The organism is Streptomyces sp. SID14478 (assembly GCF_010548525.1).
Classification (GTDB): Bacteria; Actinomycetota; Actinomycetes; order Streptomycetales; family Streptomycetaceae; genus Streptomyces.
This window is the reverse complement of sequence record NZ_JAAGMG010000101.1, coordinates 1-54,782: the sequence shown is the minus strand read 5'-3', so window position 1 is coordinate 54,782 and position 54,782 is coordinate 1. Positions and strand designations below refer to the sequence as shown.

56 protein-coding genes, 1 tRNA gene, 2 pseudogenes and 1 riboswitch are annotated in these 54,782 nt (G+C 69.0%); of the genes and pseudogenes, 31 read left to right on the top strand and 28 right to left on the bottom strand.

Annotated elements, in window-relative coordinates; all coding sequences use genetic code 11:
• Positions 1-485, bottom strand: a pseudogene (locus tag G3I40_RS46900) (hypothetical protein); the annotation flags it as partial.
• A gap of 83 nt (positions 486-568) precedes the next feature.
• Here G3I40_RS46900 and G3I40_RS03920 point away from each other — a divergent pair.
• From G3I40_RS03920 to G3I40_RS03865, 12 genes and pseudogenes are all read left to right on the top strand, one after another.
• A complete protein-coding gene (locus G3I40_RS03920; RefSeq protein WP_164300731.1) occupies positions 569-1,024 on the top strand; it encodes a DUF3592 domain-containing protein in 456 nt (151 codons plus the stop codon).
• 66 nt (positions 1,025-1,090) lie between these two features.
• Complete coding sequence (locus tag G3I40_RS03915) at positions 1,091-2,137, top strand: SEC-C domain-containing protein (RefSeq protein ID WP_164300730.1); 1,047 nt, start codon at positions 1,091-1,093, stop codon at positions 2,135-2,137.
• Positions 2,138-2,333: 196 nt separating this feature from the next.
• Positions 2,334-2,447: pseudogene (locus G3I40_RS48100) on the top strand (helix-turn-helix transcriptional regulator); the annotation flags it as partial.
• Positions 2,448-2,663: 216 nt separating this feature from the next.
• Positions 2,664-3,449 (top strand): hypothetical protein, encoded by a 786-nt coding sequence (locus G3I40_RS03905; protein WP_164300690.1) that lies wholly within the window; start codon positions 2,664-2,666, stop codon positions 3,447-3,449.
• Complete coding sequence (locus tag G3I40_RS46380) at positions 3,446-4,537, top strand: hypothetical protein (protein WP_203643383.1); 1,092 nt, start codon at positions 3,446-3,448, stop codon at positions 4,535-4,537. Before G3I40_RS03905 ends, G3I40_RS46380 begins: the two co-directional genes overlap by 4 nt.
• Before the next feature lie 264 nt (positions 4,538-4,801).
• Positions 4,802-5,227, top strand: coding sequence for a very short patch repair endonuclease (locus tag G3I40_RS03895; protein WP_239091514.1), 426 nt, complete (start codon positions 4,802-4,804; stop codon positions 5,225-5,227).
• 54 nt (positions 5,228-5,281) lie between these two features.
• Positions 5,282-7,834 (top strand): Z1 domain-containing protein, encoded by a 2,553-nt coding sequence (locus tag G3I40_RS03890; RefSeq protein WP_164300729.1) that lies wholly within the window; start codon positions 5,282-5,284, stop codon positions 7,832-7,834.
• The gene (locus G3I40_RS03885) at positions 7,831-8,856 is read left to right on the top strand and encodes a PD-(D/E)XK motif protein (RefSeq protein WP_164300728.1); all 1,026 of its coding nucleotides are present in this window, start codon (positions 7,831-7,833) and stop codon (positions 8,854-8,856) included. Before G3I40_RS03890 ends, G3I40_RS03885 begins: the two co-directional genes overlap by 4 nt.
• Complete coding sequence (locus G3I40_RS03880; protein WP_164300727.1) at positions 8,853-10,835, top strand: hypothetical protein; 1,983 nt, start codon at positions 8,853-8,855, stop codon at positions 10,833-10,835. Before G3I40_RS03885 ends, G3I40_RS03880 begins: the two co-directional genes overlap by 4 nt.
• Positions 10,835-11,734 carry a hypothetical protein gene (locus tag G3I40_RS46375; protein WP_203643380.1) on the top strand — a complete coding sequence of 300 codons (900 nt, stop codon included), beginning with the start codon at positions 10,835-10,837 and terminating at the stop codon, positions 11,732-11,734. Before G3I40_RS03880 ends, G3I40_RS46375 begins: the two co-directional genes overlap by 1 nt.
• Entirely contained in the window at positions 11,731-13,626 is a 1,896-nt protein-coding gene (locus tag G3I40_RS48095) for a DUF6339 family protein (protein WP_343244817.1), read from the top strand. The genes G3I40_RS46375 and G3I40_RS48095 overlap by 4 nt, the downstream gene beginning before the upstream one ends.
• A gap of 10 nt (positions 13,627-13,636) precedes the next feature.
• A complete protein-coding gene (locus tag G3I40_RS03865) occupies positions 13,637-14,743 on the top strand; it encodes a DNA cytosine methyltransferase (RefSeq protein WP_164300726.1) in 1,107 nt (368 codons plus the stop codon).
• A gap of 79 nt (positions 14,744-14,822) precedes the next feature.
• Here the strand turns inward: G3I40_RS03865 and G3I40_RS03860 are convergent, their stop codons facing one another.
• On the bottom strand, positions 14,823-15,476 hold the full coding sequence (locus G3I40_RS03860) for an ATP-binding protein (RefSeq protein WP_343244816.1): 654 nt from the start codon (positions 15,474-15,476) through the stop codon (positions 14,823-14,825).
• A gap of 172 nt (positions 15,477-15,648) precedes the next feature.
• Here G3I40_RS03860 and G3I40_RS03855 point away from each other — a divergent pair, with 172 nt between their 5' ends.
• Positions 15,649-16,500, top strand: coding sequence for a helix-turn-helix transcriptional regulator (locus tag G3I40_RS03855; RefSeq protein WP_164300725.1), 852 nt, complete (start codon positions 15,649-15,651; stop codon positions 16,498-16,500).
• Positions 16,497-16,724, top strand: coding sequence for a DUF397 domain-containing protein (locus G3I40_RS03850; RefSeq protein ID WP_164300724.1), 228 nt, complete (start codon positions 16,497-16,499; stop codon positions 16,722-16,724). The genes G3I40_RS03855 and G3I40_RS03850 overlap by 4 nt, the downstream gene beginning before the upstream one ends.
• Before the next feature lie 225 nt (positions 16,725-16,949).
• Here the strand turns inward: G3I40_RS03850 and G3I40_RS03845 are convergent, their stop codons facing one another.
• Positions 16,950-17,426: a hypothetical protein gene (locus G3I40_RS03845; RefSeq protein WP_164300723.1), complete on the bottom strand. Its 477-nt coding sequence runs from the start codon at positions 17,424-17,426 to the stop codon at positions 16,950-16,952.
• Between the two features lie 138 nt (positions 17,427-17,564).
• Between G3I40_RS03845 and G3I40_RS03840 the strand changes: the two genes are divergently transcribed.
• From G3I40_RS03840 to G3I40_RS03825, 4 genes are all read left to right on the top strand, one after another.
• Positions 17,565-18,098, top strand: coding sequence for a DinB family protein (locus tag G3I40_RS03840; RefSeq protein ID WP_164300722.1), 534 nt, complete (start codon positions 17,565-17,567; stop codon positions 18,096-18,098).
• Positions 18,099-18,568: 470 nt separating this feature from the next.
• Positions 18,569-19,657, top strand: a complete 1,089-nt coding sequence (locus tag G3I40_RS03835; RefSeq protein ID WP_164300721.1) for a hypothetical protein — start codon at positions 18,569-18,571, stop codon at positions 19,655-19,657.
• 125 nt (positions 19,658-19,782) lie between these two features.
• Entirely contained in the window at positions 19,783-20,256 is a 474-nt protein-coding gene (locus G3I40_RS03830; RefSeq protein WP_164300720.1) for a carboxymuconolactone decarboxylase family protein, read from the top strand.
• A gap of 102 nt (positions 20,257-20,358) precedes the next feature.
• Positions 20,359-20,667: a hypothetical protein gene (locus tag G3I40_RS03825; RefSeq protein WP_164300719.1), complete on the top strand. Its 309-nt coding sequence runs from the start codon at positions 20,359-20,361 to the stop codon at positions 20,665-20,667.
• Positions 20,668-20,679: 12 nt separating this feature from the next.
• On the opposite strand, the gene G3I40_RS03820 is transcribed toward G3I40_RS03825, so the two are convergent.
• The 4 genes from G3I40_RS03820 to G3I40_RS03805 all read right to left on the bottom strand — a co-directional run bounded on the left by G3I40_RS03820 (position 20,680) and on the right by G3I40_RS03805 (position 25,198).
• Positions 20,680-21,072, bottom strand: coding sequence for a VOC family protein (locus G3I40_RS03820; RefSeq protein WP_239091513.1), 393 nt, complete (start codon positions 21,070-21,072; stop codon positions 20,680-20,682).
• 5 nt (positions 21,073-21,077) lie between these two features.
• A complete protein-coding gene (locus tag G3I40_RS03815; protein ID WP_164300718.1) occupies positions 21,078-22,064 on the bottom strand; it encodes a helix-turn-helix domain-containing protein in 987 nt (328 codons plus the stop codon).
• 142 nt (positions 22,065-22,206) lie between these two features.
• Positions 22,207-23,682: an MFS transporter gene (locus G3I40_RS03810; RefSeq protein ID WP_164300717.1), complete on the bottom strand. Its 1,476-nt coding sequence runs from the start codon at positions 23,680-23,682 to the stop codon at positions 22,207-22,209.
• Positions 23,683-23,827: 145 nt separating this feature from the next.
• Entirely contained in the window at positions 23,828-25,198 is a 1,371-nt protein-coding gene (locus tag G3I40_RS03805) for a DUF445 domain-containing protein (RefSeq protein ID WP_164300716.1), read from the bottom strand.
• A gap of 217 nt (positions 25,199-25,415) precedes the next feature.
• On the opposite strand from G3I40_RS03805, the gene G3I40_RS03800 reads away from it, so the two are divergent.
• Positions 25,416-26,765: an SGNH/GDSL hydrolase family protein gene (locus G3I40_RS03800; RefSeq protein ID WP_164300715.1), complete on the top strand. Its 1,350-nt coding sequence runs from the start codon at positions 25,416-25,418 to the stop codon at positions 26,763-26,765.
• Positions 26,766-26,797: 32 nt separating this feature from the next.
• Here the strand turns inward: G3I40_RS03800 and G3I40_RS03795 are convergent, their stop codons facing one another.
• Genes G3I40_RS03795 through G3I40_RS03780 form a run of 4 tightly spaced genes read right to left on the bottom strand, consistent with a single transcriptional unit; the run spans position 26,798 to position 30,279 of the window.
• Positions 26,798-27,652, bottom strand: a complete 855-nt coding sequence (locus tag G3I40_RS03795) for a DUF1707 domain-containing protein (protein ID WP_164300714.1) — start codon at positions 27,650-27,652, stop codon at positions 26,798-26,800.
• Positions 27,653-27,671: 19 nt separating this feature from the next.
• Positions 27,672-28,652, bottom strand: a complete 981-nt coding sequence (locus G3I40_RS03790; protein ID WP_164300713.1) for an ATP-binding cassette domain-containing protein — start codon at positions 28,650-28,652, stop codon at positions 27,672-27,674.
• A gap of 6 nt (positions 28,653-28,658) precedes the next feature.
• The gene (locus tag G3I40_RS03785) at positions 28,659-29,435 is read right to left on the bottom strand and encodes an ABC transporter permease (protein WP_164300735.1); all 777 of its coding nucleotides are present in this window, start codon (positions 29,433-29,435) and stop codon (positions 28,659-28,661) included.
• Between the two features lie 40 nt (positions 29,436-29,475).
• Positions 29,476-30,279, bottom strand: a complete 804-nt coding sequence (locus G3I40_RS03780; RefSeq protein WP_343244818.1) for an ABC-2 family transporter protein — start codon at positions 30,277-30,279, stop codon at positions 29,476-29,478.
• Positions 30,280-30,462: 183 nt separating this feature from the next.
• Between G3I40_RS03780 and G3I40_RS03775 the strand changes: the two genes are divergently transcribed.
• Positions 30,463-32,841: a transglycosylase domain-containing protein gene (locus G3I40_RS03775; protein WP_164300711.1), complete on the top strand. Its 2,379-nt coding sequence runs from the start codon at positions 30,463-30,465 to the stop codon at positions 32,839-32,841.
• Here G3I40_RS03775 and sugE read toward each other — a convergent pair.
• The 3 genes from sugE to G3I40_RS03760 form a co-directional block, all read right to left on the bottom strand.
• Positions 32,786-33,106, bottom strand: a complete 321-nt coding sequence (gene sugE, locus G3I40_RS03770) for a quaternary ammonium compound efflux SMR transporter SugE (RefSeq protein ID WP_164300710.1) — start codon at positions 33,104-33,106, stop codon at positions 32,786-32,788. The genes G3I40_RS03775 and sugE overlap by 56 nt on opposite strands.
• A 32-nt stretch (positions 33,107-33,138) precedes the next feature.
• Positions 33,139-33,207: riboswitch (guanidine-III (ykkC-III) riboswitch) on the bottom strand.
• Positions 33,208-33,261: 54 nt separating this feature from the next.
• Entirely contained in the window at positions 33,262-33,564 is a 303-nt protein-coding gene (locus G3I40_RS03765) for a co-chaperone GroES (RefSeq protein ID WP_164300734.1), read from the bottom strand.
• An 88-nt stretch (positions 33,565-33,652) separates the two neighbouring features.
• Positions 33,653-34,000: a DUF3618 domain-containing protein gene (locus G3I40_RS03760; protein ID WP_164300709.1), complete on the bottom strand. Its 348-nt coding sequence runs from the start codon at positions 33,998-34,000 to the stop codon at positions 33,653-33,655.
• Positions 34,001-34,143: 143 nt separating this feature from the next.
• Between G3I40_RS03760 and bcp the strand changes: the two genes are divergently transcribed.
• From bcp to G3I40_RS03740, 4 genes are all read left to right on the top strand, one after another.
• Positions 34,144-34,611, top strand: a complete 468-nt coding sequence (gene bcp / locus G3I40_RS03755; protein ID WP_164300708.1) for a thioredoxin-dependent thiol peroxidase — start codon at positions 34,144-34,146, stop codon at positions 34,609-34,611.
• 128 nt (positions 34,612-34,739) lie between these two features.
• Positions 34,740-36,245 carry a glycine betaine/L-proline transporter ProP gene (proP, locus tag G3I40_RS03750; protein ID WP_164300707.1) on the top strand — a complete coding sequence of 502 codons (1,506 nt, stop codon included), beginning with the start codon at positions 34,740-34,742 and terminating at the stop codon, positions 36,243-36,245.
• Positions 36,246-36,377: 132 nt separating this feature from the next.
• Entirely contained in the window at positions 36,378-36,689 is a 312-nt protein-coding gene (locus G3I40_RS03745; protein WP_164300689.1) for a hypothetical protein, read from the top strand.
• A gap of 61 nt (positions 36,690-36,750) precedes the next feature.
• A tRNA-Leu gene (locus tag G3I40_RS03740) sits at positions 36,751-36,834 on the top strand.
• A gap of 51 nt (positions 36,835-36,885) precedes the next feature.
• On the opposite strand, the gene rdgB is transcribed toward G3I40_RS03740, so the two are convergent.
• The 3 genes from rdgB to rph all read right to left on the bottom strand — a co-directional run bounded on the left by rdgB (position 36,886) and on the right by rph (position 38,774).
• The gene (gene rdgB, locus G3I40_RS03735) at positions 36,886-37,491 is read right to left on the bottom strand and encodes an RdgB/HAM1 family non-canonical purine NTP pyrophosphatase (protein ID WP_164300706.1); all 606 of its coding nucleotides are present in this window, start codon (positions 37,489-37,491) and stop codon (positions 36,886-36,888) included.
• 20 nt (positions 37,492-37,511) lie between these two features.
• Positions 37,512-37,904 (bottom strand): hypothetical protein, encoded by a 393-nt coding sequence (locus G3I40_RS03730; RefSeq protein ID WP_164300705.1) that lies wholly within the window; start codon positions 37,902-37,904, stop codon positions 37,512-37,514.
• A 135-nt stretch (positions 37,905-38,039) separates the two neighbouring features.
• Positions 38,040-38,774, bottom strand: a complete 735-nt coding sequence (gene rph, locus G3I40_RS03725) for a ribonuclease PH (protein ID WP_164300704.1) — start codon at positions 38,772-38,774, stop codon at positions 38,040-38,042.
• Positions 38,775-38,816: 42 nt separating this feature from the next.
• On the opposite strand from rph, the gene G3I40_RS03720 reads away from it, so the two are divergent.
• Positions 38,817-38,960 carry a hypothetical protein gene (locus G3I40_RS03720; RefSeq protein WP_164300703.1) on the top strand — a complete coding sequence of 48 codons (144 nt, stop codon included), beginning with the start codon at positions 38,817-38,819 and terminating at the stop codon, positions 38,958-38,960.
• A gap of 353 nt (positions 38,961-39,313) precedes the next feature.
• Here the strand turns inward: G3I40_RS03720 and G3I40_RS03715 are convergent, their stop codons facing one another.
• A complete protein-coding gene (locus tag G3I40_RS03715) occupies positions 39,314-39,547 on the bottom strand; it encodes a PTS glucose/sucrose transporter subunit IIB (RefSeq protein WP_100593980.1) in 234 nt (77 codons plus the stop codon).
• Between the two features lie 199 nt (positions 39,548-39,746).
• On the opposite strand from G3I40_RS03715, the gene G3I40_RS03710 reads away from it, so the two are divergent.
• Positions 39,747-41,033, top strand: coding sequence for a PTS transporter subunit EIIC (locus G3I40_RS03710; protein ID WP_164300702.1), 1,287 nt, complete (start codon positions 39,747-39,749; stop codon positions 41,031-41,033).
• Between the two features lie 236 nt (positions 41,034-41,269).
• A complete protein-coding gene (locus G3I40_RS03705) occupies positions 41,270-42,529 on the top strand; it encodes a PTS transporter subunit EIIC (RefSeq protein ID WP_164300701.1) in 1,260 nt (419 codons plus the stop codon).
• A gap of 76 nt (positions 42,530-42,605) precedes the next feature.
• Here the strand turns inward: G3I40_RS03705 and G3I40_RS03700 are convergent, their stop codons facing one another.
• Positions 42,606-43,358, bottom strand: a complete 753-nt coding sequence (locus tag G3I40_RS03700; protein ID WP_164300700.1) for an MBL fold metallo-hydrolase — start codon at positions 43,356-43,358, stop codon at positions 42,606-42,608.
• Between the two features lie 209 nt (positions 43,359-43,567).
• Here G3I40_RS03700 and G3I40_RS03695 point away from each other — a divergent pair, with 209 nt between their 5' ends.
• Positions 43,568-44,032: a type II toxin-antitoxin system PemK/MazF family toxin gene (locus tag G3I40_RS03695; RefSeq protein ID WP_164300699.1), complete on the top strand. Its 465-nt coding sequence runs from the start codon at positions 43,568-43,570 to the stop codon at positions 44,030-44,032.
• 290 nt (positions 44,033-44,322) lie between these two features.
• On the opposite strand, the gene G3I40_RS03690 is transcribed toward G3I40_RS03695, so the two are convergent.
• From G3I40_RS03690 to clpS, 7 genes are all read right to left on the bottom strand, one after another.
• Positions 44,323-45,273: a cysteine synthase gene (locus G3I40_RS03690; protein ID WP_164300698.1), complete on the bottom strand. Its 951-nt coding sequence runs from the start codon at positions 45,271-45,273 to the stop codon at positions 44,323-44,325.
• 16 nt (positions 45,274-45,289) lie between these two features.
• Positions 45,290-45,568, bottom strand: a complete 279-nt coding sequence (locus G3I40_RS03685; RefSeq protein WP_164300697.1) for a MoaD/ThiS family protein — start codon at positions 45,566-45,568, stop codon at positions 45,290-45,292.
• Positions 45,569-45,674: 106 nt separating this feature from the next.
• Complete coding sequence (locus tag G3I40_RS48090; RefSeq protein WP_343244815.1) at positions 45,675-45,776, bottom strand: putative leader peptide; 102 nt, start codon at positions 45,774-45,776, stop codon at positions 45,675-45,677.
• Positions 45,777-45,866: 90 nt separating this feature from the next.
• Complete coding sequence (locus G3I40_RS03680) at positions 45,867-46,283, bottom strand: M67 family metallopeptidase (protein ID WP_164300696.1); 417 nt, start codon at positions 46,281-46,283, stop codon at positions 45,867-45,869.
• 136 nt (positions 46,284-46,419) lie between these two features.
• Positions 46,420-47,862, bottom strand: a complete 1,443-nt coding sequence (locus tag G3I40_RS03675; protein ID WP_164300695.1) for an amino acid permease — start codon at positions 47,860-47,862, stop codon at positions 46,420-46,422.
• A gap of 319 nt (positions 47,863-48,181) precedes the next feature.
• Positions 48,182-48,784, bottom strand: a complete 603-nt coding sequence (locus G3I40_RS03670; protein WP_164300694.1) for a DUF2017 domain-containing protein — start codon at positions 48,782-48,784, stop codon at positions 48,182-48,184.
• A gap of 22 nt (positions 48,785-48,806) precedes the next feature.
• Positions 48,807-49,124: an ATP-dependent Clp protease adapter ClpS gene (gene clpS, locus G3I40_RS03665; protein WP_164300693.1), complete on the bottom strand. Its 318-nt coding sequence runs from the start codon at positions 49,122-49,124 to the stop codon at positions 48,807-48,809.
• Between the two features lie 195 nt (positions 49,125-49,319).
• On the opposite strand from clpS, the gene G3I40_RS03660 reads away from it, so the two are divergent.
• Positions 49,320-50,621 (top strand): nicotinate phosphoribosyltransferase, encoded by a 1,302-nt coding sequence (locus G3I40_RS03660; protein ID WP_164300733.1) that lies wholly within the window; start codon positions 49,320-49,322, stop codon positions 50,619-50,621.
• 93 nt (positions 50,622-50,714) lie between these two features.
• The gene (locus G3I40_RS03655; RefSeq protein ID WP_164300692.1) at positions 50,715-51,305 is read left to right on the top strand and encodes an isochorismatase family protein; all 591 of its coding nucleotides are present in this window, start codon (positions 50,715-50,717) and stop codon (positions 51,303-51,305) included.
• A gap of 30 nt (positions 51,306-51,335) precedes the next feature.
• Here G3I40_RS03655 and G3I40_RS03650 read toward each other — a convergent pair whose 3' ends face one another.
• Together G3I40_RS03650 and G3I40_RS03645 are read right to left on the bottom strand one after the other, a co-directional pair.
• A complete protein-coding gene (locus G3I40_RS03650; RefSeq protein ID WP_164300691.1) occupies positions 51,336-51,665 on the bottom strand; it encodes a hypothetical protein in 330 nt (109 codons plus the stop codon).
• A gap of 123 nt (positions 51,666-51,788) precedes the next feature.
• A complete protein-coding gene (locus tag G3I40_RS03645; RefSeq protein WP_343244814.1) occupies positions 51,789-54,182 on the bottom strand; it encodes an immune inhibitor A domain-containing protein in 2,394 nt (797 codons plus the stop codon).
• 348 nt (positions 54,183-54,530) lie between these two features.
• Here G3I40_RS03645 and G3I40_RS03640 point away from each other — a divergent pair.
• Positions 54,531-54,782 (top strand): hypothetical protein (locus tag G3I40_RS03640; RefSeq protein WP_164300688.1); only part of this gene is annotated, 252 nt, incomplete at its 3' end.

Below are 54,782 nucleotides of genomic sequence, written 5' to 3'. Positions count from 1 at the left end.
CCTGCGCCGGCCCCGGCGGCGGGCGTGCCTGCGTCGGACGGGGTGACGGCGGGGTCGTCGAGGTCGTCGGCGTCCGGGGCCCCGTCGGCCGGCGCCCGCTGCCACTCCCGCTCCAGGGCCTGCACCTTGTGCCCGGCGTCGGCCTTGGCCTGCCGGTTGGTCCACCACAGCTGATGCACGACGAGCAGGAGCAGGACGAGCCCGACGGTGACGGTGACCTCGGCGCCGGTCCACAGGACGCGGCCGAGGGCGGACCGCGGGGGCGGCGCGGGGCGTGAGGTACGTGCGGTGCGCGACATACGTACGTCGCGTGAGATCCACGAGCTGCGCGCGAGGTGCGGGATACGGGAGATACGTGGGATACGGGAGATGCGGGAAACACGTGGAGCCGGGCGCCCTTGTGCCACGACATTGGGCCGCCCCACGCCGTCGTCGCCGTTCCTGCCGTTCCTGCCGTTCCTGGCGTCGTCCTTACGCTGCAGCACGGGCGCAAGATAGATCGAGCGGCCTCAACTTTCCATGCCTGGACGTCGATTGGCGCGCAGGGAGCCGACTACTGTCTCGCTCCATGAGCGCCCTTTGGCTACTGGCCCTGATCCCGTTCGTCGCCGGGCTGGCACTGACGGTGTCGTGCGCCGTCCAGCTGCTCACGGAGATCCTGCGGCGCACCACGGGCACCGTGCTGGAGGCGACGGTCACCGGCCACGTGGCCTCGCGCGAGGCGACGTACGCGACGCTCCACCCGGTGGTCTCCTGGACGGCCGCCGACGGCACGGAGCACGAACGCGCCCTGCCCGACGACGCCGCCCCCGCCCGCGCCCTGCCGGAGGGCGCGAGGGTCCGCATCCGCTTCGACCCGGCCCACCCGGAACTGGCCGCACTCGACTCGGACGCGCGCTACCGGCAGGCCATCGCGGGCGTGAGCGTGGGGATCACCCTGTGGGCCGGCGCGCTGGCCGTCGTGATCTGGCGCCTGGCGTACCTCCTGAACGACCTGAGGGACTACGTGAGCTGGCGCTACTGATCACTCACCGGCCCGTGCCCGATAGGGGCGGTCCCACCAGGGCCGCGCGGCAGTACCGTGTCCTCCATGCGCCCCGACACGCCTGCCACGCCCGCCGAGAACGAGCACGCCGACCACGTAGCGGAAGCCGAGCGCCTGGAACGCACGGCGGCCATGTACCCCGAGGACGCGGAAGCGCTGCTCCTCCAGGCCGCGGCCCACTACGAACTGGCCGACGCCCGCGACCGCGCCACGGCCCACTACGACGCCCTGCTGGCCGCCCCGGACGCCCATGACCCGGCCCTGATCCGCGCCCTCAAGGCGGCGAACCTCTGGGAGTACGGTCACGAGGCCGAGGCCCAGGCGATCATCACGGGCCTGCGCACGAGCGCCCCGCGGGACCCGGCGCCCTGGGTGATCGTGGCCGAGTCCCTCGAATCGCACGACGAGCTGGAGCAGGCGCACGAGACGTTCACGGAGGCGCTGGAACTCCTGGCACCGCAGTCGGCCGGTACCGCGGCCGGCGACCCGCCCCCGTTCGCGCAGCACCCCCTCCTCCTGGGCCGCCACCGCGTCCGCCGTCTCCTCGGCGCGGACCACGACGACTGGGACGCCCTCGCGGACCGCGTCAACCGCGCCCCGGTCTCCCTGGACGAACTCCACGACCCCAAGCGCCTGTGGGCGCTCGGCTCGGACAACCCGGCGGAGCTCAGGGCCGAGATCGACCGCCTCCGCGCGGAGCTGGGCACGTACCGGGAGGCCCTGTCCCGCCCGTTCCCGGTGGCGGTCCTGCACTGGCCGTCGCCGGAGTACACGGAACTCCTGGCGGCGTACCCGTCCCTGTCCTCCGAATACCCGTCCTACGAGGCGCACTTGGCGTCGATAGAGGAGGCGCTGAGGGAACTCTCCGCCTCCGGCACGGGCAACCTGGGCATCGTGACCGGCACGGTCCCGTCCTACGAGGCCTTCGCGGCCTCCGAGGCATCCTCACCGGAGGACGTCTCCCTGCTCCCCCAGTACGCCACGACGCTGGCCGCGCGGGGCCGGGCGGCGGCTTGGCCGCCGGAGGCGTCTGCGGGGTGTTGGTGCGGGTCGGGGAGTTCGTACGGGGAGTGCCATGGCGGAGCGGTCTGAGGGAGGCGTTCCGAGACGCCCTTCGCGAGGGCTTCGGCAACGAGTCGGAAGCTGTGCGCTGGCCCGAGATCAGTCAGGGCCAGATCCTCATGATGATGAGCCCCAAGGCACGCCATCAGCAGGTCGCGCACCGCCTGCGCACTCAGCGGGAGCCTCAGCTCGCGCCCGGTTCGTATGCCGCTGACGCCGCGAACGCAGCCTGTCACAGGCCCAGTTGGCCGGCATGGTCGGAACGGAACAGACCGCGATCTCCCGCATCGAGAATGGGCGGGACGTTCCTACGCTGCCGCTGCTTGCGCGGATCGCGGAGGCGTTGGGGTGCATGGTGGCCGCGACGTTCGAGCAAGCGGTGCACGGAACGCGGAAGGCAGGCGCGATGCGGATTTCATCGACCGCCAGCCCGTTCCTTCCAAGTTCGCATGTTCCGAGGACAGTTGGCCTTCCATTCGACTCGCGCCCGGCCATACGCTCGGTCAATGCTCGTAAGCTCGCCGCCCGACGTCGGCGCCACCAGCCCGGGGAGACCGTGGACGTCACGACGTTAGCCCTGCTGGGAGGAGCCGGCGGCCTGCTGCGGGGTGCCGTGGATTTCTATGCCCGGTTCACGTCCTGGCGGGTTGATCGCCTCGCCCATCGCCAGTTGGTCGCGGCAGGAGCGGCACAGGCGACACCGGAGAACCGCCCGCGCTTCCCCGCCTACTTCGACCCCTCCGTCGACGTCGCGGCGGCCTTCGTGCACTGCCTCCTTGGCGCGGGAACCGCCGCACTGTTGGGTCGGACGGGGCAGATCAACGGAGAGTACGCAGCCGTCGTGGTCGGCATGTCGGCCCCCATGCTGCTCACTCAGCTCAGCCGCATCCAAACGGTGAACGAGGCGGTGACCGGCAACTGGCAACAGGTCGGCGCCGAAGCGCCGGAGACCGGGACGACCCCGTCCGCCGGTGCCCCGGACACCATGTCGAGCAGCGTCGAGGCAGAGACAGCGAGCACCCCGTCTGCGGGCGCTCCACCTGCCATCGCGCCGAGCGAGTCGCCGCCTCGCACCCTGCCGGCCGCCGAACCCGCCGCGCCCACGGCCGACCCCGCCCGGCCCACCCCCCGACTCCTGCCTTCGCCGAGGTCTGCCGCCGCGGGCGCCGATGCCTGCTCACACGAGCCGACGCCCCGACAGCCTCCCGCGCATCAGCCGCAGCTCCGGGGCGACGCTTCCCACCCAGAGCCCCCGGCCGTCGACGGAACGACCTCTGGTCTCGACGACCCGGGCAGGCCACGATGGCGTCAGGGTCCGACGACCGGGGAGGAGGGGCTGTGAACAGCGCTCCGCATCTACTGGCCGAAGATCGCCAGATGTACGAGAAGGTCCTCGACGAGACGCTGCGCACCGCACCTGAGCGCCCTGAACTGGCCACCCTGGGCCAACGGATCGACGCGGAGCAGCTGCGCACCATGGCGCTGAACGCAGCCGGCCTCATCACGGCAGCCGCAGCGTCTGAGTACTACGCCTATGTGCGGGTGCGTGAAGAGCACCGTGACGGGGGGATCCGACCCGAGTCATCCGGCCGCCCGACGTACGCCTCACCGCACGCGGCTTCCGTACCGACCGACCGCCCGGGGCGCCGTCTCGCCCGCGCCGTGCTCGGCGCCGGACAGTCCGCGGCCCAACGGACCGTCGGCGCAGTGGCTCCGCAGCGGTGGGCCAGGATGCCGTACGGCCGTCGTTTGCTGGCAGCAGTGATCGGCCTGCGGGTTCGCCCCGAGGCGCCGACGGTCCCAGAAGTGCGGACACACCGCACCCCCACGCGACCGTCGGCCGTCCGCCCCCCGCGACGCAGGCGCGAGGCAGCCTCCGAGGAGAGCGCGAGCGGGGCCGGCGGGCTCACTGTCATTGCCGTACTCGCCCCGGTCCTCGCCGGATGCGCGGCCGTGGTCTGCTTTCTCATCGGTCTCCTCCTGACGATCGTCGAGCCCACGCCTGCCCTGGCTGAATACCTGGTGACGGCTGGCTGGGTATTCGCGGCTCTGACCGGGGCGGGTGTTCTCGTCGTGGCGGCCGCACTGGTGGTGATGGCTCTGCGTAATGGCTCGACCTCATTGCGGGTGAGCACACCCGGCGAGGACCAAGAGGAGCTGGACCGGGCCAGAGAAGCGTGGGAGACGGCGCTGCGGGAGCACGGCATTCTGCCGTTCTTGAGGGACGCGCTTGCGGATCCCTCCTACGACTACGACAGGTCGCGGCCGTCAAGCTCGGAAGGCGCCATGGGCCGCATGCCTCGGCTCGGCTACAGCAGGCCGGGGCTCAGTCCGGCCGGCGAGAACACTCCCACGGCACCTCGTCCCGGTCTGTCGAGCCCGGACTTCTCCAGCCCGGACTTCGGAGGGGCGGAGCATCGGCCGGATTGATGTGCCGAGGGCCAGGACTTTCGACCCGAAATCTCAGGTCCGCGCCCCCCTGGCGTGACCTTCACAGTATCGTCACACTTGATGAGTCGGAATGTCAGGCCTCTCCATCGATCAGGCCCTGATGCATGTGCGAGATAGGCGTCTATGCACGAAATATCTGCTGCTCGCCGGTGGTCTGGGCCACTGTGCGAGCTACCACGCCTCCCGCTTCGCGCTCATCGCGCTCCCGTGCAGCATCCTCAATTGCACGCCCATACTGGTGGCATGTCCCCGACCGCCTCGTCTCCGGCCGTCGCCTCACGCATGAGCCGTCAGTCCTCCCGCGACACCGCTCAAGAGTTGGCCGTTCGTCGGCTGCTGCACCGCAGGGGGCTGCGCTACCGAGTGCATGTTCCGGTTTCCGGTATGCCTCGGCGAACGATGGACATCGCCTTCGGCAAGCTCAGAATCGCGGTGTTCCTCGACGGCTGCTTCTGGCATGGCTGCCCTCAGCACGCCACAGCGCCCCGATCGAATGCGGAGTGGTGGCGTTCCAAGCTGGACCGGAACAGTGCCCGCGACCGCGAGACAACCAACCATCTGACCGCCGAGGGCTGGACGGTACTGAGGTTCTGGGAACACGAAACAGTAGAGGAAGTCGCCGACCGGGTCGCGCAGACAGTGGCGTCCAAGAAGTCCTCCCGCAGCTAGACATCGCGGTCCGAATACCGTCAGCGAAGAGAACAAGGGGAACGGTCCATTTCCATGAGCGACGAACTCGACGGCATGTACGAAACGTTCAAAGCCCTCTTGGAGGCGTTCCCCCCTCCGGAGGCGATCAAGCGGCTGGAATTGATGGGCGTCGGCGCCGACAACATCCAGCAGCTGCGAGAGCGACATGAGAGCGACACGATCCGCATCAAGGAACTCGTCGAACCGCACGCCGTCGTTCAGGGCAACCGCGAGACCTGGTACACAGGCCCGCAGCCCAAGGACAAGTGCTGGCCGGCAATCGTGGATCTGTTGCGCAAGGACGGCTGGCCCGACAAGCCTGCGATCGAGAGTCTCGACGACTCTTCGACCCGAGTCGTCTCCCTGTTGAACCACCCGAAGGAAAGGGCCTTCTCCACTCGGGGGCTGGTCGTCGGCTACGTCCAGTCGGGCAAGACCACCAACTTCACCTCGGTCATGGCCAAGAGCGCCGACCGCGGCTACAAACTCTTCATCGTCCTTGCCGGCATCCACAACGGTCTGCGGCGTCAGACACAAGCCCGTCTGGTCCAGCAGCTCGTGGAGCCCAACCCGGCCATGTGGTCCCAGCTGACCGGCTTGGACAAGGATTTCACTCCGCAGGAGAACCCGGCTTCGTACTTCGGGAAGAGCAACAAGACGCACGTGCTCTGTGTGGTGAAGAAGAACGCCCCGGTGCTGCGCAAACTCGTCAAGTGGCTCAGCAAGGCATCCGACTACCTGCAGGACTGCCCGGCGCTGATCATCGATGACGAGGCCGACCAGGCTACGGTGGCCACCAAGTCGATCAACCCTCTGATCCTGGACATCATGGGTTGCCTTCCGAGGTCCGCCTACGTCGGGTACACCGCCTCCCCCTTCGCGAACCTGCTCATCGACCCGAGTGCCGAGGACCTTTATCCGAAGGACTTCATCGTCAACCTCCCTCAGCCGCAGGGCCACTTCGGCACGGAGGTTCTCTTCGGCCGTTACACGCTCGACGGCGAGGACTCCGAACAGGTCGACGACGGACACGACATGATCCGCTCGATCCCGGACGACGACGTGCCGTGTGTCCGTCCGGCGACTCGGGCCGACGTCGAAGGCTTCGAACCTGTCATCACCGACACACTGCGCAAGGCCATCGAGTACTTCTGGCTGGCCACGGCTGCCCGGCGCGTACGTGGTACCGGCAACCCGCACAGCACCATGCTGATTCACACGAGCGTCAACACAGCCGTGCACAACAGTTTCGAGAGGCCCCTCGAACATCTCCGCCACCGATCCGCGAGTTCTCTGGACGACACGGAGCATCTCGACTATCTGCGCACGCTTTGGGAGGAGGAGTCCAAACGCGTCCCTGCGGACGAGTTCGGCGAGCGAACAGTGCCTTTCGAGCAACTGGTGCCCGAGTTGCCCGGAGTACTCGACAGCTGCCGGATCATCATGGACAACTCCAGCAGCGAGGATCGACTCGACTACGAGAACGGCCCAGTCGTCGCGATCGCTGTGGGCGGCAACACACTCTCCCGCGGACTGACCTTGGAAGGCCTCTCCGTCAGCTACTTCGTACGCGCGGTCTCGGCGTACGACACGCTTCTGCAGATGGGGCGTTGGTTCGGATTCCGCAACGGATACGCCGACCTGCCCAGGATCTGGATGACCGACGAGTTGGCCGAGTGGTTCCGGCATCTCGCCACAGTCGAGGCCGAGATGCGCCGCGATATCGATACCTACATGACCGAGGACGAGACGCCGCTCACCTTCGCAGTGCGGCTGCGCACCCACCCCGCTCTGCGGGTCACCGCAGCTGCCAAGATGCGCGACGCCGTCACAGCAGCTTCCTCCTACGGCGGAAAGCGGGTTCAGACCCACTACTTCCACACCAACGCCGAATGGCTGCGCGACAACATTGCGGCCGCGCGCAATCTGATCGCCTCCGCACGTAGTGGCGCACGCAAGGTTGACGACCGTTCCACCGAAGGGCGTTACGTCTTTCGTGACGTGTCGCACGAGACCGTCCTGGGCTTCCTGTCCGCCTACAAGTTCCACGAGAAGTCCCCGGAGAACGACGCGGACCTCATCACCGACTACATCCGGAAGCGCGTCGCCACCGCTCAGTCATTGGCCAAGTGGAACATCGCGATCGTCGGTACCCCCAACGGAGAAGAGTTCGCTTTCGCCCCCGGCGTCAGCGTCGGCCGAGGTACTCGCGCACGACTCCAACTGCCCGATCCGACCTCGGACTTCGCGGACATCAAGACGCTGATGAGCCGTCGGGACGCAGCGGTCGACCTCGCCGGTGACACGGCAGGCCTGTCGGAGAAGGCCATCAAGGAGGAGCGCCGGCGCCAGTTCCCCGACACCGGCCTCTTGGTTCTGTATCCGATCGACAAGGTGTCGAATCCGAGCCCCGCGAAGAAGCTGCGTGCCCCGCTTGACGCCGAGGAGCATGTGATCGGTGTCGGACTGGTCTTCCCTGAGCCCTGGGACAAGGACAGCGAGGTCAAGAAGTACGTCTCCGCGGACCTCTCCAACGTACAGATCGAGGAAGAGGACTTCAGCGCCCTCGAGAGCGACGACGCATGAGTGAGAACTCCCTTCGCGAACTGGTCGAGGGTCGCTGGACTGCTCTCGAGGCCGAGCACGCCTCCGACGAACGAGGCCTCAGGGTTTCCCAGCTTCCCGTGGTCGCGGACCAAGGGCCATTGGCAGTGGCCGTCGACTACCAGGGGCACCGCCACGTTCTGGTGCCGATCCATGCCAACCGCAAGATCCGTCCCGGCCTGAACGGGCCGGCGCTCCAGCTGCGAAAGCGCCCCCTGGAAGACGCGGACAGCTACCAGACGTATGCCGATCTCGCCTGCCTGCGCGACGACCTCAACGATCTGTTCACGGAGCTCTGCGTGGACGTGTTGGGCGCGGCAAGGGAGATCCCCGACAATCCCAGCAAGGCTCTCTACCGAGCGCTCGACCGCTGGAAAGCCCTCCTCCGGACCGAGGGAGAGCCGCTCGGACCCGAGCAACTAGCGGGCCTTTTCGGCGAGTTGACGGTTCTCAATCGCCTTCTTGAGAAAGATCCGAGCGCCCACCGGTTCTGGCACGGTCCGGAGCGGCACCGGCACGACTTCTCCTCCGGCTCCCTCGCCGTCGAGGTCAAGTCGAGTGCGGCCGGCGACGGGCGCAGACCTCGCATACACGGCCTCGATCAACTCGACGCGCCTGAGGGCGGGAGTCTCTTCCTGGCCTGGTTCCGACTGCAGCGCACACACGCCCCGGGCACCGGACTCTCGTTCCTGGATGTGATCACCCGAGCGCTGCGGTTGTGCGACGACGAAAGCGCGTTCCTCGATCTGTTGGCAGCCGTCGGATACAGCCCCGCAGATGCCGATCGCTACCGTGACGTGCGATTCCTGATCGACGAAGAGCGCTGGTACAAGGTCGATGCCGACTTCCCCAAACTGACGTACCGCGGCCTGGTCTCGGCCGGCGTGCCCGTGTCCGCCCTGGACGTCGAGTACACCATCGACCTGTCGGGCGAAACCCCGGCGCCCCTGATACCCGACGAAATCTCCCGAACGGTCGACAACCTGATCCAGGAGTCCGCGTGAAGGGACCGAACTGGTTCTCCCAGCCCTATCCCCCCGAGGGGGCGAGCGCGGCGGAAGGTATCCGCAACCAGCTCGGGCGCCCCGAGCTCGATCTGCTCACGATTCTGGTGCGCGAGTCCGCCCAGAACAGTTGGGACGCCCGCCCGCCCGGATCGTCCGAGCCCGTCGGCTATGAGATCGACCTGTCGACCGTGGGTCCCGCGCACGGCCCGGCCTGGCGTGAATTGCTGCTCAGTAACGCGCCGTTGGGAGAACAACTCCCCCTGCGCGGTTCGTTGGCACGTGGCTCCATACGACTGCTCACCGTCTCCGACCGCGGTACGACCGGACTCGGCGGCCCCACCCGCGCCGACCGCACGGCCGACGAGATGTCCCGCGACTTCGTCTCATTCGTCCGCAACATCGGAGAACCGCGGGACACTCCGTTCGGGGGCGGCACCTACGGCTTCGGCAAAGGCATCTTCTATCTGCTCTCGAACTGCGGAACCGTCCTGGTTCACACGCGGTGCCGCAACCCGGACGGCGAGTTGGAGTCCCGTCTCATCGGGTGCGCTCTGTGGCAGAGCTATTACGCGGACGACGCCGTCGCCTCTCGGCGCTACACCGGTCGGCACTGGTGGGGCGACACCTCGAGTGATGTGATCGAGCCCTTGATCGGCGCGGAGGCCGAGGCGGCGGCACACCGTCTGGGGCTTCGCTCGTTCGGGCCGACAGAGACCGGCACCTCCGTAGTGGTGATCGACCCCAAGCTGGAGCGCGACGAACACCGACTCGAAGCCGCAGAAGTGGCCGACTACCTTGCCGAGACGATCAGTTGGCATTTGTGGCCCAAGATGATCGAGAGGGACGGCGGAGCGCCGGCCATGCGCTTCACGGTGAGATGCGACGGCCGGGACATTCCCGTCCCCGACCCACGCACGCACCGCCCTCTGAATCTGTTCGTCGCTGCCCACGAGCAGTTGTCCACCGAGCGGGGCCAGGATCTGTGGTGCGGCAAACCACGAAGATCGCTCGGCCGGTTCGGGGTCGTCAAACGCATCATGCCGCCTCTGCAGCCGAGCCCCGCGTCACGCATGGTCGGGATAGAGGACCTTGTGCACCATGTCTGCCTGATGCGGCCGGCCGAGCTCGTGGTGACCTACCACCCAGGGCCGAAGCCGCCGAGCGAGAACCAGGGGTATGCCGGAGTGTTCCGTGGCGACCCGGACATGGACGAGGTCTACGCCAAGGCCGAACCTCCCACCCACGACGCCTGGCATTGGCACTCCCTCGACGTGCCGGACAGCACCTACGTCCGGACGACGTTCCGCCGCATTCAGGAAGAGATCAGCAAGTTGCTCGCCCTGGGCGGGGTGGCCCGGGCCGGAGCCGCCCAGGTTCCTCTGGGCGCGGCAAGCACACGTTTCTCCGGACTGGTCGGTGGGGCCTGGGGGATCGGCGGCGCGACCGCGTACGGCAGGCCCGGAGCCGGGCTGCCCGGTCGCAATCGCGGAGGGGACGAGGAGGAGGGGCCCGAGGTGGTCGTCCGAGCACAAGGTCACCGCAAGGCCGCGTCCTCCCCGGCTCGGGGGGACGGAGCGCCGGAATCCGTCCGAGGCGAAGAGCCGCTGCAGGCCGCTCCGGGAGCGCCTGGCCTGCGACGCGTCAGACCTCGCGTGCAGTACCTGGGCGAGCCCTACTACGACGATCTGGGTGAACAGGCCGTACTGGTACAGGAGTTCCGTCTCCCGGTCGACATCGCGCAGCGAGTCCGTATCGACCTGGCCGTTACCCTGCCGGGCTCCGGTGGTCGAGAAACCGACCCCCCGGCAGGGGCCCGAATGCCCGCTCTGCTCGGTTGGCAGGATTCCGAGGGAACTCTTCACACCGCACCCGACTGCGACATCACCGGTGGCGAAGCGGTGTGGCGCGCGCTGGTGCTGCCCGCGCCCGACACCATGACCGAGATCGCCATCAAAGTGCAGGCGGTGACGGACTGATGGCACGTCACGCCCTCCCGTATCGCGTTCCTCCGGACGATGTCGTCGACGCGGGGCCCTGGTCGCTGGTCACTCCTGACGGTGAGGTGCCGCTCCCGGAGGCGATCGACGACTGGGACTACCAGATGGATCTCCACCTTCGCCGACGAGTGCGGATCGACCAGGTGCGTACCCGCTCTCAGGCGGGGCTGCCCGAGAGCACCGAGCTCATGCTCTCCGCGGTGTGGACAGCCACCGGGTCGAACCTTCGCGGCCCCGGGCGGCTCACCCGACTCACCGGTTCCGCACCGGCCACAGTGGACCTCGACGTGCACCTTCGAGGCGCCGATCTCGGTGGACTACTGGTCCTGGACACCGCGTTGGTGCTGGCCGAACGACGGGACGACGCCCGACCGGCCGCACCCCGACGCGCCGGGTCAGTGCTGTGGGGAGACGCCGTGGAGTTGCGTCTGCAAGGCGACGCGCCTCAATTCCCCATGGCCGTGATCGACTTCTCCCACACTTCGTTCCCCAATGGGGCGGCCTGGCACATCCAGATCGACGGGGAACTGGACAGTGCCGCCATGGGCTCGCTGCTCCTGCTGATCAACGAACGGAACACCGCTGCTGCCGAGGCGTTCCAGAACGCGGCGCGTCCTCGTCCCGTGGACCGCATCGTGTTGTCCGCCGTCTACGCGGATGTCGCGCGCACCATGATTGAACATGCCTTGTCCCAAGAGGACTTCGTGGACGAGACCGACTATGCCGAGGACTCCCTGGGGTCCACCTTGCTGTCGCTGTTCCACCGCCTGTTCCCGGAGCAGTCGATCACCGACGTACGACTGCGCCGGGACCACTCTCCGAGCGTGTTCTCCTCCGAACTCCAGGCAGCCGTGAAGATCTTCGAGGAGCCAGAGTGAGCCTGCTCTACCCCCGCCTGCTCGCGGGCCAGGCCAAACCGCTGTTCGACGAGTACCGAGAGCTGCCGATCGCGGAATTGGCAGAACGCGTCGACGTAATCCACCCCTCTGCGGTGTATGTGGCGACCGGCGGTGACCGGGTGCGCCCCGAGCAACTGAGTGCTCTGCGGGAGTCGGTCGTTGATCTGGCACAGCAGGCCGGATTCCCCGATACCTCGGACCGCGCCCGCAACGCCGAGTTCGATCTCCGACTCGCCGAACTTCTGCATTCCCGGATGAACCTGGTCCCGGCAGAGGCGGCATCGCGCGATCTGTGGGCATTCCTCGCACTGGTGCTGCTCCCGGATGTGGCCCACTGGCGCTACCCGAAGCCGCCCCGGGACCGTGTCCTCGGCACCGACCTGACCCGGCACGTTTTCGGGCGCCTGTGGTGGCGCGCCCAACTGGTCTTCTCCCCTGCGGATTCAACACCGTACGAAGCCCTTGGCATCCTCGGCGAGGCAGCGTTCGACCAGATCTACGCCCGCCGAGCGGCGCTGGGTGGCAGCCCCCATCTGGTGAAGGCGATCCTGCGGGTCTGGGACGGCTTGGACCTGCGCGGCCTCAATCAACGCGAGACCCTGCAGGACTTCCTCAAAAGGCTCCTCCGATTGGCCCCGTTCGTGCTGTTCGACGGAATCGAGGAGAAGGCGCTCGACACCGAACTGCAGGAAGTCGCACGCGAGTCGGTCGCTGAGCTGCTCCGGGCCAAGCACGGCGAATCCGACGAGGGTGCGACCGCCGTCGAGGAGCATCTCGCGACGGTCTTCGCCCAGGTTCCGAAGCCCGAGTTGAACCCCGCGCCCGAAGCCCGACCACACCCGGAACCCGTATTGGAGATCAAACCGCTTCACACACCGGTCGCGGCGCCCATCGCTGCGGCCGAGTCGGTGAGTCCCGGGGCGGAATTCACCTCGTTCGAGATCTGCGCCGGCTCCGGCGCCCAGGCCCTGGGACTGGAAAAGGCCGGATTCCAACCTGTGCTGCTTCTCGACACCAAGGCGCACGCCTGCTGGACGATCGAGCTCAACCGGCCCCAGTGGAAGGTGCTGTGCGGAGACCTCCTGCACTTCGACCCGGCAGATCATCCCGAGGTGTACGAGGTGGATCTGTTCAGTGGCGGCATGCCACGCATCAAGTCCGCCGCCGCCGTGAAACGCCCGGACGACGAGCTCGAGCGCGCCGTACTGAGGCATGCGGTGGATCTCGTACCGCAGATCCGCCCCAAAGCGGTTCTCCTCGAGAACCTGCCGGACCTGGTCGAGAAGGGCGACTACGAGGCCGAGCGGGCATGGATGGAGGCGCAACTGCGGGAGGCGGGGTACCGCGTTTTCTGGAAGGTGCTCGACGCAGCTGACTTCGGCGTTCCACAGCACCGAAGGTCCGGCTTCCTCGTCGCGCTCCAGGAGCCCTCCGCCCAAAGGTTCGTATGGCCCTCACGGACTGTGTTGCGGGTCCCGACCGTCGGCGACGTTCTGGGATCGTCGATGGCCCAAGGGGGCTGGCCCGGAGCGGAGCGTTGGGCGCACCTCGCCAATCGCCCCGCGCCCGCCCTCGTGGGAGGTTCCGACCGTCGCGGAGGCGCGGATCTGGGTCCGACCGGCTCCAAGCGCGCTTGGGCACAGCTGGGCGTGAACGGCAACAGCCTCGACGACGAGGTCCCCGGGATGGATTTCCCTCTCTCGCAGCCGCCCAAGCTCACTGTCGCCCAGACCGCGATCCTGCAGGCGATCCCTGCGTCCTGGCAGATCTCGGGTGGGAAAACGGCTGCCTATCGTCAAATCGGCAACGCCCTGCCACCTCCCGTGGCGCATGCTGTGGGCACGGCAATTGTCGCTGCTCTTGCCGGCTAGGATCGCCCACATGAACGCACCGTCCCCCTCCGCCTCTCCCTTCAAGATCGTCGATCTCTTCGCGGGACCCGGCGGGCTCGATCAGGCCGCACGTCAGTTGGGTGTGCCGTCCGTGGGCATCGAGTGGGACAAGGACGCCTGCGCCACCCGCACGGCCAACGATCTTCAGACCGAGTCCGGCGATGTTCGGGACTTCGGTCCGACCGAGTTCCCCGAGGACTTCAACGTCCTGGCGGGTGGGCCGCCATGTCAGACCTTCACGGTCGCCGGCAAGGGAGCAGGGCGACGCGCGCTCGACCATGTCCTCAGCTTCGCCGACCGGCTGCGTGCGCGTGACTCACTGACGCTGGTGCGCAAGGACCTTGCCGCTCTCAAGGACGAGGAGACGGGCAAGCACGACGACCGCACCGGACTCGTTCTGGAACCCCTGCGGTGGGCGCTCGATGCAATCGATGCGGGACGGCCGTTCCAGGCGATCGTTCTCGAACAGGTACCGGCCGTCCTGCCAGTGTGGAAGAGGTACGCCGAGATTCTTCGCGCGGAGGGATATCTGGTGGCCACGCCTCGGGTGCTCCACACCGAGGAGTACGGAGTCCCGCAGACTCGCCGTCGCGCCATCCTCATCGCGCGCCGGATCGGAGAGGACAGCTTGCTGCGCGGCGATCCGCACATGCCGGAACCGACGCACAATCGCTACGACAAGCGGAAGTCGCGTGAGGAGCACGGTCTCGGTCTGGAGCCGTGGGTCAGGATGCAGGACGTACTCACCCGACGCCGCACTCCGTTCACCGTAGTCTCCAACTACGGCACGGGAGGCGATCCGAAAGCCCGTGGGCAGCGGGGTTCGCACGAACCCGCCGCGACAGTGACGGGGAAGATCTCTCGCAACCGCATCGTCGGTCCGGATGGCCGGGACCAGCCTCGCCTGACCGAATCCGAGGCGGGCCAGCTCCAGACGTTCCCCGCCGCGCCGGACTGGATCTGGGCGGGTGCGGCAGTCGCCCAGCAGATCGGCAATGCCGTACCACCGCGTCTCGGCATGCATGTCCTGGCAGCAGCACTCGACCTCGACCGTGCCCGGCTCGACGAGAATCTGAAGACCCACTACACCTATTGAGTCCGGGCCGGGCGGACACAGCCTCGGCGCGAGATCGCCCGCGGGAGGGCAGCCCTACCGGACGCCCTCCCGTCGCTCGTCACCCGGCGCCTCTTTCGAAACTCGTCTGCGCACAGTCCAACGCCTCATCAGGGTCGTAGCCATGTCGGTGAAGCCAGTGGAGGAGATCGGCGATCACATCGATTGCCGCCGCCTTGGCGACGGCCGTGCACACGGACGTCCCTTGCCCCCGAATGCCTCCCGGGAGCAAGGCCGCCTGCCCGTAGAGCCCCAGGACGGCCTCCGCTCGGGTCACTCGGATACCGCCGCCGTGGCCGCTCGGTGACGCGAGTCCGGTTGCCAGCTCGCACCACGTGACCTTGCCGTCGTCTCGGAGCTGAACGCCCCAGCGGTCGGTGATCGCATCGACGAGCGCCATTCCCCTCCCGTTCTCCGCCTCGGTGGAAGCGTCCAGGAGTGTGGGCAGGGCTCGCGAATCAGGGTCGTGCACTTCGAGACGCACGTACGTCCCACTCATCGAGACGTGCAGATCAGTCGGCGTACCTGGGCCCACGTGGGTGATGACGTTCGAGACGAGCTCGCTGACACACAACTCTGCGGCCTCGATTGCCTCATGCAGGCCCCACAGCCCCAGATGCATGCGGACGGTGCGCCGGAGTACTGGCACTTCCTCGGGTTCAGCGGTGAACGCCAGATGCCACGGCTTACGCGCCATGCAGGATTCGTGGATCACTGAGAACTCCTCTCGCCGGTCACAACGAGTTGCTGCGTCTCACAGAGTGGCGTCCTCGTATCCCTTCGTGCAATTTGCACGACGCGAATCCCACTATCGAGTGATTGGCAAGCATGCACCTTGGCGCAGACACTGGGCTCCGCTAACAGCAAGGTCAGAGAAGAGGGTTGGGATGGCCGGTTCACCGACAGCGCGACGCCGACGCCTCTCCATCGAGTTGAAGAAGCTGCGCGAGAAGAGCGGCTCGACCTGTGCACAGGTCGGTGAGGCCCTCGACTGGAGCGGCTCCAAGGTCAACCGCATGGAGACCGGGAACGGAAGGGTTCAGCCGTCCGACATCGACGCCCTCTGCCGTTTCTACGACACGAGCGAGGAGTTGCGCGACTTCCTCAAGTCCCTGGCCAGGCAGGCGAAGACGCGAGGGTGGTGGCAGACCCACGGCGCCGGTGTCCCCGAGTGGTTCAACATCTACATCGGCCTGGAACAAGAAGCTTCCAGCTTTCGTCAGTATCAGTGCGAGTTGATTCCCGGCTTGATGCAGACTCCCGCCTACGCGTCCGAACTGCACACCACCGGGGCGTACATGGCACCGGTGGACATCGAGCGCGCAGTGCGCGTGCGGATGGAACGCCAGACCGTGATGCTGAGCGGGGAACAAGCACCGGACAGCTGGTTCATCGTGAACGAGTCGGCTCTGCGCAATGTCATCGGTGATCGTGCCGTGATGCGTGAGCAGCTCGAACATGTCGTGGAATCGGCGCAGTTGCCCAACGTCACCCTCCAAGTCCTGCACTTCGATTCCGGTACGTATCCGGCTACCGGCTCATTCACGATGCTCCGATTCCCGGACCCGGAGGATCCGGACATCGTGTACCGGGACGGCATCACGGATGCGGTCTACTTGGAAGGCGACCATCATGTTCGCGAGTACACGAGGGCCTTTGACGGGCTGCGGGCAGCGGCGCTGAGCCCACGGCGCTCCACCGAGTTGATCAAGTCCGTCCTGAAGGAGCATGCGCGATGAACACCACACGACTCCCAGACTCCGCCTCTTCGTACGCCCCATGGCGTGCATCGTCGTACAGCAACGGCGCCGGTGGAGAGTGTGTGGAGTGCAGCCTGGGCGAAGCCTCCGTGCTCATCCGGGACTCGAAGGACACGACCGGTCCTGCTATCGCTGTCGACTCGCAGGCTTGGCGGTCGTTCCTGTCCGGAGTCGCTCTGGGCTCGTACGCCCACAGCCTCTGACTGACGACCGGCGGGCACCCCACTGACATTGCCGAGCCACGTCCTCGCTACGCGCGCCCGTAGTGCCGGATGACGCCTTGAATGTCGATGAGCCATTGGCGCAGCGGCCCTCACGGAATCGGTCGGTGGGCGTCGGCGTCATGAAATGCCTGTCCGGTGTGGTGTTCATGGGGTACCCCGGTGCCCCTTCCGAGGGCGGGCCGCCCGAAAGTGCCGCCCTGGGCTCTAGTTTCGCTGCAGTCGGAACGCCGGGCAGGTATCCGGGTCCGCCTCGTCGTAGAGAACCGAGCGTTTCGCGTCGACGCCGATCGAGAGCATGTCGACCGTGCTGACGGTGGTGAGCGCGTCGGGGTCCTCGAACGAGAGACGGACCATCGGGTACTTCCCGGAATCGGCGGTCCTGTCGACCTGCCAGGTGCCCGAGCCGTCGAACTTCTTGTCCTTGCCGTACCTGGGAAAATCGCTGCCCGGCCAGTCACGCACGGTCATCGTGCCGCCGAACTCGCCGGGCGACGACTTGAGCCGGATGTGGGCGCCGTCCGCGTCACCGGAGCCGCGGTAGCTGCCCTCCAGGTCGGTCGAACTGATCTGGGCCGACTTCTCCGGCACGCACCGCTTGAGAGCATCGGACGAGCAGCCGACGGACAGCCCGCCGACCAGTACGGCCAGGACGCCCCCGGTACACAGCAACTTCTTCTTCACTGGGATTCCTTGTGCGGCTGGGCCGGGATGCGTTCGGTCCAGACGAGTTTCTGGTCGACGGAGGAGGTTGGGCTCGGTCCTGGTCCAGATTCTCGCTTGCCACGCGCCCGGGACTGGAAGCCGCGCTACTTTCGAGGCATGCAGAGGCCCTCGGGACAAGCTCCGGCTCCCCTCGACGGCCCCGGCGTCGGCGTCTCCGACCCCGGGGAACTCCTCCGCGGCTACCTGGACTGGTATCGCGAGGCGCTGATGCGGAAGGTCTCCGGGTTGGACGACGCGCAGTTGCGCGCGCCCGTCGGGCCGTTGGGCTGGTCGCCGCTCGGTCTTGTGCAGCATCTTGGGTGGGTCGAGCGCCGGTGGATGCGTTGGGGGTTCGCCGCCGAGGACCTTGTTGCCTATCCGGCCGGCGGTGACGAGGCCGAGTGGTCCGTTCCCGCCGACAAGCCCACGGCCGAGGTCATGGCTGCCTACCGCGCGGAGGTGAGTCGCTCCAACTCCCTTGCTGCACGGGCTGGTCTGAGCGACAGGGCACGTCTCGGCGGGCGATTTCAGACGTCCGATCAGGCTCCCGCCCTGGTGCGGATTCTCTTTCACCTGCTCCAGGAGTACGCGCGACACGTCGGGCAGCTGGATGTCGCCCGGGAGCTGATCGATGGGGTCACGGGCGAGTAGCGGCCGTCGTCGCGACCAGAAGGGCCCGGCGCAAGCGTCGGTGGGGTGGTGATCGTGGACCAACTCAGGTGCGGGCCGGTGGGCGCCTTTTATGGACAGCGCGGCTGGTGTCCGTGGTGGGCCGATGTGCCCTGCCGCCGTCTCGGTGTCTGCGTACCGGCCGGTGGGGGCTGGCTTTCTTGGGCTGAGGCTTCGGGGTGGAAGGCGTTGCTGTCCCGATCCCTCCAACTGTCCTTCGGAGTGCGGCGCCGCTCCCTGTGGTGGGGCGCGTGCGCGTTGTTCGAGTGTCTCGGTCTCAACTCTGGTCGCAGCGGGCCCCTTGAGAGCTTGGGCCACGGATTGCCCGGACCGGCCCACGTGTGTCACTCTCCGTCGTGACGCCATCAACAGCCCGTACACAACTTCAGGCACAGGTGACCCCCGCGAGGCAGCAACCTCCGGGGGTCTGGCATCAGGAGCACCAACTCCCCATGCAGATTCATCGTATCCGTCGCCATGAGCGCGACTTCACCATCATCGCCAACAAGGCCATCCGCGACCCGCGCTTGTCCCATACTGCGCGCGGCATCCTCGCCTACGTCCTGTCGTTGCCCAGCGGCACGCAGGTCAACGTCCGCACCCTCAGCGACGGGTTTCCGCAGGGGCGCCTCGCCGTGTCCAAAGCCGTCAAGGAGCTGCGGGAGTTGGGGTACTGGGTGACCCGGACCGAGCGGGAGGCCCGTACCCGGCGGATCGTGTCGAGTGTTGAGGTGTACGAAGATCCGCAGGCGGCGTCGACCGTCTCGGCTCCCCCAACTCCCGCTGTCAGCGGGCCGGTTCCCGGGCGGGTGGGAACCGGGGCTGCGGGCACGTTCTTTTCACGCGGGAAGATCAGCCTGTCGAAGGACAAACCCTTGAAGGACGGGGGGAAGAACCCTCCCTTCCCTCCCGCCGAGCCCGCGGAGTCCGCTGCGCCCGTCGGAAACGCCGAGCCCGCAAAGCCCACCGAGCCCACAGCTCCCGCAGCGCCCACAGTGCCCGCAGCACCCGCAGCGCCCGTCGGAAACGACTCGCCCGCCGGGATCGCCCGCAGCGGCGCCGGGCCCCTCGGCGCCGAATGCGAGCGCATCCTGCATCGGATCGGCTCCGTCGATCCGCGGCTGCGGCTGTCCGCGCGTGGTGTGCGGGAGCTCGTGCCCGAAGTTGCCGTCTGGCTGGAGCGGGGGGCCTCCGCCGTCGAAGTCGTCGATGCCGTCACCGCCGGGCTGCCCCCCAAGGTGTACTCGGCCACCCACCTCGTCGCCGATCGGCTCACCCGTAAGCGGCCTGAGCGCAGGCGTACGTGGCGGCAGGTCTTCGAGTGTCCTGAGTGCCGGGATCCGCTGCCCTGGGGGCAGGAGAGCGGGGTGTGCCGGGCCTGCGGGGAAGGGGTGGCGTCCCGGGAGGCGGAGCGTGGCTTCTCGGGTGAGGGGTGCGTGGAGGCGCGGCGGGCCGTGCGGGAGAGGGTGCGGTTCGTGCCCGGCTCACGGTCCGGTCGGCAATCGCCGGAGAACCCTGGGGCGCGCCTGGCTCATGCGTGACTCAGGTCACATCCTCCTCCCTGTCACATCTTTTCGACCCTCTCCGTCAGAAGGGTGTAGCCACCTCAACCGGCTACTGAGACACGGAGACCGGCCGGACGACCGGTATGACCAGGGAGAACACCATGGAAGCGCGACTCGACCTCTTCGGTAACGCCACCGCCGCCAAGTTCCTCAAGCACATCAACTCGGCGGGCAAGGTCCTGGACGGCACCGGGCTCCCCCACAGCACGCAGGAGCTCGTGAAGATCCGGGCCAGCCAGATCAACGGCTGCGGGTTCTGCCTCGACATGCACACCAAGGACGCCGCGGCCGCCGGTGAGACCGTGCAGCGGCTCACGCTCGTCGCCGCCTGGCGCGAGGCCAAGGTGTTCACCGACGCCGAGCGGGCCGCGCTCGCGCTCGCCGAGCAGGGGACGCGGATCGCCGACGCCGCGGGCGGTGTCAGCGACGAGGTGTGGGCGGACGCCGCCAAGCACTACGACGAGGACCAGCTCGCCGCGCTGGTGTCGCTGATCGCGCTCATCAACACGTACAACCGCCTGAACGTCATGGTGCAGCTGCCCGCGGGCGACTACCAGGTGGGCATGTTCGGCTGACGGCGCCGCCGGGCCCCGGGCCTGTGGCCCCCGCCGACCGGGCGGGGGCACCGGGGCGTAGCCTCACGAACAGCGTCCAGAACGACACAGGAGGCCCGTCCCATGGCCCGTTCCCTGCCCACCGCGCCGATCGCCGCCGCCGGCCTCGTCGGCGGTTATGCCACCGCCCGCTTCACCAAGAAGCGGCAGCTGGGCGGGGCCGTGCTCGCCGTCGCCGGGGCGGCGGCCGCCACGCAGTGGAAGCGGACGGCGGGCGGGACGGTCGCGGGGGCGTTGACCGGGGCGTACGTCGCCGCGTTCGCCGGGTCGCACCCGCTGGCCAAGAAGGTCGGCGCCTGGCCCGCCGTGTGCGGTGTCGCCGGGGCCGTGGCCGCCGCGTCGTACGTGCTCGTCGACCGCCGCGCCGCCTGAGCGTCCGCGCGGTCAACCCCCGACGGGGGCGTGCCCGAGTACGTTCACGATCTTGCCCTGCGGATCACGGACGAAGAAGCGGCGCACGCCCCACTCCTCGTTGCGCAGCTCGCGGACGACCTCGGCGCCGGCCAGGCGCATCGCCTCGTACGCCGCGTCGACGTCCGTCACCTCGACGCTCATGTCCGGCACGACGAGTTCCGGGCCGCCCCGCTCGATGAGGTTGATCTGGGCCGTGGGGTGGGCCGGGGACGCCAGGGTCATCACCCAGCCGAGGTCCATGACCTCCTCGAAGCCGAGCGCGCCGTAGAAGGCACGGTTCGCCGCCAGGGACTCCTCCCCGTCCACTGCCACGTTCGGGACGGCCCTGCGGACCTCGTTCATCTCAGCCTCAGTGTCACTCATGCGGTTCATCGTCCCCGGAACGTGGCCCGGTACGCCGCCGGTGACACGCCCAGAACGGCCTGGAAGTGCTGGCGCAGCGACGTCCCCGTGCCGAGGCCCGTCTCGGCCGCGACCCGGTCCACCGTGTGGTCCGTGCGCTCCAGCAACTCCCTGGCCCGGTCGACGCGTTGGCGCGCCAGCCAGGTCATCGGGGTCAGGCCCGTCTCCTCCCGGAAGCGCCGGTTGTACGTACGGATCGACATGGCGTCCCGGGCCGCCAGGTCCGCGAGGGTCAGCGGCTCGGCCAGCCGCTCCCGCGCCCAGGCCCGTGAGCCCGACGTGGACGTCAACCCGGCTTCCTCCACCGGGCGTTGGATGTACTGGGCCTGTCCGCCCTCGCGGTGCGGCGGGACCACCGTGCGGCGCGCGACCTCCGCGGCGACCGCCGAGCCGTGGTCGGAGCGGATCATGTGCAGGCACAGGTCGATGCCTGCCGCCTCGCCGGCCGAGGTCAGGACGGCGCCCTCGTCCACGTAGAGGACGTTCGGGTCGACGGTCACCTGGGGGAACGTGCGGGCGAACCGGTCCGAGGACATCCAGTGGGTCGTCGCCCGTCTGCCGTCCAGGAGTCCCGTCGCCGCCAGGACGAACGAGCCCGTGCAGATCGAGGCGACTCTGCCCTTCATGGCCGTCAGTGCCTGCGCCAGCCCGGTGTCCAGCGAGCCGGGGCTCAGCGTCTCGTCGGACTCGTGCGAGGCCGGGACGAGCACCGTGTCCGCCTGCGCCACCGCCTCCAGGCCGTGTTCCGCGTAGATCGGGAAGTCGGCGTCGGTGCGGATGCGGCCGGGGCGCGGGGCGCAGGTGCGCACGTCGTAGAGCAGCTCGCCCGTGGACGGGTCGCGGGCCGTGCCGAACAGCTGGTGGACGAGGCCCAGCTCCATGGGCAGGACCCCGTCCCTGACCAGGACCGCCACCGAGCCGCGCGCCGGGCCGGTCGACTTTCTTGCCGTCATGGCCAGATTGTTTCATGCCGTGGCGATCTGGCCAGGTGGCGGGTCGGGGGGGCAGGAACCATCGGGCCGTGGCGCGGGGACGGCCCCGGGCGCCCCCACCAGCAGGTGCAGGGCGCCCGGCGCCGCGTACGCCTCGCAAGGGTTACGCCGCGGTGACCTCCGACAGGGGCCGTGCCACGTCCTCCAGCGACCGCTGCTCCGCCCGCACCGCGAACGCCGCCGCCACCAGGCCCGCCACGCACATCAGCGAGGCACCCACCTGGAACGCGAGCACCGTGTCGCCGACCTTGCCGCTCGCCGTGAGGTCGGCGAACAGGAGCGGGCCGCTGATGCCGCCGGCCGCCGTGCCGATCGCGTAGAAGAAGGCGATCGCCATCGCACGCGTCTCCATCGGGAAGATCTCCGAGACGGTCAGGTACGCGCTGGACGCGCCGGCCGACGCGAAGAACAGGACCACCGACCAGCAGGCCGTCAGGGTCGTCGCGCTCAGCGAGCCGCGGTCGAACAGCCAGGCCGTGCCGAAGAGCAGGATGCCCGACAGCAGGTACGTCGACGAGATCATGATCCGGCGGCCGACCGTGTCGAAGAACCGGCCGAGCAGCAGCGGGCCGAGGAAGTTGCCGGCCGCGATGACCGCGAAGTAGTAGCCGGTCGAGCCCGTCGGCACGTCGAAGAACTTCGTGAGGATCGCGCCGAAGCCGAAGGTGATCGCGTTGTAGAGGAACGCCTGGCCGATGAAGAGCGCAAGGCCGAGCGTGGTGCGGCGCGGGTAGGAGCGGAACACGGTGCGCGCGATCTCCATGAAGCCGACGCTCTTGCGCTGGTGGATGGTGATCTCACCCGCGGGCGGCGGGAGTTCGCGCTCGTGGTGCTGCGCGCGCACCTTCTCCTCGATGCCCGTCACGAGCGAGTCGGCCTCCTCGCCCCTGCCGTGGATGAACAGCCAGCGTGGGCTTTCGGGGACGTTGCGGCGTACGAGGAGGATGACCAGGCCGAGGATGACGCCGAGGGCGAAGGTGAGGCGCCAGCCGACGTTCTTGGCGAACAGGTCCGTGTCGAGCGCGACGATGGACAGCAGCGAGCCGCCGATCGCGCCGAGCCAGAAACTGCCGTTGATGATCAGGTCGACGCGGCCGCGGAAGGCGGACGGGATCAGTTCGTCGATGGCCGAGTTGATGGCCGCGTACTCCCCGCCGATGCCGAAGCCGGTGAAGAAGCGGAAGACGAAGAACCACCAGGAGGAGAAGGACAGCGCCGTGAGGGCCGTCGCCGCGAGGTAGACGGCGAGGGTGATCAGGAACAGTTTCTTGCGGCCGAACCGGTCGGTGAGCCAGCCGAAGAACAGGGCCCCCACGCATGCGCCCGCCACGTACAGCGCGGCGGCGATGCCCGTGACCTGCGAGGACGAGATCGGCAGCCCGCTGCCGGACTCGGAGAGGCGGCCCGCGATGTTGCCGACGACGGTGACTTCGAGCCCGTCGAGGATCCACACCGTGCCGAGCCCGATCACCACCGTCCAGTGCCAGCGGGACCAGGGCAGGCGGTCCAGGCGGGCGGGGACGGCGGTCGTGACGGTGCCGGGTTCGGGCGGGCGCCGATCTTGGTGGTCCACGGACATGTGCACCCTCCTCATTGAGGGAACGGACGGCGGGACCTGGCCCGAGTGCCCCGAAAGCCGCTCGGCACCACAGCCGCTCGACACGACTGTCACCGCCCCGGACCCCGCTCCTCGAACGCCGGAGGGGCTGGACATGACTCGGCCGCTAAGCCCCGAGTGCCCGCGACACCGTGTAGATCAGCAGCCCCGCGAGCGATCCGACCACCGTGCCGTTGATCCGGATGAACTGCAGGTCGCGGCCGATGTGCGCCTCGATCTTGCGGGAGGTGTGCTCGGCGTCCCAGCCGGCCACCGTGTCCGTGATCAGGGAGGTGATCTCGGCCCGGTACGTCGTCACGACGTACACCGCCGCGCCCTCCACCCAGCCGTCGACCTTGGCCTGCACCTTGGGGTCGGTCGCCATCCGCTGCCCGAGCGAGAGCAGCGAGGCCCGCACCCGCATCCGCAGTTCGCTGCGCTCGTCCTCGGCGGCGGCCACGATCATCGAGCGGACCGCGGACCAGGTGGAGGCGATCAGGTCCTGCACCTCGGAGCGGCCGATCACCTCGGACTTGAGGCGCTCGACGCGGGCCCGGGTGTCGGAGTCGGACTGCAGGTCGCCCGCGAAGTCCCGCAGGAAACGGTCGACGGCGCCGCGGGCCGGGTGCTCGGGCATGTCCCGCATCTCGGTGACGAAGCGCAGCAGTTCCTTGTAGACGCGCTCGCCGACCCGCTTGTCGACGAAGCGGGGGGTCCAGCCGGGGGCGCCGCCCTGCACCGCGTCCATGACGGAGTCCGAGTGCAGGACCAGCCAGTCGGCGGCCCGCGTGCACACCAGGTCGACGATCCGCCGGTGCCCGCCGTCGGCGACGACCTTCTCCAGCATCTTGCCGATGCCGGGCGCGATCTCCGCGCCGTTCGCGCGGCGCGTGATGGCCTCGCCGACCACCGCCTGGACGTCGGAGTCGCGCAGGACCGTCAGGGCGCCGCGCAGCGCCGTCGCCAGCTCGGCCGTGACCCGGTCGGCGTGCTCGGGCTCCGCCAGCCAGGCGCCGAGCCGCGAGCCGATGCCCACGGCGCGCAGCCGGTCGCGCACGACGTCGCCGGACAGGAAGTTCTCCCCGACGAACTCACCGAGCGAGACGCCCAGTTGGTCCTTCTTCTTGGGGATGATCGCGGTGTGCGGGATGGGGATGCCGAGCGGATGCCGGAACAGGGCGGTGACCGCGAACCAGTCCGCGAGCGCGCCGACCATGCCGGCCTCTGCGGCCGCCGCGACGTACCCGGTCCAGGCGCCCGCGCCGGAGTGGCCCGCCCAGGTGGTGAGGGCGTAGACGAGCGCGACGAGGACGAGCATCCCGGTCGCCGTCGCCTTCATCCGGCGCACGCCGCGCCGCTTCTCCTCGTCGGCCGGGCTGAACTCGCCGGCGAAGCGACGCGCGGTGCGAGGTTGGGCGGGGGTGGCGTGGGCATACTGCCTAGTGCCACCGGTGTCCGCTTCACCCCTTTTATCTGGCTTCTGGTCCGTCTCGCTCATCGCCCGCTCCGCATCCGGCATCTGTCGTTCCCCTCACACATTGTCCCTTCCTGACCTACTCACGGAACGAACCACAAGTTCCTGGCGTCTGAATGGTCGGAGAGGGTTCGCAGGGGGTCAGTGTCGCCCCGCTCGAAGACGATCCCGTCCCATGACGCATCATGGGTTCATCACATCGGAGCCTCGGGCTCCCTCTTCCCGAGGAGACACACACCGCATGGCCAGGCGTCACGGTTATGCCTTGTTGGCCGCGCTCGTCGCGGTCGCCGTAGTGATCTCGGCCGCGATCTACGTCGGATTCTCCGGCGTCCTGCGCGGCGACGACGGCTCCGTCCAAGCGGGCGGCACGCACCAGCGCGGCTCCGCCGCACCCGCCTCCACCGGCACCTGGACCAGCACCTGGTCCGCCTCCCCCGCGGGCGCCGAGCCCGGCACGGAAGCCGGGGGCACCTCCCGGACGGCGTCCGGGGGCGGATTCTTCGGCCGCTCCATCCGCAATGTCGTGCACAGCAGCATCGGCGGCACCGGCGCCCGCATCACGCTCTCCAATCTGTACGGGCAGCAGCCCCTCAGCATCACGCACGCCTCCCTCGCCCTCGCCTCCGCGCCGAACAACCCGACGGCCCTCGCCGGGACGGTGCGCCGGCTGACCTTCGCCGGGAACACCTCGGTGGTCATCCCGGCCGGCCAGCAGGTCGTCAGCGACGCGGCCCGCATCGAGGTGCCCGCCGACACGGACCTGCTCGTCACCACGTACTCGCCGACCCCGTCGGGGCCGGTCACCTACCACCCGCAGGCCCGGCAGATGTCGTACGTGGCCAACGGCGACCGCACCGAGGACCCCAGCGGCGCCTTCTACACCGAGCAGAGCCCGTACTGGCGCTACCTGACCGCGCTCGACGTGCTCAGCCACGAGGCCGAGGGCACCGTCGTCGTCCTCGGCGACTCGCTCACCGACGGCATCACCTCGACGATGGGCGCCAACCGGCGCTGGACGGACGTCCTCGCCGACCGCCTGCGCTCCGAGTCGGGTGCCCCGCGCTACGGCGTCGTGAACCAGGGCATCAGCGGCAACCGCATCCTGTCCGACGGCCTCGGCCGCCCCGCGGGCAACCCGAGCGGCCTGTCCCGCTTCGACCGCGACGCCCTCGCCCGCTCCGGCGTCCGGGCCGTCGTCATCGACCTCGGCATCAACGACATCCTGCGCACCCCGCAGCAGACCGACCCCGGCAAGATCGTGACGGGGCTCAGGGAACTCGTCCGGCAGGCGCACACGCGCGGACTGCGGGTCATCGGGGCGACGCTCATGCCGTTCCAGGGACACCGCGGCTACCGGCCGCTCCTGGAGGACGTCCGCCAGGGCGTCAACGAGCAGATCCGCTCCGGGAAGGTCTTCGACAGCTACGTCGACTTCGACAAGGCGCTGCGTGACCCGTACAACCCGCGCAGGCTCCTGTCGCAGTACGACTCCGGGGACCATCTGCACCCCAGCGACGCGGGGTACCGGAAGATGGCCTACACGTTCGACCTGTCCGCGCTGAAGGCGTCCGCCGGGGCCGAGCTGTAAGGCCGCCGGGCGTGCGCCGCGGCGCACGCCCGTCAGTCCCGGTGGTGGCGGTTGCGCCGCTCGCGCCGCTCCTCGATCCGGTCGAAGTGCTCCTCCAGGCGCTCCCGGTGCCGGTCCATCAGCTCCTCGTGCGAGGCGCGGTGCCTCTCCCGGCGCCCCTCCAGCTCGCCCCGCCGCTCACCCCGCAGCTCGCGCTTCTCGCGGCGCCGCTCCTCGCGCAGGCGCTGCCGCTCCGCGCGCGTGACCTTCCGCTCCACGCCGACGCCGCCCCAGAACGCGAACCCGGTCACCACCACGCGCGGCGCCCCGGGATCGCCCTGCACGCCCGCCTCGCGCTGGTCGAAGGCGCCCATGATGCCCAGACCGCGCACCACGACCTCGACGCCGGGCGGGACCACGATGTTCATCCCGCCCATGATCGCGACGCAGTTGATGACGACTTCCCGGTCCTCGAACCGCGCGTCCCGCAGATCGAGTTCACCGCCGCCCCAGAACGCGAAGCAGTTGAAGCGGCGCGGCACCGTCCACGGCCCCTTGCGCTGGAACCCGGACATGACCGCGACCGCCGACGTGGAGGACGCGGCACCGCCGATCCGCGCCGACCAGTCCACGGCACCCTCCGGCAGCGGCGCCTTCACCAGGTTCACCGGAGCGCTCACCCCCGCCCCGGGCAGGTCCCGGGTCAGCGGAGCCAGCTCCCGGTACGTACGCGCCTTGTACGCCGCCTCCAGGCGCTCCCCGAACTCGTCCATGTCGAGCCGCCCCTCGGCGACGGCCTCCCGCAGCCGCTCCACGACCTGCTCGCGGTCGGCGTCGGAGGCCCGCAGATCGGGCGTGGCCGAGTGATCATGGGGCTCGGGGCGCTCGGGCAGCGGTTCGTCCGTCATACCGCTCAGCCTACGGGCGTCAGGGCCTGACGGAAGTGCCCCGGGCGTACATCCGCGCGATCACGGCCTCGATGTCCGGCTCCCGCACGGACAGGTCCGCCAGCGGGTACCGCTCGGCGATGCGCGCGACGAGCGGCGCCGCCGACCGCCCCGCCGGGAACGCCAGCCACTGCCGCGCCCCCTCCACCTTCACCACCCGGGTGAACTCGACGTCCAGCGGCGGCAGTTCGCGCTCCAGGTCCACGACGAGCGTGCGCTCCACCACGGCGCCGCCCGCCTCGTGCAGCCCCGCCAGCTCGCCGTCGTACATCAGCCGCCCGTGGTCGATGACCATCACGCGGTGGCAGAGCTGCTCGATGTCGGTCAGGTCGTGCGTGGTCAGCAGGACGGTCGTCCCCCTGTCCCGGTTCAGGTCCCGCAGGAATCCGCGGACCTTGACCTTCGACACGACGTCGAGGCCGATCGTCGGCTCGTCGAGGTACAGCACCTCGGGGTCGTGCAGCAGCGCCGCCGCGATGTCCCCGCGCATCCGCTGCCCGAGCGACAGCTGGCGCACCGGCACCTCCAACAGGTCGCCCAGCTCCAGGAGTTCGACGCAGCGCGCGAGGTTCCGCACGTACCGCGCGTCCTCGATCCGGTACATGCGCCGCATCAGCCGGTACGAGTCGATGAGGGGAAGGTCCCACCACAGCGTCGTGCGCTGGCCGAAGACGACGCCGATGCGGTGCGCGAGCCGCCGCCGCTCGCGGGAGGGGTCGATGCCGGCCACCCGCAGCCGTCCCGCGCTCGGCGTCAGGATGCCCGTCAGCATCTTGATCGTCGTCGACTTCCCGGCGCCGTTCGGCCCGATGTAGCCGACCATCTCGCCGCGCGGCACCGAGAACGACAGTGAGTCCACCGCCCGCACCTGCCGCCGCTCCCGCCGCAAGAAGCCCGTCCTGCGGCGCACGTCGAAGACCTTCTCGACGCCGTCCACCTCGATGAACGCGTCATCGCCCATTCCCGTTCAACTCCCTGTACTGCGATACGTGCGCAGCGCCGCCCGCCACGCGAGACCCGCCGCGCCCAGACACGCGGCCGCCACCAGCGGCGGCGCGAACGCGACCCACCGCGGCAGGTCCAGCGGGTAGGGGCGGCCGAGGACGTACAACGCGGGCAGCCAGTTCACGAAGGCCAGCGGCAGGACGAAGGTGACGCCGCGCAGCAGGTTGTCGCCGAAGACCGTCGGCGGGTACGACAGCATCGCGGTGCCGCCGAACGTCGCCGCGTTCTGCACCTCCGCCGCGTCCTGCGCCACGATCTGGAAGGCCGCGCCCGCCATGAACACGGCCGTGAAGATCCCGGTGCCGCTCACCAGGAGCACCGGCACCAGCAGCACCTTCACCGGCGTCCACGTCACGTCCAGCGTGCACAGCGCCCACCCGAGCACCAGCAGCCCCTGCGTCACCCGCCCCAGCCGGCGCAGCGCGAACCGGTCCGCGGCGACCTGCGCGAGCACCGGCGCGGGCCGCACCAGGAACGCGTCCAGCGTCCCGTCCCGCACCCGCGTCCCGAGCCGGCCGAGCGACCCGGCGAGCAGGTCGGCGAGCCCGAACGCGGCGCCCGAGGTCCCGTACAGGAAGGCGACCTCGGCGAGGCCGTACCCGCCGAGCCGGTCGACCTGCGAGAACATCAGCAGGATGCCGACGAACTCCAGCGCCGTCAGGGCGAGGTTGCCGAGGCTCGTCATCACGAAGGACGCGCGATAGGTCATCGTGGAGCGGATCCACATCCCGCCGATCATGCGGAACGCCCGCGCCCCGTCCCGCACTTGGCCGATCCGGTCAGCCACCCTGTGCCACCACCCGCCGCGTCGCCGTCGCCTGCAGCAGCCGCCCGACGCCGAGGATCGCGGCGGCCCACCCGGCCTGGAAGAGGTAGCTGCCCGGCAGGCCCCGGCTCCCCTGGGTGCCCATCAGGACGTCCGCGGGCACCTGCAGCAGCGCCGACCACGGCAGGGCGCGGGCCACGTCGCCGATCGCGCCCGGGAAGACGTTCAGCGGCAGCAGCATCCCGCAGAAGAACGTGGCGGCGATCCCGTACATCTGGGCGATCCCGCTCGCGTCGAGCAGCCAGAACGCGGACATCGCCACGAGATAGCGCAGCGCGAAACTGACGACCATCCCGAGCAGCACCGAGAACAGGAAAGCCAGCCACCTCAACGGGTCGGCGGGCAGCGCCAGTTCGAAGACCAGCGCGCCCACCGCCATCGGGACGACACCGCGCCCCAGGAGCTGGAAGAACGCCCGGCCGAGGTCCTGCGCCAGCCACCAGCACTGCAGATCGGCCGGCCGGTACAGGTCCACGGCGATGTCGCCGCTGCGGATCCGGTCGGCGAGCTCCGTCTCGAACCCGGACGGCACGCCGAGCATCATCACCGAGAACATCGCCTGCCCCACCCACACGAAGGTGAGCGCCTGCGCCTGGTCGTACCCGCCCAGGTGCGGCCGCTCGTCCCAGAGCGCGATATAAGTGCACGCGATGATCAGGCCGAAGACGGTGTTCGTGAAGATGCCCGCGAAGGTCGCCCCGCGATAGGTCGCGTAACGCCGGAAGGCCCCGGCGGCCACGGCCAGGTACAGCCGCACTGCGCCCACGCGCGTTTCCCCCTCGAAGCAGTCGGAGCAAGCGAGGCCCTCGTGCAGGCCGAAGCGCAGGAGCCTAGTCACCCGCGGGCGATGCCTGCCACCCATTTTCAGGGTGATGTAGGAGGCTTATGTGTCATACGAGGCGTACGTGACGTACGACGCGAATCAGGAGTTCCACAGGACATGAGCAGCGACGAGACGCCGGAGCAGCCACCGGAGCAGCCGCCGGCGGCCGAGGACAAGGCCGCCAAGAAGACCAGGACCAAGCGCCCCAAGCGCAAGGGCTGGCGGCGACTGATCCCGACCTGGCGGATGCTGCTCGGCACGGTGATCGGCTTCGTCCTGCTGTGCATCGGCCTGTTCGCGCTCGGCTACTTCCTCGTGGACATCCCCCCGGCGAACTCGGCGGCGACCGCCCAGTCCAACGTCTACCTGTACGCCGACGGCACGCAGATCGCCCGCGACGGCAAGGTCAACCGGGAGAACGTCTCCCTCACCCAGATCCCCAAGCCCGTGCAGCACACCGTGCTCGCCGCCGAGGACCGCGACTTCTACTCCGAGTCCGCCATCGACCCGAAGGCGATGCTGCGCGCGGCCTGGAACACCGCCACCGGCAAGGGCAAGCAGTCCGGCTCCACCATCACCCAGCAGTACGTGAAGAACTACTACCTCGGCCAGGAGCAGACGGTCACCCGCAAGATCAAGGAGTTCTTCATCTCCATCAAGCTCGACCGGGAGGAGTCCAAGGACGACATCCTGGAGGGCTACCTCAACACCAGCTACTTCGGACGCAACGCCTACGGCATCCAGGCCGCCGCCCAGGCGTACTACGCGACCAACGTCGAGGACCTGACGACCGCTCAAGGCGCCTACCTGGCAGCCCTGTTGAACGCCCCGAGCGCGTACGACGTGATCGCGCACCCGGAGAACAAGGCGAAGGCCGTCGCCCGCTGGAACTACGTCCTGGACGGCATGGTCAAGGAGAAGTGGCTCAGCGCCGCCGACCGCGCCGCCATGAAGTTCCCGGTGCCCGTCGAGGCGAAGGGCCAGGCCCAGCTGTCCGGGCAGCGCGGCTATCTCGTCGAAGCCGTACGGGACTTCATCACCAGCAACGGCATCATCGACGAGGACACGCTGCGCACCGGCGGCTACCGCATCACCACCACCCTGCAGAAGAAGAAGCAGGACGCCTTCGTGGACGCGGTCGACGACCAGCTCATGTCGAAGATCGACAAGGGGGCCAGGGACGCCGACAAGAACGTCCGCGCGGGCGGCGCCGCCATCGACCCCGCCACCGGCAAGGTCCTCGCGATGTACGGCGGCATCGACTACACGAAGCAATACGTCAACAACGCCACCCGCCGCGACTACCAAGTCGGCTCCACCTTCAAGCCGTTCGTCTTCACCTCCGCCGTGGAGAACGCCGCGACCACGCAGGACGGCCGCGTCATCACCCCCAACACCGTCTACGACGGCACGAACAAGCGGCCCGTGCAGGGCTGGAACGGCGGCGCCTACGCCCCCGAGAACGAGGACAACCTCTCCTACGGGCCCATCACCGTACGCACCGCCACCGACAAGTCCGTCAACGCGGTGTACGCACAGATGGCCGTCGACGTCGGCCCCGGCAAGGTCAAGGACACCGCCGTCGACCTCGGCCTGCCCGAGGACACCCCCGACCTCAACGCCTACCCGTCCATCGCACTCGGCCCGGCCACCGCCAGCGTCCTCGACATGACCGAGGCGTACGCCACGCTCGCCCACCACGGCAAGCACGGCCGGTACACGCTCCTCGCCGCCATCAGCAAGGACGGCACCGACGTCGAACTGCCCGAACAGGACACCCGCCAGACCGTCAGCCGCGAGTCCGCCGACACCACCACCTCGGTCCTGCAGTCCGTCGTCGAGGGCGGCACCGGCACCGCCGCCCGGGCCGCGGGCCGCCCCGCCGCCGGCAAGACCGGCACCGCGGAGGAGGACACGGCGGCCTGGTTCGCGGGCTACACCCCCGACCTGGCGACCGTCGTCTCCGTGATGGGCCAGGACCCCGTCACCGGCGCACACAAGTCCCTGTACGGGGCCGCGGGCCTGCCGCGCATCAACGGCGGCGGGTTCCCCGCACAGATCTGGGCGCAGTTCACGAAGAAGGCCCTCGCCGGCACCCCGGCCCACGACTTCGACCTCCAGGTGGAGCCCGGATCCGAGGAACTCACCCTCCCGCCCACGACGCCCACGGACCCCGACACCGCACCCGCCACCCCCACCGACACCGCCGGTCCCGACACCGGTGGCGCCGCCACCGGCGCCACCGACGAAGGCCAGGACCAGGGCCAGACGCAAGGCGGAACCGACGGCCGGACGGACGGCGGGACCGAGGGCCAGACGGACGGCGGCACGACCACCGACGGCGGCGCGGACACGGGAGGCACCGACACCGGCGGAGCGGACGCCGGCGGCACCGACACCGGCGGCACCACCGACGGCGGCGACACCACGCAAGGCCCGCTCAGTGGCCTGACGTCGCCTTCAGGCCGACGATCGCCACCAGCAGCAGCCCGATGAAGAAGATCCGCGCAGCCGTCGCCGGCTCCCCCAGCAGCAACATCCCGACGATCGCCGCACCCGCGGCCCCGATCCCCACCCACACGCCGTACGCCGTACCGATCGGCAACGACTTCGCCGCGTAGGACAACAGCATCATGCTGGCGACGATCCCCGCACCCGTGAACACGCTCGGCCACAGGCGCGTGAAACCGTCCGTGTACTTCATGCCGATCGACCAGGCGACCTCGAGAAGTCCGGCGATCACGATCAGGATCCAGGCCATGACTGGCACCTCCGTCAGTGGTTCTCAACAGGGGTGCGTCGTCTTTGCAGGTCCCGGTACGGCGCGTCTCGTCGGGTGCTTTCCAAGGTAGCAAAGGGCGCGCAAAAGGGGCTGGTGACGATGGTCACCAGCCCCTTTCCCGCACACCGGCGGAGCTACAGGTACAGGCCCGTCGAATCCTCGGAGCCCTCGAACCGGTCCGCGGCCACGGCATGCAGATCCCGCTCGCGCATCAGCACGTACGCGACCCCGCGCACCTCGACCTCCGCCCGGTCCTCCGGGTCGTACAGCACGCGGTCACCGACCTCCACGCCCCGCACGTTCTGCCCGACCGCGACGACCTCGGCCCACGCGAGGCGCCGGCCGACCGCCGCCGTCGCGGGGATCAGGATCCCGCCGCCACTGCGCCGCTCGCCCTCGGCCGTGTCCTGCCGCACGAGCACACGGTCGTGCAGCATCCGGATGGGCAACTTGTCGTGGTGGCTCTGGCTCTTCTCGCTCACGCGTCGAAAATACCTGCCGCCCGCGCCCTCGTACGCCGCCGGGTCAGCGCCGGCGCCGGCGCGAGGTCACCGTGAGGAGCCCCACGACACCGACCACGACCAGCGCGACCGGCACGATCCGCTCCAGACGCGGCGCACCCTCCTGCGAGACCAGCTGCCCCTTCACGTCCGAGACCAGCCGGTTCGCACCCACGTAGGCGCGACCCAGGGTGTGGTCGACGTTCGAGACGAACTTGGCCTTCGCGTCGCCGACGATCGTCTTCGGGTGCACCCGCACCCCGATCTCGTCGAGCGTCTCGGCCAGGGTCTCGCGGCGGCGCTTGATGTCCGCCTCGATCTGCGCCGGCGTTCGCGTATCCGGCGTATCCGACGTGCTGGACGTGTCCGCCACCGCGCTGCCTCCGTAGTCGCTCCGTAACTGCTGTCTGCTGACGGACAGTCTGTCAGCTCACCGCCGCCCGCACCGCCCGGCACCCCCAATACGCCCATTACGCTCGACCGGAGTCACCCCACCCGCAAGGAGATGCGAGCGACATGAGCGAGCGACTGCAGCCCGGCGACACCGCCCCCGCCTTCACCCTGCCCGACGCCGACGGCACCGAGGTCTCCCTCGCCGACCACAAGGGCCGCAAGACGATCGTCTACTTCTACCCGGCGGCGCTCACCCCGGGCTGCACCAAGCAGGCCTGCGACTTCACCGACAACCTCGACGTGCTCGCGAGCGCCGGCTACGACGTCATCGGCGTCTCCCCCGACGAACCGGCGAAGCTCGCCAAGTTCCGGGACAAGGAGAACCTCAAGGTCACGCTGGTCGGCGACCCGGACAAGAAGGTCATCGAGGCGTACGGCGCCTACGGCGAGAAGAAGAACTACGGCAAGACCTACATGGGCGTCATCCGCTCCACGGTCGTCGTCGACGAGGACGGCAAGGTCGAGCGCGCGCTCTACAACGTCCGGGCGGCCGGCCACGTAGCGAAGATCATCAAGGACCTCGGCATCTGAACCGACCCGCCCGGGTACCCACGCTGTGACGAAAGTCCCCTCTGACGGGGACTTCCGTTTGCGACCGCCACCACCGAGCAAGTGATCCCTTTGGAAACGTTCCATGTCCAGAGAAGGGATCCACCGCCATGTCCACCGACACCGAGGAAGGGCCGCTGCCGCCCGACCCGGAGGCGGTCAAGCGTCACCGGGCGCTGTTCCGCGCCGTCCGGCGACGCAAGAATCCGCCTCTGCGCCGCACCGACATCACCGTCACCGACGACGCGGCAGTGAAGAGAGCGGTCAAAGCTGCCTCGCTCGGCAATGCCATGGAGTGGTTCGACTTCGGCATCTACTCCTACCTCGCGGTGACGATCGGCCACGTCTTCTTCCCGTCCGGGAACGACACCGTCCAGCTGATCTCGTCCTTCGCGACCTTCGCGGTGTCCTTCCTCGTCAGGCCGATCGGCGGCATGGTCTTCGGCCCAATGGGTGACAAGATCGGCCGCAAGAAGGTCCTGGCGATGACCATGATCCTGATGGCGATCGGCACGTTCGCCATCGGCCTCATCCCGTCCTACGCCTCGATCGGCTTCTGGGCCCCGGTCCTGCTCATCCTCTTCCGCCTCATCCAGGGCTTCTCCACGGGCGGCGAGTACGGCGGCGCGTCCACCTTCATCGCCGAGTACGCGCCCGACAAGCGCCGCGGTTACTTCGGCAGCTTCCTGGAGTTCGGCACGCTCGCCGGGTACGTCGGCGCGGCGGGCATCGTCGTGATCCTCACGTCGACGCTCGGCAACGACGGCATGGAGTCCTGGGGCTGGCGCGTCCCGTTCCTCGTGGCGGGACCGATCGGCCTCGTCGGCCTCTACCTGCGACTGCGCCTGGACGAGACGCCGGCCTTCCAGAAGCTCGCGGACGAGTCGGCCCACAAGGCCACGGAAGCGGCGTCCACGGTCGAGACGACGGCCAAGGGCGACCTGGCGAAGATCTTCCGCGAGTACTGGCCGTCGCTGATCCTGTGCATCTGCCTGGTCGGCGCGTACAACATCACGGACTACATGCTCCTGTCGTACATGCCGACGTACCTGTCGGACGAGATGGGCTACAAGGAGTCGCACGGACTCCTCATCCTCATCGCGACGATGATCATCCTGATGTGCGTCATCAACCAGGTCGGCAAGCTCTCCGACCGCTTCGGCCGCAAGCCGCTCCTGATGGCGGGCATGCTCGGCTTCCTGGTGCTGTCGATCCCCGCCTTCCTCCTGGTCAAGAACGGCGCCCTGTGGGCGGTCTCGCTCGGCATGCTGATGCTGGGCTTCTCCCTGGTCTGCATGCTCGGCACGATGTCGGCGGCCCTCCCGGCCCTGTTCCCGACCCAGGTCCGCTACGGCTCCCTCTCGGTCGGCTACAACCTCTCCGCGTCGATCTTCGGCGGCACGACCCCGCTGGTCATCACGGCCCTGATCTCCCTGACGGGCACCGACATGATGCCCGCGTACTACGCCATGGCCGCGGCCCTGGTGGGCGTGATCGCGGTGGCCTGCATGAAGGAGACGGCCCAGAAGCCGCTGGCCGGTTCCCCGCCGTCGGTCGAGACGAAGGAAGAGGCCGCGGAGATCGTGGAGGCCCAGACCCCGGACCCGAAGTTCTGACCCTGCCCGCCTCATGTGGTCCCCCCACCGATCGGACCGTCCCGCATTTCGTGCGTGACGGTCCGATTTTCGTTTCGTTGATCCGTACGAGGAAGCGAACGGGTGGCCGAGAACTGAGGGAGGGTTCCATGGGTGGGCAGCCCGTATGAACACGTGAAGCGGCGGTTGAAGAAGTTCGCCATCGACACGAGCCATTTCAAGCCGCCGCGCAGCATCCACAGCCTCGGCCTCTTTCCTGAGGAAGAGTTCACGCGGGCCGTCGCCGCATCCCACGGGTTGACGGACCTTATGCGCCGCCTGGGGTTGCCCGACTTCAATGAAGCCGCGCGCGCCAAAGCCCGGCGCAGCATCGACAACCATCAAGAGAACCTGCGCCGCCTCTGCTCGAACTGCCACGCGCCAACCAAGACTTGGAGCCGTCGAAACGGCCCGCGCCCGCCATGAATCAGGGCGCCGTACACTGGCGAGGCGGAACGCACCGGGAAGGTGCGATGTCCGCTTTGTTGCGGTTGTGGCGGAATTGGCAGACGCCCGGGCCTTAGGAGCCCGTGGGAGAAATCCCGTGAGGGTTCGAGTCCCTCCAACCGCACGAGCGAGGGCGCTCCCACTCGGAGCGCCCTCTGTCATGTCGCCCCGGGCCTCAGCCCAACAACTCCCGCACCACCGGCACCAGCGCCCGAAACGCCTTCCCCCGATGGGAGATCGCGTTCTTCTCGGCGGAGGTCAGCTCCGCGCACGTGCGCGTGTCGCCCTCCACCTGGAGGATCGGGTCGTAGCCGAAGCCGCCGGTCCCCGCCGGAGCGTGCCGCAGGACCCCCCGCAGCTGCCCCTCCACCACGCGCTCCGTGCCGTCGGGCAGGGCGAGGGCTGCCGCGCAGGCGAAGTGGGCGCCCCGGTGGCGGTCCTCGTCGATGTCGCCGAGCTGGGCCAGGAGGAGGTCGAGGTTGGCCTTGTCGTCGCCGTGGCGTCCTGCCCAGCGGGCGGAGAAGATGCCGGGGGCGCCGCCGAGGACGTCGACGCAGAGGCCGGAGTCGTCGGCGACGGCAGGCAGGCCAGTGGCGTCGGCGAGGGCGTGGGCCTTGAGGAGGGCGTTCTCGGCGAAGGTCACGCCGGTCTCGCGGACGTCCGGGATCTCGGGGTACGCGTCGGCGCCGACCAGCTCGTGGGGCAGGCCGGCGTCGGCGAGGATGGAGCGGAGTTCGACGATCTTGCCGTTGTTGCGGGTGGCGAGGATGAGGCGGGTCATGCCCCCAGCCTACGAGGGTGCTACGGCGTGCAGACCTTCGTCAGTTCGCCCGCGGCGTCGGTGACCGGGGAGACGTCGGGGGTCTCGTCGCCGTTCTTGATGGCGGTGCGGACGTTGCCGACGGCGGTGTTCAGGTCGTCGACGGCCTGGGAGACGTCGGCGTTGTCGGTCTTGTCGCCGACCTTGTCGAGGTTCTTGTCGATGGAGGCGAGTGCCTCGTCGGCCTGGCCCGGGTCGTTCGACGCGTTCTCGACGGCCTGCTGGAGGTCGGTGACGCTGTCGGCGATGGAGTCGGCGGTCTGGACGCAGTCGAGGGCCTTGTCGACGGCGGAGCAGCCGACGGCGGCCGGGACCGCGATCAGTGCGACGGCTGCCGCGAGTGCGGCGGTACGGCGGTGACGGCGCGCGGCCATGGAACGGGTCCTCCCCCTGAAGTACGGACGGGGGGACGGCGGTTGGTGTCGTGTGCCGTCCTCCCACCCGTAGTGACGCAGTCGGTGGCGGTGTGGTTGCCACCTGCTTGGGGAGTTCTTTACCTGAGTGGCGCCTCAGGCGAGGGTGGCCTCAAGTGCCGTGCGCTGTGCGGCGGCGAGTTCGTCGCAGCCCGAAACGGCCAGGTCGAGCAGGGAGTTGAGCTCGTCGCGGGCGAACGGTTCGGCTTCGGCGGTGCCCTGGACCTCGACGAAGCGGCCGTCGCCGGTGCAGACGACGTTCATGTCGGTGTCGGCGCGTACGTCTTCCTCGTAGCAGAGGTCGAGGAGGGGTACACCGCCGACGATGCCGACGGAGACGGCGCTGACGGTGCCGGTGAGGGGCTGGCGGCCGGCCTTGATGAGCTTCTTGCCCTGGCCCCAGGCGACGGCGTCGGCGAGGGCGACGTAGGCGCCGGTGATGGCGGCGGTGCGGGTGCCGCCGTCGGCCTGGAGGACGTCGCAGTCGAGGACGATGGTGTTCTCGCCGAGTGCCTTGTAGTCGATGACGGCGCGCAGGGAGCGGCCGATGAGGCGGCTGATCTCGTGGGTGCGGCCGCCGATCTTGCCGCGGACGGATTCGCGGTCGCCGCGGGTGTTGGTGGCGCGGGGCAGCATCGAGTACTCGCCGGTGACCCAGCCTTCGCCGCTGCCCTTGCGCCAGCGCGGGACGCCTTCGGTGAAGGAGGCGGTGCAGAAGACCTTGGTGTCGCCGAAGGAGACGAGTACGGAGCCTTCCGCGTGCTTGCTCCAGCCGCGTTCGATGGTGATCGGGCGGAGCTGGTCGGGGGTGCGGCCGTCGATGCGAGACATGGGAGGAGCCTAGCGGGAGCGGGTCGGGTCGAACGTCCCGAGGTGGCGGCCCCGAAGGTCTGGGGGGGTGACGGGGTGCGGGAGTCGCCGGCGCAGGCGCAGGAGCTCATCGAGTCGGTCGGTGACACGGAGGTCCTGGTGGATGCGGCCGTGCGGGCGGCCGGCTCCTCTGCGAGGACGTCCTGACCGGTCCGGGCACGGCGGGGCGCGGCCTTCTATGTGACGGCGGATCCGCTATATGACATGACGGTGGTTCCGTAGGTGCGCCGGGCGACGGTGGCTTCGGCGGGGCACTGTCCGCCGCTGCTGGTGGACCACTCGGGTGCGGCGTTCGTGCGAGGCGAACGCCGACTACGTGGCGATCCTGGCGTTGCGCGTTGCGCGTGCGGTGAGGCGGGGTGGCGGCCGTCGTGGCCGTGCGCGTTGCGCGTGCGGTGAGGTGAGTGCGCGGGCGTCGTGGCCGCGTACGTACGGGAACGGCCGCCCGCCCTGGTGACAGGGGGGCGGCCGTTCGCGTGCGGCCCGTCAGTGACGGTGGCTCACATCATGTCTTCGATGTCGGCGGCGATGGGGTCGGCGTCGGTGCCGATGACGACCTGGATCGCGGTGCCCATCTTGACGACGCCGTGGGCGCCGGCGGCCTTCAGCGCGGCCTCGTCGACCTTGGACGGGTCGATGACCTCGGTGCGCAGGCGGGTGATGCAGCCCTCGACCTCTTCGATGTTGTCGAGCCCGCCGAGCCCGGCGACGATCTTCTCAGCCTTCGTGGCCATGTGGTTCTCCCTGTTGTTCCCGGGCCCGCCGTGGGCCGCTTTGTCACGGTAACCCACGGTTGGCCCAACTTCGCGAGCGATGAAGCCACCCGTGACGAAAGATGACGAGCACGTGGACCGACCCGTCCCGCGACTGGTCTACACCACTCGCAAGAGTATCTGACGCCCGCCAAACGTGGCTTGTTCCGGGAGGACGCCCATGAGCGCGAACGCTGCCGCAGCACCCCGTCCGAGCCCCTGGAGCAACTTCTTCCAGGGGCTCCAGAAGATGGGGCGCAGCCTGCAGTTGCCCATCGCCGTGCTCCCCGCAGCGGGCATCGTCAACCGGCTCGGCCAGCCGGACGTCTTCGGTGACGACGGCCTCGGCTGGACCAACGTCGCCAAGGTCTTCTCGGGCGCGGGCGGCGCCCTGCTGGACGCGGACCTGGGTCTGCCACTGCTGTTCTGCATCGGCGTCGCGATCGGCATGGCCAAGAAGGCGGACGGCTCGACGGCGCTCGCCGCGGTGGCCGGCTTCCTCGTGTACCGGGGCGTGCTGCGCCAGTTCCCGATGGACTGCGCCGACGGGGCGAAGGCGGTGGCGACGGGCTGTCAGGCGGCGGACAACACCGTCTCGGCGTTCCAGTTCCAGAACCCGGGCGTCTTCGGCGGCATCATCATGGGCCTGCTGGCGTCGTTCTTCTGGGTCCGCTACCACCGCACCAAGCTGGTCTCCTGGCTCGGCTTCTTCAACGGCCGCCGGCTCGTCCCGATCATCATGGCGTTCATCGGCATCATCTTCGCCGTGCTCTGCCTGTGGATCTGGCCGCCGATCGGTGACGGCCTGGAGAGCTTCTCCAACTGGCTGGAGGGCCTGGGCGCCATCGGTTCGGGCATCTTCGGCGTCGCCAACCGCGCCCTGCTGGTGATCGGTCTGCACCAGTTCCTGAACGTGCCGCTGTGGTTCCAGTTCGGCTCGTACACCAAGCCGGACGGCACGACCGTGCACGGTGACATCAACATGTTCCTGAGCGGGGACCCGAGCGCCGGCATCTACCAGACCGGCTTCTTCCCGATCATGATGTTCGCCCTGCCCGCGGCCTGCCTCGCGATGGTGCACTGCGCGCGGCCCGAGCGCCGCAAGGCGGTCGGCGGCATGATGCTGTCGCTGGCGCTGACGTCGTTCGTCACCGGCATCACCGAGCCGATCGAGTACTCCTTCGTCTTCATCGCCCCGGCGCTGTACGCGGTGCACGCGGTGCTCACCGGCGTCTCGATGGCGGTGACCTGGGCCCTCGGCGTCAAGGACGGCTTCAGCTTCTCCGCGGGCCTGATCGACTACGTGATCAACTGGGGCCTCGCGACGAAGCCATGGATGATCATTCCGATCGGGTTGTGCTTCGCGGTCGTCTATTACGCGATCTTCCGGTTCGCGATCACGAAGTTCGACCTCAAGACCCCGGGCCGCGAGCCCGAGGAAGAGGTCGAGGACGTCACGAAGGCCTGAGCCCCGGCCCGTTGCCCCCACGAAGGACCCCTGGACCCCTGGTCCGGGGGTCCTTTGTCACGTATGAGCCCCGGGCTCGTCATATGTCCCAGACCACAGGAATCGCGGGTTCCTTATCTCAGCTTCACCGTGCTACAACAGGTCTACACCACTGAGTGGTGTAGACCATCTGGCTGCTGCCCACCCCCTTTCTTTCCTTCCGTCCCCGGCAGCACCCCAGCACATGGAGGAAGTTGATGAGCACCGCCAGCGCTACGGCGGCTCCCGCAAAGAAGCGGGGATCCGGCCTGTTCCAGGGCCTCCAGAAGGTGGGCCGCAGCCTCCAGCTGCCGATCGCGGTGCTGCCGGCCGCGGGCATCATGGTGCGGCTCGGCCAGCCCGACATCTTCGGCAAGGACGGCCTCGGCTGGGACAAGGTCGCCGCGGTCTTCGCCAACGCGGGCGGCGCCATCACCGGCGCCCTGCCGATCCTGTTCTGCATAGGCGTGGCCATCGGCTTCGCCAAGAAGGCCGATGGCTCGACGGCGCTCGCCGCGCTCGTCGGCTTCCTCGTCTACAGCAAGGTCCTGCAGGCCTTCCCCGTCCACGAGGCCGTGGTCAACACGACGGCCAACAAGGGCGTGGACGTCGCGGCCGTCTACAACGACCCGGGCGTCCTCGGCGGCATCATCATGGGTCTGCTCGCCGCGGTCATGTGGCAGCGCTACCACCGCACCAAGCTCGTCGACTGGCTCGGCTTCTTCAACGGCCGCCGTCTCGTGCCGATCCTCATGGCCTTCGTCGGCATCGTCGCCGGAGTGTTCTTCGGCCTGGTCTGGGAGCCCATCGGCAACGGCATCACGGACTTCGGCAACTGGATGACCGGCCTGGGCTCCGGCGGCTCGGCCCTGTTCGGCGGCGTCAACCGCGCGCTGATCCCGGTCGGCATGCACCAGTTCGTGAACACCGTCTCCTGGTTCCAGCTCGGTGACTTCACCAACTCCGCGGGCGAGGTCGTCCACGGCGACATCCCGCGCTTCCTCGCCGGCGACCCGTCGGCCGGCATGTTCCAGGCCGGCTTCTTCCCGATCATGATGTTCGGCCTGCCGGCCGCCGCGATCGCGATGGCGCACTGCGCCCGCCCCGAGCGCCGCAAGGCCGTGATGGGCATGATGGTCTCGCTCGCGCTGACGTCGTTCGTGACCGGTGTGACCGAGCCGATCGAGTTCTCGTTCATGTTCATCGCGCCGATCCTGTACGTGATCCACGCGCTGCTCACCGCGGCCTCCATGGCCATCACCTGGGGCCTGGGCGTCCACGACGGCTTCAACTTCTCCGCGGGCTTCATCGACTACGCGCTGAACTGGAACCTGGCCACCAAGCCATGGATGATCATTCCGATCGGACTGGTCTTCGCGGCCCTCTACTACGTGATCTTCCGGTTCGCGATCATCAAGTTCGACCTGAAGACCCCGGGTCGCGAGGACGAGGAGTTCATCGAGGACATCACCAAGTGAGCCTCGGCTGACGTTCCCCGACACACGACGAGGGCCCGGAACCGCTACGGTTCCGGGCCCTCGTCGTCGTACGGGATCAGAGCGTGTACGACACTCCGGGCGCGGCCAGTTCCACGACGCCGTCGTACACGTCCCGCGCGTCCGCCAGGTTCACCTGCGGGTCCGTCCACGGCGGGATGTGCGTCAGGACGAGCTTGCGGGCGCGCGAGCGGCGGGCCGACTCGCCCGCCTCGCGGCCGTTCAGGTGCAGCGCCGGGATGTTCTCCTTGCCGTGCGTGAACGCCGCCTCGCACAGGAACAGGTCGGTGTCCGCGGCCAGTTCGTCGAGCGCGGCGCAGGGGCCCGTGTCGCCGGAGTACGTCAGGGAGCGGCCGTCGTGCTCGATGCGGATCGCGTACGACTCGACCGGGTGGCAGACCTTCTCCATGCGTACGGAGAAGGGCCCGATGTCGTACGAACCCGGCTTGACCGTGTGGAAGTCGAAGACCTCGCTGAAGGCGGAGGCCGACGGGGTGTCGGCGTGGGCGGTCGTCAGGCGCTGTTCGGTGCCCTCCGGTCCGTAGACCGGGATGGGGTCGCAACGGCCGCCGTCGTGGCGGTAGTAGCGCACGACGAAGTACGCGCACATGTCGATGCAGTGGTCGGCGTGCAGATGACTGAGGAAGATCGCGTCCAGGTCGTAGAGACCGATGTGGCGCTGCAGCTCGCCCAGGGCGCCGTTGCCCATGTCGAGAAGCAGCCGGAAGCCGTCGGCCTCTACGAGGTAGCTCGAACAGGCCGAATCCGCGGAAGGGAACGACCCCGAGCAGCCGACGACGGTGAGCTTCATAAGAGCCGGAACCTCCGCGCTGGCGGTCGGAATGCGGGGTGGAGAGATGGGGGTGACGCCCATGAGGGGTCTGTCGAGCGTAAGGCGCAAAAGGGCGAGTGGCTCCTCCGTCACCGTCCGTTGTGGGCGAACTCACCTGCGCTGTCACCGGTTCGGGGGGCGCTCGCCCGGTGCGGCGCGCCGTGCGCCCCACCGGTACGGTCGTGCGTATGGACACGTCCTGGTGGCTCGCGCTCGCGGCCGTCGTGCTGCTCGCGCTGATCGCGACACTGATCGACGGATGGGGCCGCGGGTCGCGCCGACGCCGGCTGCGGACCGGCTCCTCGGGCGGCGCGCGGACCGGCCCTTCCGGCGCCGTGCGGGCCGGCGCGCCCCGGCCGGCGGAGATCTGGTGGGCGCTCGTGCCGTACGAGGACGGGCCCGGCGGGAAGGACAGGCCGTGCCTGGTCCTGTCGCTGCGCGGCGACGAGGCGCTGGTCGCGAAGATCACCAGCCGGTACCACGACGAACGGCCCGGGGTGATTCCGCTGCCGCCCGGCACGGTGGGCGACGCGCAGGGGCGCGCGAGCTTCCTGGAGACGGACGAGCTGCGCGAGGTGCCGGTACGGGACTTCCGGCGGCGGGCCGGAGTGGTGGACCCGACGCTGTGGGATCAGGTGCGCCACCTGGGGTGATCCGGCCCCGATCACCATCCGGCCCCACCGGGCTCAGCGCCTCGGAGCTCCGCCTCCGGCCCCACCGGGCTCAGGGCCTCGGGGCTCCGCCCCCGAGCCCGCTCCTCGAACGTCGGAGGGGCTGGGCCCGGCACGCGCTCCCGCCGTACCGGGGCGGAAGGCCAAGTACGTCCAGTACGAGGCCTTGCACCCGGCACTCCCCCAGCCCCTTCGGCCGGGGGAACCCAGAGCACGTACCAAGACGCCGCGAGACCGCCCTTCCCTCGACGACGGGAGGGTGAAGACAGCCTCTAGGCCCAGAGCTGGCCGTGCAGGACCTCGATGGCCTCTTCCGTGGTCGCGGCCGTGTAGACGCCCGTGGACAGGTACTTCCAGCCGCCGTCGGCGACCACGAAGACGATGTCGGCGGACTCCCCCGCCTTGACCGCCTTGCGGCCCACGCCGATCGCCGCGTGCAGCGCCGCCCCGGTCGAGACGCCCGCGAAGATGCCCTCCTGCTGCAGCAACTCCCGCGTGCGCGTCACCGCGTCGGCCGAGCCGACCGAGAAACGGGTGGTGAGGACGGACGCGTCGTAGAGCTCGGGGACGAACCCCTCGTCGAGGTTGCGCAGCCCGTAGACCAGGTCGTCGTAGCGCGGCTCCGCCGCGACGATCTTGATGTCGGGCTTCTGCTCGCGCAGGAAGCGGCCCACGCCCATGAGCGTGCCGGTGGTGCCGAGGCCCGCCACGAAGTGGGTGACCGAGGGGAGGTCCGCGAGGATCTCCGGGCCGGTCGTGGCGTAGTGCGCGCCCGCGTTGTCCGGGTTGCCGTACTGGTAGAGCATCACCCAGTCCGGGTGCTGCTCGGCCAGTTCCTTGGCGATGCGGACGGCGGTGTTGGAGCCGCCCGCGGCCGGGGACGGGATGATCTCCGCTCCCCACATGGCGAGCAGGTCGCGCCGCTCCTGCGAGGTGTTCTCCGGCATGACGCAGACGATGCGGTAGCCCTTGAGGCGGGCGGCCATCGCCAGCGAGATGCCGGTGTTGCCCGAGGTGGGTTCGAGAATGGTGCAGCCGGGGCTCAACCGGCCGTCCTTCTCGGCCTGTTCGATCATGTGGAGCGCGGGGCGGTCCTTGACCGAGCCGGTCGGATTGCGGTCTTCCAGCTTCGCCCAGATCCGTACGTCCTCGGAGGGCGAGAGCCGCGGCAGGCGCACCAGAGGGGTGTTGCCGACCGCGGCCAGCGGGCTGTCGTAACGCATGCGTCGCTACGCCGGCTCAGCGCATGCCGCCGGCCACGGCCGGCAGGATCGTGACGTTGTCGCCGTCGCTCAGCTTGGTCTCGATGCCGTCGAGGAAGCGGACGTCCTCGTCGTTGAGGTAGACGTTCACGAAGCGGCGGAGCTTGCCGTCGTCCACGATGCGGGCGGCGATGCCGGCGTGCCGGGAGTCGAGGTCGGTGAACAGCTCGGCGAGGGTCTCCCCGTTGCCCGGGACGGCCTTCTCGCCGTCGGTGTAGGTGCGGAGGATGGTCGGGATGCGGACCTCGATGGCCATGCTGGTGCTCCTGTCAGGAGTCGGAAGTCGTGTGGGTGAGCGCGCGGCGGTGCGGCGTGCGTCGGTTCTGCGGGGCCGCGGGCCCGGGGCCTGACGGCGGTGCGGCTCAGCGCGGACAGATGGCGCTGGCGAGGCGGCACAGGTCGACGTGCAGCCGCGCCACGAGCAGCATGCCCGGCGTCTTTTCGCTCACGTCGTGGGGAACCATGGGCTCATCGTATCGATTCCCGACCCGGGTCCCGGAATGTTATCTCACCATGCGGTCGATATTCGTCCGGTGGACGAGACCGGAGCCGGATCAGGCCGTCACCTCGACGTCTTCCTCGGTCACCTCGCCGTCCACGATGCGGAACGAACGGAACTGGAACGGGCCCGCGTCGTCGGTGTCGGCCGTGGAGACGAGCACGTAGTGGGCGCCCGGCTCGTTGGCGTACGTGATGTCGGTGCGGGACGGGTACGCCTCGGTCGCCGTGTGCGAGTGGTAGACGATGACCGGCTCCTCGTCGCGGTCGTCCATCTCGCGGTACAGCTTGAGCAGGTCGCCGGAGTCGAACTCGTAGAACGTGGGCGAGCGGGCCGCGTTGAGCATCGGGATGAAGCGCTCGGGGCGGCCCTCGCCGACCGGGCCGGCGACGACGCCGCACGCCTCGTCGGGGTGGTCCTTGCGGGCGTGCTCCACGATCTGGTCGTACAGGGCCCGGGTAATCGTCAGCATGCCGCCAAGAATAAGCAGGCGCGCGAGGCGGTCGTTCGGGGTGGTGGCGCCGGGCGGGCGGAAAGCAGTGGGCCGCCACGTACCGGAGTGCGGTACGTGGCGGCCCACTGGGTGAGACGACCGTGCGGGGGTCGTTCTACTTGCGCTTGGCGAACGCGGCGCCCTCGGGGTTGCGCGCCTTGAGCACCGCGTACGCGACACCCAGGATCACGCCCCACACGGGAGCGGCGTACAGGGAGACGCGGGCGTCCTTGTCGATGCCCATCAGCACGATGACCATGAAGATGAAGGCCAGGGAGAAGATGCTCGCCCAGATGCCGCCCGGGGCGCGGAACGTGGACTTGGGCAGTTCACCGCGGTCGGACTTGAGGCGGTAGCGGATCTGGCAGATCAGGATGATGATCCAGGCCCACATGCCGGAGATGGTGGCGAAGGACACGACGTAGTTGAACGCCTCGCCCGGCCACTGGTAGTTGATCCAGACGCCGACCAGCATCATTGCGGCGGAGAACGAGGTGCCGATCAGCGGCAGGCCGTTCTTCGTCAGCTTGGTGAAGAAGCCCGGGCCCTGCTTGTTGAGGGCGAGGTCGCGCAGCATGCGGCCCGTCGAGTACATGCCCGAGTTGCACGAGGACAGCGCGGCCGTCAGGACGACGAAGTTGACGATGCCCGCGCCGGCCTGGAGGCCCATCACCTGGAACGCCTTGACGAAGGGGCTGACGCCCTCCTGGAAGCTGGTCCAGGGCACGACCGAGAGGATCATGATCAGGGCGCCGACGTAGAAGACGGCGATGCGCCACGGCACGGTGTTGATGGCCTTCGGCAGGACGGTCTTGGCGTCCTTGGCCTCGCCCGCCGTGACACCGACGAGCTCGACCGCGAGGAAGGCGAACATGACCATCTGCAGGGTCATCAGCGTCGAGCCGATGCCGTTGTCGCCGGCGAAGAAGCCGCCGAGGTCCCACAGGTGCGTGACGGAGGCGGTGTCGCCGGCGTCGGAGAAGCCCATGGTGAGGATGCCGGCGCAGATCAGGATCATGCCGACGATGGCGGTGACCTTGACCATGGAGAACCAGAACTCCAGCTCACCGAAGAGCTTCACGGAGATCAGGTTCACGCCGTACAGGATGAGGGTGAAGACGAGGGCGGACACCCATTGCGGGATGTCCCACCAGTACGTCATGTAGGTGGCCGCGGCCGTCACCTCGGTCATGCCCGTGATGACCCAGAAGAGCCAGTACGTCCAGCCGGTGACGAAGCCCGCGAAGGGGCCGATGAACTCGCGCGCGTACTCCGAGAACGAGCCGGAGACGGGGCGGTACATGAGGAGCTCGCCGAGCGCCCGCATGATGAAGAAGATGACGACGCCCGCGATGGCGTACGCGAGGATCAGACTGGGGCCCGCCTTGGCGATGCCCTTGCCGGCGCCGAGGAAGAGGCCGGTCCCGATGGCGCCGCCGATGGCGATCATCTGGATCTGCCGGGCGCCGAGGCCCCGCTTGTAGCCCTCGCTGTCCTCACCGGCGTCGCTCACGGCCTCATTGCCGGCGTTGTGCTTGTCGACCTGCACTGAGGTCATGATGGTGCGCCTTTCTCCATGCCGATCCGTGCCGTACGCGGCTCGGATCGACTGTGACGATCCTTGGGGGTCGAGCCCCTGGGATGGATGGAGCGTGTGCCTACCGGCGGTCGGCCGATAAGGGCGCCCCCGGCGGACAGGGGTGGCGCCCGTCGGGTGGTCGTGAAGATTTATCACGGCGTCCGCGGTGGACGGCTGAGGCACGTGTGGCGCACGCCACGAGGAGAACCGGACAAACCTCCCCCCGTTCGGCAAATGGGGTCGCCGAGGTGACGGGATCGTTATCCGGAATTGAGCGTCCGCTGAGCGAACACCCCGGTCACGGCATCAGGGTCTCGACGAGCGTCTCCTGCAGCCCGCCCAGCCACAGGTACGCCATCACCATCGGCTTGCGCGGATCCTCGTCGGGCAGCCGGTACAGGAGGTCGGTGTCCTCCTCGTCGGTGATGTCTAGGCGGGTGCCGATGGCCAGGCGCAGGTCGTTCAGGGCCCGCATCCACTGCACCGACTCGTCCTGGGCGAGCTTCAGCACGGCGCCGTGGTCGCCGGCCGGGGTGAGCGCGTCCAGCGTGCGGATCACCACGAGCGCGTCGTCGCGCTTGCCCGCCCGCAGGTCGTTCTCGGTGAAGCGCCGGAACTCCGAGGAGTGGGCGTCCCGTTCGGCCTGCGCGGCCTCGCCCTCGGGGGCGCCGGGGCCGCCGTACGCGTCGGGGAACAGCCGCCGCAGCACCGCGTCGGTGGGCGGTTCGCTCGGCCCCTCCGCGAAGAGTTCCGCGAGCGGGTCGTCGGAGACCTCGCCGCCGGGCCCGGGCCCGATGAGCTCCAGGAGCTGGACGGCGAGCGAGCGGATGATGGAGATCTCGACGTCGTCGAGGGCGACGGCCGCGCCGCCGCCGGGGATCGGTTCGAAGTGTCCGGGCATGAGTACGGCGTTACTTCCCCTGTTATTTGCGGTCCTGTTGCAGCGTGGCCCACAGGCCGTAGCCGTGCATCGCCTGGACGTCCCGCTCCATCTCCTCGCGGCTGCCGGAGGAGACCACCGCGCGCCCCTTGTGGTGGACGTCCATCATCAGCTTGGTGGCCTTGTCCTTGGAGTACCCGAAGTAGGTCTGGAAGACATACGTCACGTAACTCATCAAGTTGACCGGATCGTTGTGGACGAGCGTGATCCAGGGGACGTCCGGCTCCGGGACCGCGAATGCTTCCTCGGTCGTCTCGGGGCTTTCGATCTCAAGGGGTGCTGGAGCCGTCACACGGCCCATGCTGCCACCCGGAGGCGGGAAGCGCACAAACGGGCCGCTCGCGCCCGTCCGGGCCCGTTCGCACAAACGGACCCCAGAAATCGTCACCTTGACGCTAATTGGGGGTAGCATCCAGCCATGAACACAGCTGACCTGGGCCTGCCGGAAGAAGAAGAGCACGCGACGCTTCCGAAGAGGGGTGGTGGTGGCCGACGGGTGGGCGTCCCGTCGACAGCGCTCTTCACCGATCACTACGAGCTGACGATGCTGCAGGCCGCGCTGCACGGCGGCACGGCCGACCGGCACTCGGTCTTCGAGGTCTTCACCCGGCGCCTACCCGAGGGACGCCGCTACGGCGTCGTCGCGGGCACCGGCCGTGTCCTGGACGCCGTCGAGGACTTCCGGTTCGACGCGGACGTGCTCGACTTCCTGCGGGAGCGCGACGTCGTCGACGAGCCGACGCTGGCCTGGCTCGCGGACTACCGCTTCTCCGGCGACATCTGGGGCTACCCCGAGGGCGAGGTGTACTTCCCCGGCTCGCCGATCCTGCGCGTCGAGGGCTCCTTCGCCGAGTGCGTGCTCCTGGAGACCGTGATCCTCTCCATCCTCAACCACGACTCGGCGATCGCCGCCGCCGCGTCCCGGATGGCCTCGGCCGCGGGCGAGCGGCCGCTGATCGAGATGGGCGCGCGCCGCACGCACGAGCTGGCCGCCGTCGCCGCCTCGCGCGCCGCGTACGTGGGCGGCTTCGCGACGACGTCGGACCTGGCGGCCGGTTTCCGGTACGGCATCCCGACCGTGGGCACCTCCGCGCACGCCTTCACGCTGCTGCACGACAGCGAGCGGGACGCCTTCCGGGCCCAGGTCGACTCCCTCGGCGAGGGCACGACGCTGCTCGTCGACACGTACGACGTGCAGGAAGCGGTCCGTACGGCCGTGGAGGTCGCGGGGCCGGAGCTCGGCGCCGTCCGCATCGACTCCGGGGACCTGCTGCTCGTCGCCCACCGGGTGCGTCAGCAGCTCGACGAGCTCGGCGCCAGGGACACCAAGATCGTGGTCACCTCCGACCTCGACGAGTACGCCATCGCCTCCCTCGCGGCCGCGCCCGTGGACGCGTACGGCGTCGGTACGCAGCTGGTGACCGGCTCCGGGCACCCGACCTGCTCGATGGTCTACAAACTCGTCGCGCGCGCCGAGTCCGCCGACCCGAAGGCTCCGCTGGTGGCGGTCGCCAAGAAGTCGGCGGGCGGCAAGACGTCCGTCGGCGGCCGCAAGTGGGCCGCGCGCCGGCTCGACAGGGACGGGGCCGCGGAGGCGGAGGTCGTGGGCACCGGCGCCGTGCCGGAGGCGCTCGCCGACCGGCAGCTGCTCGTCGAGCTGGTCAAGGGCGGCGAGGTGGTCTCCCGCGAGCCGCTGGACGCGGTGCGCGAGCGGCACATCGCGGCCCGCGACGGACTGCCGCTGTCGGCGACCCAGCTCTCGCGCGGCGAGGCGGTCATCCCCACCGAGTACGTGTAGGCCCCCGGCCGCTCCAGGCAGCGCCCGTCGCCCTCTCCCGCAACCCCCGTGAAGCTTCTACGCTCGTAGTCTCCAAGCAGAAGGACATCGACCATGCGCCGGGCCCTGATCGTCGTGGACGTACAGAACGACTTCTGTGAGGGCGGCAGCCTCGCGGTGGCGGGAGGTGCCGATGTCGCTGCCGCGATCACCGATCTCGTCGGGCAGGCCGGCGGTGGCTGCTACCAGCACGTCGTCGCCACCCGTGACTGCCACATCGAGCCCGGCGGGCACTTCGCAGCCGCGCCCGACTACGCGCACTCGTGGCCCGCGCACTGCGTCGCGGGCACGGAGGGCGTCGGGTTCCACCCGAACTTCGCGCCCGCCGTCGCCTCCGGCGCGATCGACGCCGTCTTCGACAAGGGGGCGTACGCGGCCGCGTACAGCGGGTTCGAGGGGGCCGACGAGAACGGGGTGTCCCTGGCGGACTGGCTGCGGGCCCGGGAGATCGCGGAGGTCGACGTGGTCGGGATCGCGACGGATCACTGCGTGCGGGCCACCGCGCTGGACGCCGCCCGGGCCGGGTTCCGTACGCAGGTCCTTCTCGACCTGACCGCCGGGGTCGCCGCCGCGTCCACGGAGACGGCGCTGGAGGAGCTGCGTGAGGCCGGAGTGGAACTCACCGGGAAGCCCGTCGTGGCCTGAGGCCACGGGCTTCGCCCCGGTTCCCGCTCCTCACACGCCGGAGGGGCTGACGGTGCCGGGTCTGAGCAGGGCGCGTATCGGGTGCCACAGCTCGCCCGCCGTCAGGTCCGGTGCGGCCCGCCACACCAGGCCGTCCGGATGGTGCAGCACCGCCGTGATCTCGTCCGGCGTCGGCGGGTGCGAGTTCCCGCGGAGGTAGACCGCGCGCAGGCCCAGATTGCGCAGGCGGGTCAGGGCCCTGGCCCGGTTCACCGCGTGGACGAGCACCCGGACCGCACCCTCGCCGGGACCCGGCGCGGGCAGCGTCAGAGCGACCACCACGCTGCCGCCCGGCAGCTTGCAGAACCCTCCTGCGGACATGACTGTCACACCCCCGTGAGACGTAGTGTCAATAAGGAACTCACAGGACGCACTCAAACACGATCGGCCGCGACCCGCTAGAGGGTCGCGGCCGATACGTTTCTGACCTGCAGGTTTACAAGATCAACGCTTGGAGGGGCTGACCTTCACCGTGATCGAGGAGCCGTCGAGCGGCTGGCCCACGACCGTGATGCGGGTGTTGGTGTCAGTTGTCTGGACGCTTCCGGTCGGGTTCTGCGCGTACCAGTACGTGCCCTTGTGGTCGTCGAAGACCGGGTTGCCGAGCTGCGCCGGAACCTTCGTCTCGACGCCCAGCTTGTGGAGCTTCATGCCGGGCACCGGGTACCAGCCGAAGGCGGCGTCGTACGGCGTGATCTTGTTCGTGATCAGCGTGCCGTCGGACCACTTCAGCGGCTTCGCGTGCGCGTCGACCGGCAGGATCAGACCCTTGCCGGGGTGCTGGCCGACGTTGTTGTTGCGCTGCGAGGTGTCCCACTGCCAGATCATCAGGCCCGGACGGTACTGGTAGTGCTCGACCCAGTCGTTCTTGGCCCCGCCGTCGCGCCAGCCGAAGTTGTACGGGCCGACCTTGAGGGTCTTGTCGTAGCTCACGTACTGGCGGTTCTCCGCGAGGTAGAACTGCGGGTAGTCGCCGGTGATGGAGGCGCCGACGCGGGAGAAGCCGCGCGCGGTCCAGCCGTTGTCGTCGCCCTCGGCGTTGTCCGTGAACAGGGCCGCGCCGTCCGCCTGGACGGACAGGTTGTCCGCGGTGAAGCCGAGGCCGCCGGCGCCGCCGTCGGTCTTGTAGCGGAACCGGATGTCGATCTTCTGGCCCGCGTACGCGTCGAGCGGGAAGACCAGGTGCTGGAACTTCGTCGAGTCGCCGGTCAGGGCCGGCTTGTCGCCGCCGTCACGGGTGATGGCCTGGCCGTCGGCCGTGCCGTCGATCGACTTCCAGCTCGCGCCGCCGTCGGTGGAGACCTGCGTGTACAGGTAGTCGTAGTCCTTCTCGATGTTCCACCAGCCGTCGAGCTCCAGCGACGCCTTCGCCTTTCCGGTCAGGTCGACCGGCCGCGAGAGGGTGTTGTCGAGGTCGTCGCCGTAGTCCGACCACCACTGCTTGGAGCCCTCGGTGGGCTTCACGATGTCCGTGGTGACGTTCTTCTTCGGCAGCTCGACGACGAGCGCCTGCTTCAGCTTGGTGTTGTACTCCGAAACACCCAGCTTGTGCGTCGAGTTGGTCGCCGCCTTGGCCTTGTCGTAGTTGAGCCAGCCCAGTTGCAGCTTGTCCCAGGCGGTCATGTCGCCCGGCATGTCGCCGATCTCGTTCTTGCCGGTGCCGAGCCAGGAGCCCGCCGACATCAGCGACCAGAAGCCGACCGAGTTCTCGCCGGCGTACGAGGTGTCGTACAGGTCGGGCAGGCCCAGGTCGTGGGCGTACTCGTGGGCGAAGACGCCGAGGCCGCCGTTCTCCGGCTGCATCGTGTAGTCGCCGACCCAGATGCCGGTGTCGCCGACCGGGGTGCCGCCCGCCTTGAAGCCCTCGGGGCCGGTGTCGCCGTCGTCGCGGCTGTAGGCGTAACCGCGGTGCGCCCACAGGGAGTCGCCGCCCTGCGCGCCGCCGCCGGCCGACCCGTCCTCGCCCGCGTGGACGATCTGGAAGTGGTCGATGTAGCCGTCGGGCTCGTTGAAGTTGCCGTCGTTGTCGTGGTCCGTGCGGTCCCACTGGTCGTACTGCGCGAGGTCGGCCTTGATGTCGGCGTCCGTCTTGCCGGCCGCCTTCTGCGCCTCGACCCACGCGGTGACGCCGTCACGGACCAGGTCCTCGACGTTCGGGCAGTTATCGGCGCCGCAGTAGTTGGAGCCGTAACGGGCCTCGTTCCAGGGCACCGTCACCCAGTCGGAGACCTCGCCCTCGACGGAGTAGCGGCCCGAGGACGTCTTCTCGTAGTACGTCTTGAGGGAGTCGACTCCCTTGCCCGTACCGAAGTAGAGGTCCTTGTAGTGCTGGGAGTTGTAGTCGGCCTGCCAGGCCGTGCTGTTGTTCTTCGAGCGGTCCGGCTCGGCGATCTGGTTGTGCAGCGGGCCCGGCGTGCCGCCGTACTTGGGCTTCAGCTCCGGGGTGTTGTCGTCCGCGCGGTCCACCAGCGTGGTGTTGTCGACCTTGTCGCCGAACTGGGTCAGGATCGTGAAGATCTTGTCCGTGCGCTCGCGGCCCAGCTCGACGTACTTGCCCTTGCCGAGGTCGACGACCTTGGAGCCGTTCTTCTCCTGGACCTTCGACTTGCCCTGCAGGACGTTCTGCAGCGCGGTCTGGCGCTGCTGCTCCTGCTGCTTGCTGAACGGGCCGTCCATGACATGGCCCTTGCCCCCGTACGTCTTCCCGTCCGGGGTCGTGCTCGTCGCGGCCGGAGTGTCGGCCTGGGCGGTCGTCGCCGCTATGGACCCGGTGGCCGCGGTGGCGGCCAGGGTCACGAGCACGGCGGCGCATCTCAACGCCCGTCTCTTCGTGGTCACTTGAGTGGTCCCCTCCTCCGTGGCTGACACGCCACGTGTCACAAGTGACGCCATTTGACCGGAGGTAGAGGAGAAATAACAGTCCTTGACTGTGACGTTTCCGTTGCACTATGCAGGCGCCGCGGTCCGGAATCCGGACATGCCCGTAGATACGCAACGGGCGCGCCGAACAGTCCACTTGATGGACGCGGTGACTCCGTGCGCCCCCCATGCACCGGCACTGTGGGTTAGGTCATGCTTACTGGTCGTTCCGCTCGGGCACACGTCGGAATAGAGTCGGAACGACGGTGTGCACGATCCCGGTCGCCCCTCTCTCGCTCCCCCGATGTCCCGAGGACGGATACCGCCATGCCTCGCCCGACTGTCGCACAGCTCGCCTACGGTTCGGCCACCGTCGTCTTCTCCACCATCGCCATGCTGCTGCTGTCGCAGACGAGTTCGGGACCCGGTGTCGGCGTCATCGCCGTGTCGGCGCTCATCCTCGGTCTGTTCGTGGCCTTCTCGGTGCCCCGACGTGCCCCGGCCCCGGAGGCCGAGCAGCCGGCCGGGGGCGCCGAGCGCGTGCCCGCGCAGCGCGTCGCCTCGTCGCCCGCCTCCGCG

What these genes read in the sequence shown, in the direction of transcription:
- G3I40_RS03920 (WP_164300731.1), top strand. Translation starts at nt 569, where the DNA reads ATGAGCGCCCTTTGGCTACTGGCCCTGATCCCGTTCGTCGCCGGGCTG.
- G3I40_RS03915 (WP_164300730.1), top strand. Translation starts at nt 1,091, where the DNA reads ATGCGCCCCGACACGCCTGCCACGCCCGCCGAGAACGAGCACGCCGAC.
- G3I40_RS03895 (WP_239091514.1), top strand. Translation starts at nt 4,802, where the DNA reads ATGTCCCCGACCGCCTCGTCTCCGGCCGTCGCCTCACGCATGAGCCGT.
- G3I40_RS03890 (WP_164300729.1), top strand. Translation starts at nt 5,282, where the DNA reads ATGAGCGACGAACTCGACGGCATGTACGAAACGTTCAAAGCCCTCTTG.
- G3I40_RS03885 (WP_164300728.1), top strand. Translation starts at nt 7,831, where the DNA reads ATGAGTGAGAACTCCCTTCGCGAACTGGTCGAGGGTCGCTGGACTGCT.
- G3I40_RS46375 (WP_203643380.1), top strand. Translation starts at nt 10,835, where the DNA reads ATGGCACGTCACGCCCTCCCGTATCGCGTTCCTCCGGACGATGTCGTC.
- G3I40_RS03865 (WP_164300726.1), top strand. Translation starts at nt 13,637, where the DNA reads ATGAACGCACCGTCCCCCTCCGCCTCTCCCTTCAAGATCGTCGATCTC.
- G3I40_RS03855 (WP_164300725.1), top strand. Translation starts at nt 15,649, where the DNA reads ATGGCCGGTTCACCGACAGCGCGACGCCGACGCCTCTCCATCGAGTTG.
- G3I40_RS03850 (WP_164300724.1), top strand. Translation starts at nt 16,497, where the DNA reads ATGAACACCACACGACTCCCAGACTCCGCCTCTTCGTACGCCCCATGG.
- G3I40_RS03840 (WP_164300722.1), top strand. Translation starts at nt 17,565, where the DNA reads ATGCAGAGGCCCTCGGGACAAGCTCCGGCTCCCCTCGACGGCCCCGGC.
- G3I40_RS03835 (WP_164300721.1), top strand. Translation starts at nt 18,569, where the DNA reads ATGCAGATTCATCGTATCCGTCGCCATGAGCGCGACTTCACCATCATC.
- G3I40_RS03830 (WP_164300720.1), top strand. Translation starts at nt 19,783, where the DNA reads ATGGAAGCGCGACTCGACCTCTTCGGTAACGCCACCGCCGCCAAGTTC.
- G3I40_RS03825 (WP_164300719.1), top strand. Translation starts at nt 20,359, where the DNA reads ATGGCCCGTTCCCTGCCCACCGCGCCGATCGCCGCCGCCGGCCTCGTC.
- G3I40_RS03820 (WP_239091513.1), bottom strand. Translation starts at nt 21,072, where the DNA reads ATGAGTGACACTGAGGCTGAGATGAACGAGGTCCGCAGGGCCGTCCCG.
- G3I40_RS03815 (WP_164300718.1), bottom strand. Translation starts at nt 22,064, where the DNA reads ATGACGGCAAGAAAGTCGACCGGCCCGGCGCGCGGCTCGGTGGCGGTC.
- G3I40_RS03810 (WP_164300717.1), bottom strand. Translation starts at nt 23,682, where the DNA reads ATGTCCGTGGACCACCAAGATCGGCGCCCGCCCGAACCCGGCACCGTC.
- G3I40_RS03805 (WP_164300716.1), bottom strand. Translation starts at nt 25,198, where the DNA reads ATGAGCGAGACGGACCAGAAGCCAGATAAAAGGGGTGAAGCGGACACC.
- G3I40_RS03800 (WP_164300715.1), top strand. Translation starts at nt 25,416, where the DNA reads ATGGCCAGGCGTCACGGTTATGCCTTGTTGGCCGCGCTCGTCGCGGTC.
- G3I40_RS03795 (WP_164300714.1), bottom strand. Translation starts at nt 27,652, where the DNA reads ATGACGGACGAACCGCTGCCCGAGCGCCCCGAGCCCCATGATCACTCG.
- G3I40_RS03790 (WP_164300713.1), bottom strand. Translation starts at nt 28,652, where the DNA reads ATGGGCGATGACGCGTTCATCGAGGTGGACGGCGTCGAGAAGGTCTTC.
- G3I40_RS03785 (WP_164300735.1), bottom strand. Translation starts at nt 29,435, where the DNA reads ATGATCGGCGGGATGTGGATCCGCTCCACGATGACCTATCGCGCGTCC.
- G3I40_RS03775 (WP_164300711.1), top strand. Translation starts at nt 30,463, where the DNA reads ATGAGCAGCGACGAGACGCCGGAGCAGCCACCGGAGCAGCCGCCGGCG.
- sugE (WP_164300710.1), bottom strand. Translation starts at nt 33,106, where the DNA reads ATGGCCTGGATCCTGATCGTGATCGCCGGACTTCTCGAGGTCGCCTGG.
- G3I40_RS03765 (WP_164300734.1), bottom strand. Translation starts at nt 33,564, where the DNA reads ATGCTGCACGACCGTGTGCTCGTGCGGCAGGACACGGCCGAGGGCGAG.
- bcp (WP_164300708.1), top strand. Translation starts at nt 34,144, where the DNA reads ATGAGCGAGCGACTGCAGCCCGGCGACACCGCCCCCGCCTTCACCCTG.
- proP (WP_164300707.1), top strand. Translation starts at nt 34,740, where the DNA reads ATGTCCACCGACACCGAGGAAGGGCCGCTGCCGCCCGACCCGGAGGCG.
- rdgB (WP_164300706.1), bottom strand. Translation starts at nt 37,491, where the DNA reads ATGACCCGCCTCATCCTCGCCACCCGCAACAACGGCAAGATCGTCGAA.
- G3I40_RS03730 (WP_164300705.1), bottom strand. Translation starts at nt 37,904, where the DNA reads ATGGCCGCGCGCCGTCACCGCCGTACCGCCGCACTCGCGGCAGCCGTC.
- rph (WP_164300704.1), bottom strand. Translation starts at nt 38,774, where the DNA reads ATGTCTCGCATCGACGGCCGCACCCCCGACCAGCTCCGCCCGATCACC.
- G3I40_RS03715 (WP_100593980.1), bottom strand. Translation starts at nt 39,547, where the DNA reads ATGGCCACGAAGGCTGAGAAGATCGTCGCCGGGCTCGGCGGGCTCGAC.
- G3I40_RS03710 (WP_164300702.1), top strand. Translation starts at nt 39,747, where the DNA reads ATGAGCGCGAACGCTGCCGCAGCACCCCGTCCGAGCCCCTGGAGCAAC.
- G3I40_RS03705 (WP_164300701.1), top strand. Translation starts at nt 41,270, where the DNA reads ATGAGCACCGCCAGCGCTACGGCGGCTCCCGCAAAGAAGCGGGGATCC.
- G3I40_RS03700 (WP_164300700.1), bottom strand. Translation starts at nt 43,358, where the DNA reads ATGAAGCTCACCGTCGTCGGCTGCTCGGGGTCGTTCCCTTCCGCGGAT.
- G3I40_RS03695 (WP_164300699.1), top strand. Translation starts at nt 43,568, where the DNA reads ATGGACACGTCCTGGTGGCTCGCGCTCGCGGCCGTCGTGCTGCTCGCG.
- G3I40_RS03690 (WP_164300698.1), bottom strand. Translation starts at nt 45,273, where the DNA reads ATGCGTTACGACAGCCCGCTGGCCGCGGTCGGCAACACCCCTCTGGTG.
- G3I40_RS03685 (WP_164300697.1), bottom strand. Translation starts at nt 45,568, where the DNA reads ATGGCCATCGAGGTCCGCATCCCGACCATCCTCCGCACCTACACCGAC.
- G3I40_RS48090 (WP_343244815.1), bottom strand. Translation starts at nt 45,776, where the DNA reads ATGGTTCCCCACGACGTGAGCGAAAAGACGCCGGGCATGCTGCTCGTG.
- G3I40_RS03680 (WP_164300696.1), bottom strand. Translation starts at nt 46,283, where the DNA reads ATGCTGACGATTACCCGGGCCCTGTACGACCAGATCGTGGAGCACGCC.
- G3I40_RS03675 (WP_164300695.1), bottom strand. Translation starts at nt 47,862, where the DNA reads ATGACCTCAGTGCAGGTCGACAAGCACAACGCCGGCAATGAGGCCGTG.
- G3I40_RS03670 (WP_164300694.1), bottom strand. Translation starts at nt 48,784, where the DNA reads ATGCCCGGACACTTCGAACCGATCCCCGGCGGCGGCGCGGCCGTCGCC.
- clpS (WP_164300693.1), bottom strand. Translation starts at nt 49,124, where the DNA reads ATGGGCCGTGTGACGGCTCCAGCACCCCTTGAGATCGAAAGCCCCGAG.
- G3I40_RS03655 (WP_164300692.1), top strand. Translation starts at nt 50,715, where the DNA reads ATGCGCCGGGCCCTGATCGTCGTGGACGTACAGAACGACTTCTGTGAG.
- G3I40_RS03650 (WP_164300691.1), bottom strand. Translation starts at nt 51,665, where the DNA reads ATGTCCGCAGGAGGGTTCTGCAAGCTGCCGGGCGGCAGCGTGGTGGTC.